Origin of the sequence: Micromonospora sp. NPDC050795, assembly GCF_044456785.1 — a bacterium.
In the GTDB taxonomy this organism is placed as follows: Bacteria; Actinomycetota; Actinomycetes; order Mycobacteriales; family Micromonosporaceae; genus Micromonospora.
Genome location: NZ_JBITGE010000005.1, coordinates 171,624 through 220,763, shown reverse-complemented (window position 1 = coordinate 220,763; position 49,140 = coordinate 171,624). Strand labels below are relative to the sequence as shown.

The 49,140-nt window shown below is 69.9% G+C and carries 51 protein-coding genes and 2 pseudogenes (1 of these 53 cut by a window edge); 28 read left to right on the top strand and 25 right to left on the bottom strand.

What is annotated here, in order from left to right; all coding sequences use genetic code 11:
- The 6 genes from ACIBEF_RS07085 to ACIBEF_RS07060 all read left to right on the top strand — a co-directional run.
- On the top strand, positions 1–281 hold a 281-nt coding region (locus ACIBEF_RS07085), incomplete at its 5' end, for a transposase (RefSeq protein WP_396791927.1).
- A gap of 124 nt (positions 282–405) precedes the next feature.
- Entirely contained in the window at positions 406–2,208 is a 1,803-nt protein-coding gene (gene atzF, locus ACIBEF_RS07080; RefSeq protein ID WP_396791925.1) for an allophanate hydrolase, read from the top strand.
- 37 nt (positions 2,209–2,245) lie between these two features.
- Complete coding sequence (locus ACIBEF_RS07075) at positions 2,246–2,935, top strand: isochorismatase family cysteine hydrolase (RefSeq protein ID WP_357197275.1); 690 nt, start codon at positions 2,246–2,248, stop codon at positions 2,933–2,935.
- A gap of 7 nt (positions 2,936–2,942) precedes the next feature.
- A complete protein-coding gene (locus ACIBEF_RS07070) occupies positions 2,943–3,635 on the top strand; it encodes a cysteine hydrolase family protein (RefSeq protein ID WP_396791923.1) in 693 nt (230 codons plus the stop codon).
- Positions 3,636–3,647: 12 nt separating this feature from the next.
- Complete coding sequence (locus ACIBEF_RS07065) at positions 3,648–5,276, top strand: regulator (RefSeq protein WP_396791921.1); 1,629 nt, start codon at positions 3,648–3,650, stop codon at positions 5,274–5,276.
- A gap of 82 nt (positions 5,277–5,358) precedes the next feature.
- Positions 5,359–5,745 (top strand): AtzH-like domain-containing protein, encoded by a 387-nt coding sequence (locus ACIBEF_RS07060; RefSeq protein WP_387350299.1) that lies wholly within the window; start codon positions 5,359–5,361, stop codon positions 5,743–5,745.
- A 61-nt stretch (positions 5,746–5,806) separates the two neighbouring features.
- On the opposite strand, the gene ACIBEF_RS07055 is transcribed toward ACIBEF_RS07060, so the two are convergent.
- The 9 genes from ACIBEF_RS07055 to ACIBEF_RS07015 form a co-directional block, all read right to left on the bottom strand.
- A complete protein-coding gene (locus ACIBEF_RS07055) occupies positions 5,807–7,144 on the bottom strand; it encodes a ricin-type beta-trefoil lectin domain protein (RefSeq protein WP_396791919.1) in 1,338 nt (445 codons plus the stop codon).
- Between the two features lie 68 nt (positions 7,145–7,212).
- On the bottom strand, positions 7,213–8,574 hold the full coding sequence (locus tag ACIBEF_RS07050; RefSeq protein WP_396791917.1) for a ricin-type beta-trefoil lectin domain protein: 1,362 nt from the start codon (positions 8,572–8,574) through the stop codon (positions 7,213–7,215).
- A 276-nt stretch (positions 8,575–8,850) separates the two neighbouring features.
- Positions 8,851–9,447 carry a DM13 domain-containing protein gene (locus ACIBEF_RS07045; protein ID WP_396791915.1) on the bottom strand — a complete coding sequence of 199 codons (597 nt, stop codon included), beginning with the start codon at positions 9,445–9,447 and terminating at the stop codon, positions 8,851–8,853.
- A 66-nt stretch (positions 9,448–9,513) separates the two neighbouring features.
- A complete protein-coding gene (locus tag ACIBEF_RS07040; protein WP_396791913.1) occupies positions 9,514–10,353 on the bottom strand; it encodes an S-methyl-5'-thioadenosine phosphorylase in 840 nt (279 codons plus the stop codon).
- Between the two features lie 44 nt (positions 10,354–10,397).
- Entirely contained in the window at positions 10,398–10,823 is a 426-nt protein-coding gene (locus ACIBEF_RS07035) for a hypothetical protein (protein ID WP_396791911.1), read from the bottom strand.
- Positions 10,820–11,986 carry a molybdopterin-dependent oxidoreductase gene (locus tag ACIBEF_RS07030; protein ID WP_396791910.1) on the bottom strand — a complete coding sequence of 389 codons (1,167 nt, stop codon included), beginning with the start codon at positions 11,984–11,986 and terminating at the stop codon, positions 10,820–10,822. Before ACIBEF_RS07030 ends, ACIBEF_RS07035 begins: the two co-directional genes overlap by 4 nt.
- Positions 11,983–12,567, bottom strand: coding sequence for a methyltransferase domain-containing protein (locus ACIBEF_RS07025; protein WP_396791908.1), 585 nt, complete (start codon positions 12,565–12,567; stop codon positions 11,983–11,985). Before ACIBEF_RS07025 ends, ACIBEF_RS07030 begins: the two co-directional genes overlap by 4 nt.
- 125 nt (positions 12,568–12,692) lie before the next feature.
- A complete protein-coding gene (locus ACIBEF_RS07020) occupies positions 12,693–13,373 on the bottom strand; it encodes a DUF2064 domain-containing protein (RefSeq protein ID WP_396791907.1) in 681 nt (226 codons plus the stop codon).
- Positions 13,370–14,041: a glycosyltransferase family 2 protein gene (locus tag ACIBEF_RS07015; protein WP_396791906.1), complete on the bottom strand. Its 672-nt coding sequence runs from the start codon at positions 14,039–14,041 to the stop codon at positions 13,370–13,372. The genes ACIBEF_RS07020 and ACIBEF_RS07015 overlap by 4 nt, the downstream gene beginning before the upstream one ends.
- 147 nt (positions 14,042–14,188) lie before the next feature.
- Between ACIBEF_RS07015 and ACIBEF_RS07010 the strand changes: the two genes are divergently transcribed.
- Positions 14,189–15,553 carry a hypothetical protein gene (locus ACIBEF_RS07010; RefSeq protein ID WP_396791904.1) on the top strand — a complete coding sequence of 455 codons (1,365 nt, stop codon included), beginning with the start codon at positions 14,189–14,191 and terminating at the stop codon, positions 15,551–15,553.
- On the opposite strand, the gene ACIBEF_RS07005 is transcribed toward ACIBEF_RS07010, so the two are convergent.
- Positions 15,525–16,604: an NAD-dependent epimerase/dehydratase family protein gene (locus ACIBEF_RS07005; RefSeq protein WP_396791902.1), complete on the bottom strand. Its 1,080-nt coding sequence runs from the start codon at positions 16,602–16,604 to the stop codon at positions 15,525–15,527. The two genes, ACIBEF_RS07010 and ACIBEF_RS07005, sit on opposite strands and share 29 nt — an antisense overlap.
- A gap of 159 nt (positions 16,605–16,763) precedes the next feature.
- On the opposite strand from ACIBEF_RS07005, the gene ACIBEF_RS07000 reads away from it, so the two are divergent.
- The 8 genes from ACIBEF_RS07000 (at position 16,764) to ACIBEF_RS06965 (ending at position 21,455) form a co-directional block, all read left to right on the top strand.
- Positions 16,764–17,459, top strand: coding sequence for a response regulator transcription factor (locus tag ACIBEF_RS07000; RefSeq protein WP_396791900.1), 696 nt, complete (start codon positions 16,764–16,766; stop codon positions 17,457–17,459).
- Positions 17,452–18,468, top strand: a complete 1,017-nt coding sequence (locus ACIBEF_RS06995; protein WP_396791898.1) for a sensor histidine kinase — start codon at positions 17,452–17,454, stop codon at positions 18,466–18,468. The genes ACIBEF_RS07000 and ACIBEF_RS06995 overlap by 8 nt, the downstream gene beginning before the upstream one ends.
- A 147-nt stretch (positions 18,469–18,615) precedes the next feature.
- Entirely contained in the window at positions 18,616–19,038 is a 423-nt protein-coding gene (locus ACIBEF_RS06990) for a YbaB/EbfC family nucleoid-associated protein (protein ID WP_396791895.1), read from the top strand.
- On the top strand, positions 19,035–19,358 hold the full coding sequence (locus ACIBEF_RS06985) for a hypothetical protein (protein WP_355006355.1): 324 nt from the start codon (positions 19,035–19,037) through the stop codon (positions 19,356–19,358). Before ACIBEF_RS06990 ends, ACIBEF_RS06985 begins: the two co-directional genes overlap by 4 nt.
- Before the next feature lie 4 nt (positions 19,359–19,362).
- The gene (locus ACIBEF_RS06980; RefSeq protein ID WP_355006354.1) at positions 19,363–19,857 is read left to right on the top strand and encodes a hypothetical protein; all 495 of its coding nucleotides are present in this window, start codon (positions 19,363–19,365) and stop codon (positions 19,855–19,857) included.
- Positions 19,850–20,380, top strand: coding sequence for an endonuclease (locus tag ACIBEF_RS06975; protein WP_396791892.1), 531 nt, complete (start codon positions 19,850–19,852; stop codon positions 20,378–20,380). Before ACIBEF_RS06980 ends, ACIBEF_RS06975 begins: the two co-directional genes overlap by 8 nt.
- Complete coding sequence (locus ACIBEF_RS06970) at positions 20,377–20,919, top strand: hypothetical protein (protein WP_396791890.1); 543 nt, start codon at positions 20,377–20,379, stop codon at positions 20,917–20,919. Before ACIBEF_RS06975 ends, ACIBEF_RS06970 begins: the two co-directional genes overlap by 4 nt.
- Positions 20,916–21,455, top strand: coding sequence for an SUKH-4 family immunity protein (locus ACIBEF_RS06965; protein ID WP_396791888.1), 540 nt, complete (start codon positions 20,916–20,918; stop codon positions 21,453–21,455). Before ACIBEF_RS06970 ends, ACIBEF_RS06965 begins: the two co-directional genes overlap by 4 nt.
- Before the next feature lie 50 nt (positions 21,456–21,505).
- Here the strand turns inward: ACIBEF_RS06965 and ACIBEF_RS06960 are convergent, their stop codons facing one another.
- Both ACIBEF_RS06960 and ACIBEF_RS06955 read right to left on the bottom strand, forming a co-directional pair.
- Positions 21,506–22,108, bottom strand: a complete 603-nt coding sequence (locus tag ACIBEF_RS06960) for a GNAT family N-acetyltransferase (RefSeq protein WP_396791886.1) — start codon at positions 22,106–22,108, stop codon at positions 21,506–21,508.
- 53 nt (positions 22,109–22,161) lie between these two features.
- Positions 22,162–22,692, bottom strand: coding sequence for a GNAT family N-acetyltransferase (locus ACIBEF_RS06955; RefSeq protein WP_396791884.1), 531 nt, complete (start codon positions 22,690–22,692; stop codon positions 22,162–22,164).
- Between the two features lie 135 nt (positions 22,693–22,827).
- On the opposite strand from ACIBEF_RS06955, the gene ACIBEF_RS06950 reads away from it, so the two are divergent.
- From ACIBEF_RS06950 to ACIBEF_RS06930, 5 genes and pseudogenes are all read left to right on the top strand, one after another.
- Positions 22,828–23,703, top strand: a complete 876-nt coding sequence (locus ACIBEF_RS06950; protein ID WP_396791882.1) for an endonuclease/exonuclease/phosphatase family protein — start codon at positions 22,828–22,830, stop codon at positions 23,701–23,703.
- A 113-nt stretch (positions 23,704–23,816) separates the two neighbouring features.
- A pseudogene (locus ACIBEF_RS06945) lies at positions 23,817–24,023 on the top strand (NADAR domain-containing protein); the annotation flags it as partial.
- 247 nt (positions 24,024–24,270) lie between these two features.
- Complete coding sequence (locus ACIBEF_RS06940) at positions 24,271–25,716, top strand: family 43 glycosylhydrolase (protein WP_396791880.1); 1,446 nt, start codon at positions 24,271–24,273, stop codon at positions 25,714–25,716.
- Positions 25,717–25,752: 36 nt separating this feature from the next.
- Positions 25,753–27,192 carry a glycoside hydrolase family 43 protein gene (locus ACIBEF_RS06935; RefSeq protein WP_396791878.1) on the top strand — a complete coding sequence of 480 codons (1,440 nt, stop codon included), beginning with the start codon at positions 25,753–25,755 and terminating at the stop codon, positions 27,190–27,192.
- A 29-nt stretch (positions 27,193–27,221) separates the two neighbouring features.
- Positions 27,222–28,697, top strand: coding sequence for an RICIN domain-containing protein (locus tag ACIBEF_RS06930; protein ID WP_396791876.1), 1,476 nt, complete (start codon positions 27,222–27,224; stop codon positions 28,695–28,697).
- Between the two features lie 114 nt (positions 28,698–28,811).
- Here the strand turns inward: ACIBEF_RS06930 and ACIBEF_RS06925 are convergent, their stop codons facing one another.
- From ACIBEF_RS06925 to ACIBEF_RS06915, 3 genes are all read right to left on the bottom strand, one after another.
- A complete protein-coding gene (locus tag ACIBEF_RS06925) occupies positions 28,812–29,264 on the bottom strand; it encodes a peptidoglycan-binding domain-containing protein (protein ID WP_396791875.1) in 453 nt (150 codons plus the stop codon).
- A gap of 198 nt (positions 29,265–29,462) precedes the next feature.
- Positions 29,463–31,091 (bottom strand): WD40 repeat domain-containing protein, encoded by a 1,629-nt coding sequence (locus ACIBEF_RS06920; RefSeq protein WP_396791873.1) that lies wholly within the window; start codon positions 31,089–31,091, stop codon positions 29,463–29,465.
- Positions 31,088–33,019, bottom strand: coding sequence for a hypothetical protein (locus ACIBEF_RS06915; RefSeq protein ID WP_396791871.1), 1,932 nt, complete (start codon positions 33,017–33,019; stop codon positions 31,088–31,090). The genes ACIBEF_RS06920 and ACIBEF_RS06915 overlap by 4 nt, the downstream gene beginning before the upstream one ends.
- Before the next feature lie 1,097 nt (positions 33,020–34,116).
- On the opposite strand from ACIBEF_RS06915, the gene ACIBEF_RS06910 reads away from it, so the two are divergent.
- The 5 genes from ACIBEF_RS06910 (at position 34,117) to ACIBEF_RS06890 (ending at position 37,811) form a co-directional block, all read left to right on the top strand.
- Positions 34,117–34,827 (top strand): ThuA domain-containing protein, encoded by a 711-nt coding sequence (locus ACIBEF_RS06910; RefSeq protein ID WP_355006338.1) that lies wholly within the window; start codon positions 34,117–34,119, stop codon positions 34,825–34,827.
- Positions 34,797–35,909, top strand: a complete 1,113-nt coding sequence (locus tag ACIBEF_RS06905; protein WP_396791869.1) for a Gfo/Idh/MocA family protein — start codon at positions 34,797–34,799, stop codon at positions 35,907–35,909. The genes ACIBEF_RS06910 and ACIBEF_RS06905 overlap by 31 nt, the downstream gene beginning before the upstream one ends.
- 50 nt (positions 35,910–35,959) lie before the next feature.
- Complete coding sequence (locus ACIBEF_RS06900) at positions 35,960–36,316, top strand: DNA polymerase ligase N-terminal domain-containing protein (RefSeq protein WP_396791867.1); 357 nt, start codon at positions 35,960–35,962, stop codon at positions 36,314–36,316.
- Between the two features lie 87 nt (positions 36,317–36,403).
- Positions 36,404–37,138, top strand: a complete 735-nt coding sequence (locus ACIBEF_RS06895; protein ID WP_396791865.1) for a VOC family protein — start codon at positions 36,404–36,406, stop codon at positions 37,136–37,138.
- Between the two features lie 340 nt (positions 37,139–37,478).
- Complete coding sequence (locus ACIBEF_RS06890; RefSeq protein WP_396791863.1) at positions 37,479–37,811, top strand: TraR/DksA family transcriptional regulator; 333 nt, start codon at positions 37,479–37,481, stop codon at positions 37,809–37,811.
- Positions 37,812–37,889: 78 nt separating this feature from the next.
- On the opposite strand, the pseudogene ACIBEF_RS06885 reads toward ACIBEF_RS06890, so the two are convergent.
- Positions 37,890–38,168: pseudogene (locus ACIBEF_RS06885) on the bottom strand (response regulator transcription factor); the annotation flags it as partial.
- A complete protein-coding gene (locus ACIBEF_RS06880; RefSeq protein ID WP_396791937.1) occupies positions 38,165–38,425 on the bottom strand; it encodes a sensor histidine kinase in 261 nt (86 codons plus the stop codon). The gene ACIBEF_RS06880 and the pseudogene ACIBEF_RS06885, both read right to left, overlap by 4 nt.
- 148 nt (positions 38,426–38,573) lie before the next feature.
- On the opposite strand from ACIBEF_RS06880, the gene ACIBEF_RS06875 reads away from it, so the two are divergent.
- On the top strand, positions 38,574–39,839 hold the full coding sequence (locus ACIBEF_RS06875) for a prolyl oligopeptidase family serine peptidase (protein WP_396791861.1): 1,266 nt from the start codon (positions 38,574–38,576) through the stop codon (positions 39,837–39,839).
- A gap of 51 nt (positions 39,840–39,890) precedes the next feature.
- Here the strand turns inward: ACIBEF_RS06875 and ACIBEF_RS06870 are convergent, their stop codons facing one another.
- The 3 genes from ACIBEF_RS06870 to ACIBEF_RS06860 form a co-directional block, all read right to left on the bottom strand.
- On the bottom strand, positions 39,891–40,412 hold the full coding sequence (locus ACIBEF_RS06870) for a hypothetical protein (RefSeq protein WP_396791859.1): 522 nt from the start codon (positions 40,410–40,412) through the stop codon (positions 39,891–39,893).
- 139 nt (positions 40,413–40,551) lie between these two features.
- Positions 40,552–40,872: an AbfB domain-containing protein gene (locus ACIBEF_RS06865; RefSeq protein ID WP_396791857.1), complete on the bottom strand. Its 321-nt coding sequence runs from the start codon at positions 40,870–40,872 to the stop codon at positions 40,552–40,554.
- Between the two features lie 104 nt (positions 40,873–40,976).
- Positions 40,977–41,273, bottom strand: a complete 297-nt coding sequence (locus tag ACIBEF_RS06860) for an amidohydrolase family protein (protein ID WP_396791855.1) — start codon at positions 41,271–41,273, stop codon at positions 40,977–40,979.
- A gap of 592 nt (positions 41,274–41,865) precedes the next feature.
- On the opposite strand from ACIBEF_RS06860, the gene ACIBEF_RS06855 reads away from it, so the two are divergent.
- Positions 41,866–42,819, top strand: a complete 954-nt coding sequence (locus tag ACIBEF_RS06855; protein ID WP_396791853.1) for a cyclase family protein — start codon at positions 41,866–41,868, stop codon at positions 42,817–42,819.
- Here ACIBEF_RS06855 and ACIBEF_RS06850 read toward each other — a convergent pair.
- Genes ACIBEF_RS06850 through ACIBEF_RS06840 form a run of 3 tightly spaced genes read right to left on the bottom strand, consistent with a single transcriptional unit; the run spans position 42,797 to position 43,993 of the window.
- Positions 42,797–43,348, bottom strand: a complete 552-nt coding sequence (locus tag ACIBEF_RS06850; RefSeq protein ID WP_396791852.1) for a hypothetical protein — start codon at positions 43,346–43,348, stop codon at positions 42,797–42,799. The two genes, ACIBEF_RS06855 and ACIBEF_RS06850, sit on opposite strands and share 23 nt — an antisense overlap.
- A complete protein-coding gene (locus ACIBEF_RS06845) occupies positions 43,345–43,872 on the bottom strand; it encodes a hypothetical protein (protein ID WP_396791850.1) in 528 nt (175 codons plus the stop codon). The genes ACIBEF_RS06850 and ACIBEF_RS06845 overlap by 4 nt, the downstream gene beginning before the upstream one ends.
- On the bottom strand, positions 43,853–43,993 hold the full coding sequence (locus ACIBEF_RS06840) for a hypothetical protein (RefSeq protein ID WP_396791848.1): 141 nt from the start codon (positions 43,991–43,993) through the stop codon (positions 43,853–43,855). Before ACIBEF_RS06840 ends, ACIBEF_RS06845 begins: the two co-directional genes overlap by 20 nt.
- A 233-nt stretch (positions 43,994–44,226) precedes the next feature.
- Between ACIBEF_RS06840 and ACIBEF_RS06835 the strand changes: the two genes are divergently transcribed.
- A complete protein-coding gene (locus tag ACIBEF_RS06835; protein ID WP_396791846.1) occupies positions 44,227–46,707 on the top strand; it encodes a M14 family zinc carboxypeptidase in 2,481 nt (826 codons plus the stop codon).
- Between the two features lie 79 nt (positions 46,708–46,786).
- On the opposite strand, the gene ACIBEF_RS06830 is transcribed toward ACIBEF_RS06835, so the two are convergent.
- Entirely contained in the window at positions 46,787–48,913 is a 2,127-nt protein-coding gene (locus tag ACIBEF_RS06830) for a ThuA domain-containing protein (protein WP_396791844.1), read from the bottom strand.
- Between the two features lie 84 nt (positions 48,914–48,997).
- A protein-coding gene (locus ACIBEF_RS06825; RefSeq protein WP_396791842.1) for a glycosyl hydrolase family 95 catalytic domain-containing protein crosses the window boundary here: on the bottom strand, positions 48,998–49,140 show its 3' end. The gene runs 2,998 nt beyond the window's last position; 143 of the gene's 3,141 nt are visible here — the last part of the coding sequence; its start codon lies off the right edge, out of view; its stop codon occupies positions 48,998–49,000.

The window sequence follows — 49,140 nt, the reverse complement described above, 5'->3', positions numbered from 1 at the left end:
ACAAGGCCTACACCAGCCGCGGTAACCGCGCCTACTTGCGCAAGCGTGGCATCAAGGCGTGCATTCCGAGCAAGACCGACCAGGACGCCCACCGTGAAGCCAAGGGCAGCCGCGGCGGACGCCCGCCTAAGTTCGACCGAGACCTTTACCGGATGCGACATGCCGTCGAGAACGGCATCGCCCGACTCAAGCGCCACCGCGGCGTGGCCACCCGCTACGACAAGTTGGCCGTCCGGTTCCAGGCCGTCCTGACCATCACCATCATCTGCGAATGGCTCTGACCGGGCTTATGAAACACGCCTTAGCCGAGGTCGGCCGTGGCCGGCGGAGTCAGGGCCACGCGCCGTCATGTTGTCGTTACGTGACGCGCGGGTTCCCGTAACAGAACAGTCGACAATCGACAGTATGCCAGAGCGAGTAGGGTCCATTTCGGAGCTTCGGTCGGCGTACCGTGAGGGCAGCCTGACCCCGGCGGACCAGGCCGAGCGAGTCCTGGACGGGCTCGCCGGGCACGACGAGGGACCGGTCTGGATCAGCACCGTCCCGGCCGATCGTCTGCGGGAGCGCGCCGAGGCGCTGAGCCGCTACGGCGATCCCGCGCTGCCGCTGTACGGGATCCCGTTCGCGGTGAAGGACAACATCGACGTGGCCGGCATGGTCACCACGGCGGGTTGCCCCGACTTCGGGTACGAGGCCGTCGAGGACGCGCCCGTGGTGCGGCGACTCCTCGACGCCGGCGCGCTGCTTGTCGGCAAGACCAACCTCGACCAGTTCGCCACCGGCCTCACCGGTGCCCGCTCGCCGTACGGCAGTTGCCAGAGCGTGTTCGGCGACGGCCTCATCTCCGGGGGTTCCAGCTCCGGCTCAGCGGTCGCCGTAGCTGCGGGCCAGGTCAGCTTCGCCCTGGGTACGGACACCGCCGGCTCTGGTCGGGTGCCGGCGGCGCTCAACGGGATTGTCGGTCTCAAGCCCACCCGGGGTCTGCTCAGTACGGCCGGCGTGGTGCCCGCCTGCCGCTCACTGGACTGCGTGTCGGTCTTCACCCCCGACGTGGCTGGCGCCCTCGACGTGCTGCACGCCGCCCGGGCGGTCACATCGGCCGACCCCTGGGGACGGCCATTCCCGGCCGAGCGGGTGGTTCCCCGCCTGCCGGGGACGCTCCGCCTCGGGGTGCCCCGGGCGGAGGACCTGGAGTTCTTCGGCGACAGCGGCCAGCAGGCCCGGTTCGCGGCGGGGGTGGAACGGCTGCACACCTTCGTCGGGTCCCGTCGGTCGGTGCCGCTCGGTGCCTTCTTCGAGGCGGGCGACCTGCTCTACCGGGGGCCCTGGGTGGCCGAACGGCTCGTCGCCCTGGACGGCTTCCTGCGGTCGCACCCCGAGTCGGTCTTCGAGGTGACCCGTGCCGTCCTGGAGACCGGACGTCGCTACGACGCGATCGACGCCTTCCGCGGTCAGCACCGCCTACGCGAACTGCGCGCCCAGGTCGACCAACTCTGGCAGGACGTCGACGTGCTGGTGGTGCCCACCGTCGGCACCACCTTCACGCTCGACGAGATCGCCGAGGATCCGATCGGGCGTAACGCGATGCTCGGCCGCTACACCCAGTTCGCGAATCTGCTCGACCTGGCCGCGGTGACCGTACCCAACGGGTTCACCAGCTCCGGCCGCCCGGCGAGCCTGACCCTGGTCGGCCCGGCGTTCAGCGACACCACCCTGGCCAGGCTGGCCGCCGCGGTCACCGGGGGCGGGGCGTCGACCCAGATGGTCGAGGCGAGCCCGCCGCCGTCCCAGCGCTCGGCTGAGCTGCTTGTCGCCGTGGTCGGCCGGCACCTGACCGGCGAATCCCGCAACGGCGAGCTGCTCGGGCGCGGTGCGGTCCTCGCCGGTACCGCCCGCACCGCGCCGCTCTACCGGCTGTACCGGATGGACACGCCCGATGGCGAAGGGCTGCCAGGCCTGGTCCGGATCGGCCCGGACGGGGCGAACGGTCACCCGATCGAGGTCGAGCTGTGGCGGCTGCCCAGCGCGGCTCTCGGTGGGTTGCTGGCCGGAGTGCCAGCACCCCTCTCACTCGGTTGGGTCCAGCTGCACGACGGACGTGACGTGCTCGGTTTCCTCTGCGAAGCGTACGCGGCGGGCCCGCCGGCCGAGGACATCAGCGCCAGCGGAGGGTGGCGGGCCTACCGGCGATCCGCCGCCCGGCGTTGACGCGCCAGCATCAGCGATCACGACAGGAGGCGAGAGGATGGGCAGCATCGGGCCGGTAACGGCCAACCCCTACCCGTGGCCCTACGACGGCGTGGCGGACACCGCGCGTACCGCACTGCTCTGCATCGACTGGCAGACCGACTTCTGCGGACCGGGCGGCTACGTCGACGCGATGGGTTACGACATCGGCCTCACCCGGGCCGGCCTGCCGGCCACCGCCCGGCTGCTCGAGCACGCCCGATCGCTCGGGATGCTTGTCGTGCACACCCGGGAGGGACACGACCCGCAGTTGTCCGACCTGCCGGCGAACAAGCTGTGGCGTTCGGCGCGCATCGGTGCCGAGATCGGCGCGCCCGGCCCCGCCGGCCGGATCCTGGTCAGGGGTGAGCCGGGCTGGGAGATCGTGCCGGAAGTGGCCCCGGTGGCCGGCGAAGTGATCATCGACAAGCCCGGCAAGGGTGCCTTCTACGCGACAAACCTCGACCTGGTGCTCCGCAGCAGGGGCATCACCCACCTGATCCTCACCGGCATCACCACCGACGTCTGCGTGCACACCACGATGCGCGAGGCGAACGACCGGGGGTACGAGTGCCTGATCCTCTCCGACTGCACCGGCGCCACCGACAAGGCCAACCACGACGCCGCACTGCACATGGTCACCATGCAGGGCGGCGTCTTCGGCTGCGTCACCACATCCGACGACGTCATCGCCGCCACGGCCGAGTGAGGTGCCCATGGTGACCATTGCGGCGGCGCGGCCCGGCCCGTACGCCTTCGACATCTCGACCACGGCGCTGCTCGTCATCGACATGCAGCGCGACTTTCTGGAGCCCGGCGGGTTCGGTGAGAGCCTGGGCAACGACGTCGGGCAGTTGCGCCGCACCATCGCACCGCTCGCGGCGCTGCTGGCCGCCGCCCGCGCCGTCGGCCTGAGTGTCGTGCACACCCGTGAGGGGCACCTGCCCGACCTGTCCGACTGTCCGCCAGCCAAGCTCAGCCGCGGCGCGCCGAGCAGGCGGATCGGTGATCCCGGACCCAAGGGTCGCATCCTCGTCCGCGGCGAGTACGGCCACGACATCATCGACGAGCTGAGGCCGCTGCCCGACGAGCCGGTCATCGACAAGCCCGGCAAGGGTGCCTTCCACGCCACCGACCTGGACGTCCTGCTCGCCGAGCGGGGTGTCCGCAGCCTCCTGGTCACCGGGGTCACCACCGAGGTCTGCGTGCACACCACCGTCCGGGAAGCCAACGACCGCGGGTACGAGTGCCTCGTGCTCGCCGACTGCGTCGGGTCCTACTTCCCGGAATTCCACCGGGTCGGGCTCGACATGATCGCCGCCCAGGGCGGCATCTTCGGCTGGGTCGCCGACTCGGCGCAGGTACGCGCCGCGCTACCCACCACCCCCGTGTTGCAGCCCTCCTCCTGACCGGGAGCAGTCATGGTCTCGACCAAACCCACAAGCGTCGCGCTGCCGTACTGGGTCCGCGGCGACACCAACGCGTTCTTCGGATTCGGCGTCAACGTCCTGGTCAACGTGCTCACCCTGACCGGGCTCTGCCTCGCCGTGGTGAACCTCCCCGAGGGGGAGGTGTTCGGCACCATCCTGCCGGCACTGGGCATCGCCCTGGTCGCCGGAAACATCTACTACACCTACCTGGCCCGCCGGCTCGCGCGACGGGAGAACCGCACCGACGTGACGGCCCTGCCGTACGGGCCGAGCGTGCCGCACATGTTCATCGTCATCTTCGTCATCATGCTCCCCATCTACCTGCGCACCCAGGACCCCGTGCGGGCCTGGGAGGCCGGGCTGGCGTGGGCCTTCATCATCGGCGTGATCGTGCTGATCGGCGCGTTCGTCGGGCCCTACATCCGCCGGTACGCGCCACGGGCCGCGCTGCTCGGCACCCTCGCGGGAATCTCCATCACGTTCATCTCGATGAACCCCGCCGGGCAGATGTGGCGGATGGCCTGGGTCGCCCTGCCGGTCCTCGCGCTGCTGCTGATCGGGTTGTTGACCGACGTGAAGTTGCCGTTCAACTTCCCGATCGGGCTCGCGGCACTGCTGCTCGGTACCGCGATCGGCTGGGCCGGCGGTGCGATGTCGGTGCCGGACGTCACGGCCGCCACCCGGGACATCGCGATCGCCGTACCCTCGTTCAAGCTGGACCTGCTCTTCACCGGGCTGGCCGACATGGCGCCTCTGCTGGCGACGGCGATCCCGCTCGGTGTCTACAACTTCACCGAGGGAATGACGAACGTGGAGAGCGCGGCCACCGCGGGGGACAACTACAACCTGCGCAGCGTGCTGCTCGCCGATGGCGCGGGTGCGGTGATCGGGGCCGCGCTCGGCTCGCCGTTCCCACCGGCCGTCTATGTCGGTCACCCGGGTTGGAAGGCCGCGGGTGGACGCAGCGGTTACTCGATGGCGACCGGTGTGGTGATCGCTTTGCTCTGCTTCTTCGGCATGTTCGGGCTGCTCGGCGCGATCTTCCCGACGGCGGCGATCGTGCCGATTCTGCTCTACATCGGGTTGCTGATCGGGGCGCAGGCGTTCCAGGCGACCCCCAGGGCGCACGCCGCCGCAGTGGTCGCCGCGCTGATTCCGAACATCGCCGCCTGGGCGACCGGGCAGATCGACAACGCTCTGGCGGCGGCGGGCACCACCGCCGCAGCGGTCGGCGACGATGCGCTCAACGGCGCTGGCGTGATCTACGACGGGCTTCTGGTGCTGGGCCAGGGTGCGATCCTCGCCGGCCTGGTGCTCGGCGCGGTGGTGGTCTTCATCATCGACAAGCGGTTCGTCCGCGCCGCGATCTTCGCCGGCTCCGGTGCACTGCTGTCGTTCATCGGGTTGATCCACGGCGAACGGATCGAGTGGAACGCCAACGGCCAGGTGGCGCTCGGCTACCTGTTCGTCGCGGTGATCTGTGTGGTCTTCGCGCTGGGCCGCCCCACGCCCCGCGATCCCGGCCCGGAGGAGGTCGAGCCGGACGTGGAGCCGGGTCGGGCCGGGCCGGTCACCGATCGGTCAGCGGAGGAGCAGCGGACGTCGGCCCTGAGCGGGTGAGCCGGCCGGCCCGGTCGGGGGCGTCCCGGCTCCCGACCGGCCCGGGAAGTTCCTGACCGAACGGATCGAAGGGACGTACCGCATGGAGATCGACCGGACGGACGTGGCCGCCGAGGTGGCGGCGGCCTTCACCGCCTATGAACAGGCGCTGGCAGCTGGCGACGCCGACCTGATCTGCGGGTACTTCTGGGATTCCGAGCGGACCGTACGGTTCGGCCTCGCCGACCATCAGTACGGGCTGGACGAGCAGCGCAAGTGGCGCGCGGCGCAGCCACCGTTGCCGGCCGGTCGCCGGCTGGTCGACCCGATCATCACCACGTTCGGCCCGGACCTGGCGGTCGTGACAACCCGGTTCGGGTACGACGGCACCGCCACGACCGGGCGGCAGACCCAGACCTGGGTACGCCTGCCCGTCGGCTGGCGGATCGTCACCGCGCACGTCTCCGTCTCGGCCGCGGCCACCGACTGACCGAGTACGCGCCGCCCGGGACAGGATCCGGGCGGCGCGTGCTGCGACGTGGCGCGCGGTACTAGTTACGCCTGCTCCACTGCTGGTTGGCGCCGCCGTGGCAGGCCCAGAGGTGAAGTTGCGTCCCGTTGGCCGTGCCGGATGCGACGGCGTCGAGGCACAGCCCCGACTGGGCGCCGGTGATGGTGCCGTTGGAGTTCAGGTTCCACTGTTGGTTGGCTTGGCCGTTGCAGTCCCAGATGATGACCGCGGTGCCGTTGCTGCTGCCCGCCCCGCTGGCGTCCAGGCACTTGTTGCCGTACACGGTCAGCGTGCGGTTGGCGGTGTAGGTCCAACGCTGGTTGGTGCCACCGTGACAGTCCCACAGTTGCGGACGGGCACCGTTCGTCGTGCTCGAGTTGGGAATGTCGATGCACCGGTTGGCCGGGCTGCTGGCGATCAGCACGTTCTGCTGGCCGGGCGGCGGGGTCGACGGCGGGGGAGTGGTGGGCGGCACGGTGGACCCGAACTGGGCGAAGAAGTTCCAGACCTCCTGCTTGACCCAGCTCCGCGCGCCGCTCTCACAGCCGGCGCAACCGTCCACCGGGCCCTGCTGGTGGCCGCCGTCGAAGGCGGCCCAGAGCACCGGGTATCCAGCCTGGCAGGAGTACGCGATGGTGATGTGGGTCAGGCTGCCAGCCCTCGGCTCGGGTGGGCTCTGTGCGGCGCATCCGTTGTTGCGGACGAACCTGTCGCGCAGCGAGCGTCCGCTGGGGATGTTGTCGTTGATGCCGTGGATCCCCAGGTACGCGACCGGTCCGGTGCCGCCGCTGCAACCGCTGATCGCCCCCGGGGCCGCGATTGCCGCGACCGCACGGAACACCGTCGGTCGGGAACACGCCAACGAGTAGCTCATCGCGCCGCCGTAGCTGAACCCGACCGAGAAGCGTTGTGTGGTGTCGACGCAGAGAGCGTTGTCGATCATGCGGATCATGTCGTCGGTGAAGGTGACGTCTTCACCGTTGGAGTTGCCCCAGCCGTTGTTGAGGCCCTGCGGGGCGACGAAGATGGTGCTGTTGTTCGCCTGCGACTGCATCCCGTAGTAGGCCCACGCCGCACCGTCGCTTCCGCCCGACGCGACCTGACCGGCGGTGCCGCCCAGCCAGTGGAACCCGAAGGCCAGCCGGTGGGCGTAGGTGTTGTTGTAGCTGTCCGGCAGTCGAAGGATGAAACTACGGCTCTTCCCACCGCTCTGGATGGTGTGGGTGCCGCTGTTCAGCCCGGGCGCCTTGCCGCAGCCGGCAGTGGTGGCCGCCGCCGCCGGTGCGACGGTCGTGAGAACGTACATTCCGACGGCGATCAGAACCATGACCGCCAGGGCTGCCCCCACCCAGGGGCCGGAGAGTTTGCGAAGCGGCACTGTTGCGCCTCCTTGCGAGTGGTTGAACATCCGTTGGACCGGTCCCCTCTGCGGGAACCTCGTCGGGCTCAACTCCGGCTCCAGCGTTGGTTGGCCGTGCCGGTGCAGTCGGAGATCTGCACGCGCGTGCCGTTGGCCGTGCCGTTGCCGACCAGGTTCAGGCAGCGTCCCGAACCGACTCCGGTGATCGAGCCGTCGGCGTTGAACCGCCACTTCTGGTTGGACTGACCGTTGCAGTCCCAAATGATCACCGAGCTGCCGTTCGCGGTGCTGGCGCCGTTGACGTCGAGGCACTTGCCGCCAAAGACGCGCAGTTCCTGGGCGGCGGTCGAGGTCCAGCTCTGGTTGCTCTGACCGTGGCAGTCCCAGATGATCGCCGTCGCGCCATTCGTCTGCGCCGCGCCGTTGACGTCCAGGCACCGTCCGGAGGACGTGCTGCGCAGGGCCGACGTGTCGCTCGGCGGCGGGGTGGTCGGTGGCGGGGTGGTGGGCGGCGACGTGGGATCGGTGCCACCGAACTGGGTGAAGAACCTCCACACCTCGCCCTTGGTCCAGGTCCTGGCGCCGCTGTCTCCGCCGCCGTCCACCGGGCCGGGGGTGTGCCCGCCGTCGAAGGCGGCCCAGACCACCGGGTAGCCGGACCGGCAGCCGGAGTAGGTGGTGGTGACGTGGGTCAGACTGCCCGCCCTCGGTTCGGGTGGGCTCTGGGCGGTGCACCCGTTGTTGCGGACGAACGTGTCACGCAGGGACCGTCCGGCGGAGATGTTGAGCACCGAGTCCCCGAGGCCGTGGATCCCCATGTACGCGACCGGCTGGGTGCCGCCGCTGCACCCGCTGAGCTGCCCACCGGAGTAGACCGCGACAGCGCGGAAGACACCCGGCCGGGAACAGGCCAGCGAGTAGCTCATGCCCCCGCCGTAGCTGAAACCGAGCGCGAAGCGCTGGGTGGTCTCGACACACAGATCGGCCTCGATCAGGCTGATCATGTTGTCCACGAAGGTGACGTCCTGGCCGCCGGAGTTGGCCCAGCCGTTCCCGTTGCCCTGGGGTGCGACGAAGATCGTGCTGTTGTTCGCCTGCTGCCGCAGCCCGTAATAGGACCAGGCCGCCCCGTCGGACCCGCCGCCGTCGACGTCGTTCGCGGTGCCGCCGTTCCAGTGGAACCCGAAGATCAACCGGTAGGGGTGGTTCCTGTCGTAGTTGTCGGGGATCCTCAGGATGAAGCTGCGGTTCTGGCCGTTGCTCTGAATGGACCGCTGGCCACTGGTCAACGTGGGCGCCTTGCCGCATCCGGCGGTCGCCGCGGCCGCTCCGATGTCTGCGGCCGACGCGGTGGTGCTCAGACCACCGGCCAGTGCCCCTGCGCTCACGGTCACGACGACGGCCGCCGCCGTCGCGAGCAATCCAAGGATGGGTCTACGTCTTGTCATGAAGGGGCTCCCGCCATTCGGCACGAACTGGTTGGAAGGGGTCCACGGCCGACCGGCTCATCGACGCGGGTTTCCGCCGCTGGTCTCGCCGCCCACGCGGGACCACTCGGTGATCGATTCGACAGCGGTCAGCTCGTGCGCCCAAACATCACGAGACCGTTCGACCGACGGTGCCGGAGCACCTGGCTCGGCGTCGAATCGATTCGTTCCGACGCTAGATCGCGCAGTGAAAGATGTCAATGCCGTGTCCGGCAGGTTGCGGGCCGGTCAGGTCGGTCAGGCGCTCGTGAGATCGGCCGCGCCGAACGAGACCGCGAACCGCTTGCACCAGATGGAGACGCTCCGGAAGTCACCTGGATCCACCGACGCCGGCAGCTCGTACACCTGGTTGCCCTTGTTGCCCTTGAGCTTGGCCAGCTCCACCCATTCGCCGTCGTCGAACACCCGCCAGCCGGCCGTGCCCCGGATGACCGGTTGGTCGGTCAGCCACACCCGCAGATCCGGGCCGTTCGACGTGTCCAGGTCGCGGATGACCAGCTGGTGGCGCCCGTCGGCGAGCCGGTGGATCTCGGCACTGCCGGTCGTCCGGTGCTCATGGGTGACGAACTCGCCGGCGGTCAGGATCTCGTTTGCCGCCGGGGTGGCTGCCGACGCCGCAGGAGTTGGGGTGGCGGCCGACGCCGCCGGGGCCGGGCTCGCGGACGCCGGTGTCGGGGTGGCCGATGTCGTTCCTGCGCCGGGAATCGCTTCGTCGACGTAGGTGTCGGTGAAGAGCTTCCACGGCTGGAACCAGTACAGGGCCAGCATCGACACGACGACAGCGCAGGCGAGACCGGCTCGGACCACCGGCGACCGGAACATCCGTTTTCCCATCACCGCAGCGTACGGCCGCAGCCGCCGTCGAACCGTTCGCGAACCATTGCGGAACTCTTACGACGGTCACCCCTGCGTATCTGCCAGCGCCTGTCCGCACCGACAGGCCCCCTGGTCCTCCGGCAACGTCTGCACCGCGTCGCCGAGCAGGAGGCGCAGACGCTCGATGTTCCGGGCGAAGACCGTGAACACCTCCTGCTGAGTCACGCCCTGACCGACCTCCACGCCCGAGTCGAGGTCGGTCACCAGGGACAGCGCGGTGTAACACAGTGCCAGTTCGCGGGCCAACACCGCTTCCGGGTGACCGGTCATGCCGACGACCGACCAGCCCTGCCGGCCGTACCACAGCGACTCCGCGCGGGTGGAGAACCGGGGCCCCTCGATGACGACCATCGTTCCGCCGTCGACCGGCCGCCAACCAGCGGTTCGGGCGGCGTCGAGGACCGTGGCTCGTCCGACCGGGCAGTAGGGGTCGGCGAAGGGAACGTGAACGACCGGGGAGGGCTTCCCGTCCGCGCGCGGCTGTCCGTCGTGGTAGGTCTGCTCCCGGCCGCTGGTCCGGTCGACCAGTTGGTCCGGTACGACGAGGGTCCCCGGGCCCAGATCCGGTCGCAGGCCGCCCACGGCGCCCGGTGCGAGCACCTGGCGGACGCCGAGTGCGCGCAGCGCCCACAGGTTGGCCCGGTAGTTGATGCGGTGTGGGGGGAGGGTGTGCCGGCGTCCGTGGCGGGGCAGGAACACCACCGGCCGCCCGGCGACACTCCCGACGGACAGCGAGTCGCTCGGCGGCCCGTACGGTGTGTCGACGGTGACCTCGGCGACGTCGTCGAGGAACTCGTAGAACCCGGATCCGCCGATCACGCCGATCGGCGGGCGACCGGTCGTGCTGATGTCTCCTGCTGACATGTGTACCCCTCCTGGACGAACAGTGAAGAACGGCTGGGGCCGACTCAGCGATGCTCGGCTCGTCGGCCCGTACCACGTCTGTCGACGGTGGTGGCGACGACCAGGACGACCACGATCGCGGCCCAGAGCACAGCCAGCCCGACAGCGAGCCCCAGCGGGTAGTCACGGTCCGGGAGGCCCGGGTTCGGCGGCGCCGAGGGTGGTCGCCACAGCAGGGGCACCGCGATCAGCAGCAACGTGGCGCTGGCCAGCAGACCGGCGGTGATCCATGCCAGGCGCAACCGGTTCCTCACCAGTCGGCCCAGCGCCAGTCCGACCAGTCCGACCAGCGGCGCCACCAGGACGTCGTGCAGCACCGGGCCGCCGATCAGCCACGGCAGAGCGGTGCCGAGCTGGGGGAGGAGCAACCAACCGCCGTACGCGGTGGCCGTTGCGCCGACCACGAACAGGAGCAGTCGGACTGTTCTCACCGCAACACCTCCAGCCTTGCCACCCACTTGGTCTGCAGGACGCCCGGCCGGCTCGGCGCGATGAGTCGGCAGGGGTAACCGTGGTCGGGAGACAGTTGCTCGCCGTTGATCCGCAGAGCGAGCAGGGTCAGCGGATCGCGGGCATGGGCCGCAGGCAGTGTGCTGGCCGCGTACAGACCGTCGGCTTCCAGTGAGCTGACCCGAACCGCTCGGCCGGTCGGTGCGCCGGTCCGGCGCAGCAACTCGACGACGGGCACGCCGGTCCAGTGGGCCGACGCGCTCCAGCCCTCGACACAGGCGATCGGCAGTTCCGCCGTCACTTGCGGCAGGGCCGCCAGGTCGGCCAGGGACAGGCTGCCCCGCCCGCCCGGCCAGACGATCTCCAGTCGCCAGTCCGGGGGAACGGCGATGTGCGCGGCAGCCGCCGTACGGTTGATCGGTACGCCCTGCGGCCCGGACGCGGAACGCCACGCCAGCGGCGACACCCGACGTAGCCACGGCACGGTCACGCCGGCGGTGGCCAGCACGGCGATCCCGGCGACGCCCGCCGAGGTACGCAGGAACGCCCGTCGCTCGGACGAGTCCCGGCCGTCAGCCCCCGGTGTCGCAGCCCGCCCCGCTCTGCTGGGCCGCAGTGGGGTGCCCAGCGCCGTCCGGGCGATCGGGAGCTTCACCGCGACGTGCAGCAGCATCGCGCCCGCCACCAGCCAGGCGACCGCGTAGTGCGCCGTCGGGAAGAAGAACCCCCACGGGTACGACTGGGCGACGTTGAACAGGCCCGTGACCAGTTCGAAGAAGGCGGCGCAGACCAGCACCAGGACGGAGATCCGTTCGAGGGCGTGGGCGGTCAACCGGATCGGCTGACGTAGGGGCGGGCGGGCGAACAGCCGGGGGTAGACGCTCCACAGCTTGGCCAGCAGCAACGGGATCGCGGCGACACCGGAGAGCACGTGCACGCCCTGGGTGACCCGGTACAGGTTGACCGGTCGGGTCGGCCAGGTGAACCAGCCTGGCGGGTGCTGGATGTAGTGACTCAGCAGCCCGGTGCCGAAACACAGCCCGAACGCCACCCCGAGCCAGAGACCGAGCCGTGCGGCGACCAGCGGTGAGTGCGAGGGCGCGGTGAAGTCCTCGGGTACGGGGACGCGTGGCCGGCGGATCATGAGCGCGCCAACTCGGCGAACCAGCGTGGACCGAACCGGAAACGGTCGACGACTCGCAGGCCGGCAGCGGCGGCGGTCCGGGCCACCGCCTCCGACCCGACCCGCGCCCAGCGGAACACCGGTCCGCGCGGCTCCCGATCACCGGGCGACCCGGACACGACGTACGCCTGCCCCTGCCACAGCCCGGCCCCCGAGGGTTCCACCTCGACCACCAGTGTTCCGTCGGCCGAGATCAGGGTGCCGCACCGGCGCAGCAAGCGGACCGGGTCGCCACCGATGCCGATGTTGCCGTCGATGAGCAGGGCGTGCGCCCACCTCCCCTCCCCGGGAAGGGGTTCGAAGACGTCGCGTCGCAGGGCGGCCACCCCGCGGCCCTGGGTCAGACGTACCGCCTCGGCGGAGATGTCCACCCCCAGTGCGACGAGGCCGCGCCGAGCGAGCGCCATCGTCACCCGGCCGGGGCCGCAGCCGAGATCGATCGTGGGTCCGGTGCAGCGTGCGGCGACGGACTCGATGGCCGGCTCGGGCGGCCCGTGCCAGCGCCGTACCGGCAACAGGTCACGTCGCCCGTCGGCGTGCACCAGCCAATGGTCGGGTTGGGTAGCAGGCCTCGGGTCGACAGGCGTGCCGTGGGCGTCATGTCCGGCGGACCACCCGCCGAGTCTGCCCAGGACCACGTCGAAACCGTCGAGACTGACAGTCGACCTCACCGGGGGTGCCCGCTCAGCAGATGGCCGCCCACCGACGCGACGGCATCCGCGAACCGGGTGCCGGGTAGGTCGGCCGCGACCGCCATCGCCGCCGACCAGTCGTCGACATCCCGCTGCACGGGCAGGATCGCCGGTCGTACGCCGTGCCCGCGCAACGCGGCGAGGGTACGGCGCCCGGTGTCGTCGGTCGACATGGGTACCTCGCGTAACGCGCTCGCGTACCTCGAATCGCGTAACCCGAGCGCCCACCAGCCGCCGTCCAGCGCCGGCCCGAACACCGCCTCGTGTTCGGCGAGCCGGTCCAGCGCGGCGCTGAGCAGGGCCGGCCCGATCTGCGGGGTGTCCATGCCGATCTGCAGCACCGGCCGGCCGGGAAATGCCGCAGCGGTGTCGGCGTGAGCGTTCGCGAGTCGGTCGGCGAACGTGTCGCCGCGTTGCGGAAGCAGGTGCCAACCCGCCAACGCGGCGGTCAGTTCGGCGCTGTACTCGGCATCGGCGAACCGACCGGTGTGGGCCAACACGGGAATGGTCGAGGCGGTGGCGCGCACCGCCGCGAGGGTGTCCAACAGCGACGCCGCAGCGATCCGGGCCGCCTGGGTGGGATCGGCGGGCGGACAGAGGCGCGTCTTGGCCTGACCGGGGACCGGTGCCTTCGCGACCAGGAGCAGGACGTTCACCGGCCACCACCGGCGCGTAGCACTCCGGCGAAGTCCCGGGTCGCCCGCAGCGTGCCCCGGACCGACCCGGAGACCTTCGACGTGGTGCCGGCGGCGCGGGGCGCGTACGCGACGTCCAGTTCGAGGATCCGCCAGCCCGCCCCGGCCGCGCGCAGCAGCAACTCCAGGGGATAGCCGAACGCGCGGTCGTCGACACCGAGGCCCAGTAGCGCCGCCCGGCGGGCCACCCGGATCGGGCTGATGTCGTACACCGGCACGCCGCGACGCCGCAGCAGGGCGGCAACCACAGCGGTCCCGGCTCGGGCATGCCACGGCCAGGCATCCGCCGACACCGGCCGACGCCGCCCGACGGCGAGATCGGCCCGCCCGTCGTGCACCGCCGAGACGAGCCTGGGCAACTCGGCCGGGTCGAACGAGCCGTCCGCGTCGAGCACGCAGACCAGATCCGCCTCCGCCGCCAGCAGGCCGGCGTGCACTGCCGCTCCGTACCCTCGTCGAGGCTCGTGGACGACCCGGGCCCCGTGCTCGGCCGCGACGACCGGTGAACCGTCGGTGGAGCCGTTGTCGACCACGATGGCGTGGTAGCCGGGCGGTAGCCCGCTCAGTACGGCAGGCAGTGCGGCCGCCTCGTCCAGACACGGCAGCACCACGTCGATCGTTGTGTGCATACCGGCGACGCTAGGCCCGCCACCGGCCGTCGGGACCGTGGATCGTCCTTACGAATCGCTTACACGGCAACGGATCTTACGACTCGCTGACGTATCACCTTTTGGCACTCGAATGCCTGGTGGGAGGCCGTAAGGTCGGCCGTCACCATGACCATGATGACCCGCCCGGGACGAGCCCGGTCCGCCGACCTGATCGTCGTCGGCGTCGAGGTGGCAGTGCTCGCCGCCGCTGTCGCCGTCGGCGCCCTGCTCAACCATCAGGGCGTACGGCTGCACGCCGACGCGGCGCCGCTCTACGCCAGTTGGCAGCCCCATCTGGGCCCCGGTACCCCCGCCGCGTTGCTCGTCGCGGCGCTGTTCGTCTGGCGCGGCGTGCGCTGGGCGACCGACACGTCGTGGCCGCGGCTGCTGGCGGTCGGCTATCTCGCCTCGCTGCTCTGGACGCTATCGCTGGCCCTGGTGGACGGGTGGTCCGCGGGGTTGACCGAGCGGCTCACCGTGCAGGCCGAGTACCTGCACGAGGTGCCCCGGGTGACGGACGTCGGCATGATGCTGTCCGGCTTCGCCGACCGCATTCTCGACTTCCAGCCCGACTCGTGGTCCACCCACGCTGCCGCTCATCCACCGGGGACGTTGCTGTTCTTCGTCTGGCTGGAGCGGATCGGCCTCGGCGGTGGGACCGCTGCCGGGCTCGCCTGCGTGCTGCTCGGTGCCACGGTGTCGGTGTCGGTTCCGGTGACGTTGCGGGCACTCGGTGTCGAGGACGCGGCGCGGGCGGTGTGGCCGTTCCTGGTGCTCCTGCCGGGGGCGGTCTGGGTGGGCGCGTCCGCGGACGGGATCTTCGCCGCGGTGGTCGCGGCCGGGTTGGCGCTGCTGGCGGTGGGTGGTCGACCAGGTGCCGCACTGGGCGGGTTGCTCCTCGGCTTCGCGCTGTACCTGTCGTACGGGTTCGTCCTGGTCGGGTTGCTCGCGTTGACGGTGGTGCTGCTCCGGGCGCGGGACCGCCTCGCAGTGCTCCTGGTCGCGGCGACGGCGGTCGCGGCCGTCGTCGCCGTGTTCACCCTGGCCGGCTTCTGGTGGCTGGACGGCTACCACCTGGTGGCGCGTCGCTATTACCAGGGTTGGGCGGCGGAACGTCCGTACGGTTACTGGGTCTGGGCGAATCTCGCGGCCCTGCTGCTCTCGGCCGGCCCGGTGGTCGGGCCGGCGCTGCGCCGGGCGGTGGCCGCCGTGTCGATCCGGGCACCGCACCCACCGCTCGCCACGACACTCAGGCAGCGGATCGTCAGCGCCGGACCCACTGTGTGGTTGCCCGTCGCGGCGACGGTGGCGGTGCTCGCGGCGGACCTGTCCGGGCTCAGCAAGGCGGAGGTCGAACGGATCTGGCTACCGTTCGCCGTCTGGCTGCTGGTCGCGACCGCGCACCTGCCCCACGGTCACCGACGGTGGTGGTTGGCCGCCCAGGCCGCCACGGCTCTCGCCGTCAACCACCTGCTGTGGACCGTGTCGTGACCGATGCCGGATCCCGCATCACCGCGTTGGTGAAGTCGGCGACGCCAGCGGCGAAGCCGACCCGGGCGGTGAAACCAAGCACCTGGGCGGCACGCGCCGGATCGGCCACGACGTGCCGTACGTCCGCCGCCCGTCCGCCCCCGACCGTGACCGGCGCTGGCCCGCCCATCGCCGACGCCAGCTCGTGGGCCAACTCGCCGACGGTGTGCGGTTCGCCCGAGCAGACGTTGATGGGGGTCAGGGGATCCGGTGCCGGTGTCGTGAGGGCCAGTAGATTGGCCGCGGCCACGTCGGTCACGTGGACGAAGTCCCGCCGCTGCCGGCCGTCCTCCAGCACCCGGGGCGGTCGTCCGGCGGCCAGGGCCGAGCGGAAGATCGACGCGACCCCCGAATACGGGGTGTCGCGGGGCATTCGCGGACCGTAGACGTTGTGATAGCGCAGGGCCCAGACCGATCCGCCGGTCTGCCGGGCCCAGGCACCGGCGAGGTGTTCCTGGGCCAGCTTGGTGGCGGCGTACGTGCTGTGCGGCTCCAGCGGCGCGTCCTCGGGCACGAGACCGGGGGAGAGCGCAAGATCGCAGCGAGGGCAGGTCGGCTCGTACCGGCCCTCGGCCAGGTCGACCACCCGGCGGCCGGCAGGCCGGACGATGCCGTGGGTGGGGCAGTGGTAGCGGCCCTCGCCGTAGACCACCATCGAGCTGGCCAGCACCAGTCGGCGTACCCCGGCGGTGTGCATCGCCGCGAGGAGGGTGGCCGTGCCGAGGTCGTTGTGCGCGGCGTACCGGGGGGCGTCGGCGGGGTCGAGGCCATGGCCGACCATGGCTGCCTGATGGCAGACCGCGTCGACCCCGGTCAGTAGCCGGGTCAGCAGTTCGTTGTCGCGGACGTCGCCGACCACCAGGTCGTGCCGCTCGGTCCAGGGCGGCGCCGTCGCAGCGTGCGCCTCGGGCAGGAGCGCGTCCACGGCCACCACCTCGTGCCCGTCGTCGCTGAGCAGGTCGGTGATGTGTGAGCCGATGAACCCGGCCGCACCGGTGACAAGGATCCGCATTCCGGTCACCGTATGACCCCACGTACGCCTGGGCGGGTTTCCGCGTCCAGCCGTAAGAACCTCGCAAGGTTTGCTGGTCCGGGCGGAGTCCGCCGCGTGGCTAGGCTGGGCCGATGGACATCTGGGGGAGACGTTGACGGGGCGGAACGGGGACGGCCCGTGACACAGCGCGTGCTGGTGGTCGACGACGATCAGACCGTGAGCGACGTCATCCGTCGTTACCTCGAGAACGACGGCTTCCAGGTGAGCCTCGCGGCGGACGGCGCGGCGGCACTGGCGGCCGTGGAGCGGCAGGCGCCAGACCTGGTCGTGCTCGACCTGATGCTGCCGTTGATCAGCGGCCTGGAGGTGTGCCGGGCGCTGCGGGTACGGCCGGACGGCGTACCGATCGTCATGCTCACCGCGCGCGGCGACGAAGCCGACCGGATCCTCGGGCTGCAACTCGGCGCGGACGACTACCTGACGAAGCCCTTCTCACCCCGGGAACTGGTGCTGCGGGTCCGTTCGGTGCTTCGCCGCGCCGGCGGTGGGGTCCCGCCAGAGCGGCCGGAGGCGCTCACCGACGGCAACCTGGTGGTGCACACGGCCTCCCGAACCGCAGGCCTCGCCGGTGCGGATCTGGCCCTGACGTTGCGCGAGTTCGACCTGCTCGTGCACCTCATGCGGCATCCTTCCCGGGTCTTCGGCCGGGCCGAACTTCTCGAGCAGGTCTGGGGCTGGAACTTCGGGGACCACTCCACAGTGACAGTGCACGTACGCCGGCTGCGGGAGAAGATCGAGGCCAACCCCGCCGATCCGCAGCGGATCGTGACCGTCTGGGGCGTCGGCTACCGGTACGAGCCAGCCAGTGCGTGACATAGTCCTGATCTTCGCGATCGCCCTCGGCGCGGCACTCGGCATCGGGCTCGCCGGAGCGGTGCTGCTCCGCGCCCTGCGACGCAGCTCGATGACCGTGCACCTCAACGTGCTGCTCACCACCACTGTGGTCGCCGTCGCCGTCGGGGTGATGGCGGTCGCGGAAGCGATGTTCCTGTCCGCGCACGACCTTGAGGTGGTCCTGATCACCGTCGCGGCGGCAGCGGTGGTCAGTCTCGCCGTTGGCGGGCACTTCGGCCGGCGACTGGCCCGCGCCGCGGTCTGGCGCGAGCAGGCCCGGGAGCGGGAACGGCAACTGGAGAAGGGCCGGCGCGACCTGGTCGCCTGGGTCTCCCACGACCTGCGGACCCCGCTCGCCGGGCTGAGGGCCATGGCGGAGGCGCTGGAGGACCGGGTGGTTCGTGATCCGGACACGGTCGACGAGTACCACCGACGCATCCGACTGGAAACCGACCGGATGACGCGACTCGTCGACGACCTGTTCGAGCTGTCCCGGATCAACGCGGGAGCGTTGCGGTTGTCGTTGACGGCGGTGCCGCTCGGAGAGGTGGTCTCGGACGCGCTGGCCAGCACCACCCCGTTGGCCGACGCTCGCCGGATCAAGCTGATCGCCAGCGAGTCGGGGTGGCCCACGGTTGCCGCGAGCGAGCCGGAGTTGGCCCGGGTCGTGGCCAACCTGCTGCTCAACGCGGTCCGCTACACCCCGGAGGACGGCACCGTACGCATCGAAGCCGGCCGGGAGGACGACCATGCCTGGCTGTCGGTCGCCGACACCTGTGGCGGCATCCCGCCGGCCGACCTTCCCCGCCTGTTCGACATCGCGTTCCGTGGTGAACCGGCCCGCACGCCCGGCCCCGGCGACGGTGGGGCGTCCGGAGGGCTCGGCCTGGCCATCGTCCATGGCCTGGTGGAGGCGCACGGCGGTCGGGTCGAGGTGCGCAACACCCCGGACGGCTGCCAGTTCACGGTCCGCCTGGCGACCGCCTGAGACAACGTTCCGCTCTCCGGTGGCGCACCGCCGCCAGCGCGGTCTCGGTCAGCACGAGCACGTCGGGCGGCACCGCCTCGCGGGACTACACGATTTGCCGGATCTGACTACGCTTTCCATTGTCTCGAGGCGATCGATGGAGGGCGCATGTCGGTGAATGAGCCGGCGAGCGGGGAGTTCGCTCGCATGCTGGACGCGACGGTTGGCGCGTTGCGCGCCGCCGGCACTGCGCCGGAGGACGAGGAGGCCGCGCGCCTGCGTCGGGTCGGTGAGTCCGCCGAGGGGCAGGTCCGCGCCGAGTTCGGCGCTGATGGCCGGTTGGAGTCACTGACGCTGGACCCACGGATGATGCGGCTCGGCTCGGCCGAGGTCTGCGACCACGTGATCGAGGCCGTGAACGCGGCGATCGACTCGATGCGCGGCGGTGGCCCGGCGGTGGCCTCCGGCGACCTCTCGCAGCTCACCGAGCAGCTGGAGCAGGTTCGTGACACTGCCGTGCCGCGGCTCGGTGCGTTCCTCCAGGCGCTCACCGACGCGCAGGAGCGGATGGCCCGAGGAGGCACCCGGTGAACGGCTTCGAGGTCGATCCGGCGCTGCTGCGGTCCGGCGGCGACGAGGTCATCGGCGCCGCCGAACGCTTCATCGGCCAGCTGGAGAGCTTCGAGGCGCAGATGCAGGGGTACGGCGAGCCGTGGGGTGCCGACGACATCGGCTCGCTCATCGGCATCGCGTACACGGAGGCGTCCACCTGGGTCCTGGACTGCATCGGCGTCGCCGCCGAGGAGATCGGCTCGGCCGGTAGCGACCTGACCAAGATGGCCGACAACTACGAGTCGGTCGAGGAAGCCTCCGCGGGCGCGCTGCGGGACATCCAGGGAATGCTGGGGTGACGGCATGGGGCTCCAACTGCCCGGCGAGCTGATCACGGCTCTCAGCTGGATCGGCTACACCTGGCCCGAGGCCGACGAGGAAAAGCTGTTCGAGATGGGCCAGGCCTGGTTGGATTTCTCCGGCACGGTCGCCGAGGCCTCCGGGCAGGCCGGAACGGCCGCGGCGGCGATCTGGTCGCAGCACCAGGGCGAGTCGATGCAGGCGTTCCAGAAGTGGTGGGCCAACCCGGAGAGCGGTCCCGGAACCCTCTCGGACTACTCCCAGGCCGCGATGCTGATCGGCACCGGCCTGATCATCGCCGCCGCGATCGTGCTCGCGCTGAAGATCCAGGTGATCGTACAGCTGGCGATCCTCGCCTTCGCCGTGGCGCAGGCGATCGCCACCGCCGTCGTCACGTTCGGCGCATCGCTGGCCGAGGTCCCGATCTTCCAGATGATCACGCGGGAGATCGTCGGCCTGCTGATCGACCAGGTGATTCAGGAGCTCCTCGATGCCTAGCAGAGCGCCGAAGAGCTCGAAGAAACGCGGCGGCGCGGCCAAGCCGAGGGTCGGCAAGGGCGTCCGGGCGGCGGTGAAGAAAGCCGCCGCCAAGCCGGTGGTGCGCAACAACGACCTGCCCGAGGTCACGATCAAGGTGCAGCGCAAGTCGTTCCACGCGCGCGGCCAGTTCGACCGCAAGATGAACGCGCTGAAGAAGCTCAGCGACGAGGGCAAGCTGTTCAAGCAGGCCAACCCGGTCGCCCGGGACGAGTCGATCACGAAGGACTACAAGAAGCGCATCCGCCAGAAGATCTTTGACAAGTACTGGCCCCACGACAAGAAGATGGCGAACGCCCTCGCCGCCCGACTCCGCAAGCAACAGCCGGACCATGTGTGGGAGCTGCAACTGGGCGGCGCCGACGACGTTAGTAATCTGAAGCTTCTGCACGGCAGAACAAACTGGGATGTCGGCGGGCAAATCTGGCGTCAGATCATGAAGCTGCCCGACGGCACACCGATCCGAATAGAGGTGGTGGATTGAATCCCGAGCTGCGGGAGCTCATCGAGGAGCTGCGTACCGACCTGGAGGCGGACCAGCCGGCGACGCTGGTGTGGGCGCAGATCAACGAGGGCGCTCCGGCCGACCAGATTCCCGCCGAGCTGCCGCAACCGGTCCGGGAGCTGCTGGAGACCGCCAACGGCATCCTGGCCGGCGCGTTCGACCTGCCCGCGGTCGCGGATCTCGACGACATCCAGTACTACATCGAGCAGATGCCCGAGTTCACCGGCGTCGCCGACGAACCGGCCGAGTGGCTGGTCATCGGCACCCGGAACGACGAGCCGTTGCTGATCCGACGCGACACCGGCGCGGTCTGGTACTTCCCGGCGGAGACCACCGACGAGTGGTTCATGCGTGAGATGTTCCTCGACGTCGCGCCGGACCTCGACTCGTTCCTCGCCTACTACGTCTTCGGCGCCGGGTACGGCGAGATCGGCTCCGACGACGACGAGTGGTGGGGCTTCCTCGACGAGCACGGTCTCACCACCCCCGGTGACGATGACGAGGAGGCGGACGATTGACCGCGACACATGAGGAGCTCGCGGCGCTCTGGGGCGTCGATGGGATGATCTACTTCCCGGTCGATCGGTTCGACGACGTCCTCGGCCCGCTGACGCCAGAGGTCTTCCCGCCGTTCGGGGCCATCCCGGTCGACGTGCCGATCCTGTTCACCGTCGACGTCGACGTGTCCGGCCTGGAGTTGTTCTCCAAGCTGAAGATCGAGATCGGCGAGGCCAGCCCGCGCATCCACATCGTCCTCGGCAGCTCACCCGAGGACCCCCAGCTGCTCTTCTGCCTCGACGCGCTGACCGGCGCCGTCGTGCTGCTGGACCTGGAGACCCCCAACTTCGAGGCGGTCAACGCGACCTTCGCGGCCTTCGTCGAGTTCCTCTACCGGCTCGGAGGGCTCATCGCCACGGACCCGGGCGGTCGGGCCCGCGCGGCCCGCGCCGCCGCGATCCGCGAGGAACTGATGGGTGTGGACTCGTCCGCGTTCGCCGATCCCAAGTCGTGGTGGAGCCTGGCCTTCGATCAGCTGGAATCCACCAGCGGCTAGCCTCCTCGCCGCCGCCGGCACGCGGGTCGTCCAACCGTGACGCTGGAGGTTCACCCTGCTCGCGGCACCGGCATGGACGCGGCCGGGTGCTCCGGCGGTGGTCCCTCTCGATGCCGTGCCTCGGCGAGGACAGCGTAGGTGCAGCCGTCGACCCAGCCCAGTTCGGCGTGCCAGGAATCACCGACGCCGTACTGTTCACGATGCATGCCGACCTTCTCGAGGATTCGCACCGAGGCGAGGTTGTCCGCGAAGCAACCGGCGGTGATTCTCCGAATGCCCAACCGGTCGAATGCGTACGCCACCACCGCGGTCACGGCCTCGGTCGCGTACCCATTCCCGCCGTAGGCTGGATCGAAGACGTAGCCCAGGTGGGCCTCGGTCCGTTGGGGCATCCCGGGTTGACCCATGCCGTCGACGACGTCGAGCGAGACGGTGCCGATCACCACGCCGTCGAGGGTGGCCGCCATGCTGTGGTCGTCGGGGTCCGCGGCCGCGCGTCGCCATGCCGCGCGGAAGGACGCAGGGTCGACCTGCGTACGGAGTAGCCAGCGCGTGACCTGCGGCAGGTTGCGGTACTCCAGGATCCGGTCGATGTCCTCGTCCCGCACCGGGCGAAGCTCGAGGCGTTCAGTACGGATTGTGGTGTTCGCCATGAGGCGGGACGCTAGTGGACGCAGCCCGGCGAGACGCCCGAATATCGCGCGGCTCAGTCGATTCGTTGGGCCAGCACCTGCCCCGGCCAGGATCCAACCAGGAAGGTTTCGGTGGGAGTGAACCCGTGGCGCTCGTAGTACGCCACCAACTCGCCACCGCCGCCCGCCCAGCAGTCGACCCGTAGCAGTCGCACGCCAGCTTGCCGGGTTTCCTCGACGGCGTGCGCCAACAGGGCCGACCCGAGTTTCCGGCCGGCGAATCGTCGGTCGGAGACCAGGAGGCGGACGAACCGCTCCGGTTCTTCCGCAGGCGAGATCGGTACCCGGGGGTCGGGCCCCAAATCCAACACGAGGGCTGCTGCTGGCGTCCCGTCCACCTCCGCGATGTACGGGAGGTGCTCGGTCAGGTACCGGTCGACCTGTTCAACCCTTTCGGGCTTCTCCGAGAACGACGTCGTGCCCCACTGCTCGGTGTTGCCGCGGTCGTTCATCCAGACCACCGCGGAGTCGAGCATGTCCAGTACGGCAGGTGCGTCGGCCGGGTCACCGCGTCTGATGCGTACGCCGCGGGTGATGTCGTCCATGGCCGAATGGTAGTCCGAGGAATGGTCGACCCAGGTCTGTCGATGCTTCGTCACCGGTTGTTCGGCGTCGCGTCGGCTCGAATCGCTAGTGTCCGTTGGCCGGCCACCGCCGGCGGTTCAGGCGGAGGGGAATCGATGCGCAGGACAACGATCTGGTCGGCCCGCGCGCTGGGCGCACTCGTGAGCGCGCTCGCGCTGGGGGTGGCCCTGTTGCCGGCGGCCCCGGCGACCGCCGCGAGCGTGACCTTCAGGGCGGCGACGTTGAACATCTACTACGGGCTGAGCCAGGTCGACTTCGCACAGGATCTGAACCTGATCGCGTCCAAGGCTGACCTCGTCGGGCTCAACGAGGTCGGAAACCGCAAGGCGTACCTGGAGAACTGGGCCGCCGACAACGGCTGGTGGTTGTACGCGCCGGGCGGCACCAACCAGGCCGGCGAGGCACTGATCGCCAAGAAGAGCATGTTCGACGTACTCGACAAGGGCTCGATCTTCGTCTGTGACACCAACGGTCCGGGTGAGGTGCCGCCCGCGCGGTACAACAACTGGGTCAAGTACCGGCACAAGGCCAGTGGCCGCACCGTCACCCACATCAACGCCCACGCGGTGGCCAGCATCGAGACCGCCGGCCAGCCGCAGGACCTACCGCGCACCAGGTGCGCCGAGGCGCAGTTCCAGGGCCTCAAGGATCTGGCGGTCAACAAGCAGGCCGAGGGCCAGGTCATCGTGAGCGGTGACCTCAACGTCGACTTCAGCGCCGACCGGAGCTTCGGGTACGCGAAGTTCCCGTGGCAGGTCTTCGAGGCCAACGAGCTGCCGAACCTGCGCTCCAACTACAACCTCTACGGCGAGAAGGGCACCGGGACGCACGGCAACCGGCACATCGACTACGTCTACTTCTGGAAGCGGCTGCCCGAGTACCAGCTGATGTGGATGACCGGTTACGACTTCGTCGGCGGCACCAACTCCGACCACAACGGAGTCGTCGCGACGTTCTCCGTCCAGAGCTGACGCCTTCGGCCTTCGCCGGCTACGAGTCGCGGCGCTCCGGATGCCCCCGGTGCGCCGCCCACTCGCGCGCGCCGGCCTGGCAGCGCGCCGGCCGCGAGCCGGTCGTGGCGGCGCTCCGGGCATTTCTGCTGGCTACCGGGCAGAGGGTCCTGGTGGAGGCCAGCCCGCTCGACCGGATCTGGGGTATCGGCCTCAACCGCGACGATCCGGCCGCCGGCGACGCGGCCCGTTGGCGAGGGCTCAACCTGCTCGGCTTCGCGCTCAAACATGTGCGTGAGGTGCTCGGGGACCACGGCGCTCAGGGTGCGGGTCGAGCGTGACAACCGGCTTCGCCAGGCGCCGGGGGAGCGGTGACGGTCGATGCCTTGACACTCGTGGATGCGATCGCTAACACTTGTCCGCAACGCGAGCTTAACGAACCGAACACATTGTGCCTGCGTCGCGACGCAGCCAGAGGCACCGTATGTGAAGACTCCACATCCGTCGCCAGGGCCTCCCGGCCTTGGCTCGGGCACTGCCGGATGTGTTAACGCTAACATAGATGATCTTGCGAAAGGGGCTGAGGCGGTGGTTCCACAACGCGGGGCAGCGGCATCGCTGCCGAAAGCATCCACCACCCGCCTACGTGCGCTCCTCCTGCTCTCCACCGTGGCCGCCGCGGCCGTCGTGGTGGTGGCCGACGGGTCGGCGCACGCCGCCACACTGCCGACCGGCGCCGTCTCGCTGGAGGCGGTCAACCAGGCCGGACGGTACGTACGCCACATCGACTACCTCGGTCAGCTCGACGCGGTGACCTCCGGCAGCGCCAACCAGACCAAGCTCGACGCCACCTTCACCGTGGTCAACGGCCTGGCGTCGCCGGCCTGCTACTCCTTCCAGACGAAGGCCGGCATGTTCCTGCGGCACCGCGACTACCGGCTGAGGGTCGACCCGAACACCGGCGACGCGTCATTCCGGGCCGACGCCACCTTCTGCGCTGTGGACGGCTCGGTCAGCGGTTCGGTGGCGCTCGCCTCGTACAACTACCCGACCCGGCGGATCCGGCACCGCGACTTCGCCCTCTGGCTCGACGCCTACCAGGACACGGCCGCCTTCCGGGCGGACAGCTCCTTCCGCCTCGTCGCGCCCTGGGCACCCAGGACCACCAGGGGGCCGGTGATCCCGGGCCTCTTCGCCGACCCGCACATCGCCGTGTTCAACGGCCGCTACTACCTGTACCCGACCACCGACGGCTACGCGAGCTGGGCCGGCACCTACTACAAGGCGTTCTCCTCCACCGACCTGGTCACCTGGACAGACCACGGCGTGATCCTCGACCACGGACCGGACGTGTCCTGGGCCGACAATTCGGCCTGGGCGCCGACGGTGGCCAGCGCCAACGGCCGCTACTACCTGTACTTCAGCGGTGGCGCTGCCAGCGGTAACACCGCCAAACAGCTCGGCGTGGCGGTAGCCGACAGTCCCACCGGGCCGTTCCGGGACGCCCTGGGCCGACCGCTGATCCGCAGCGACCAGTTCTCCGGCGGGCAGACGATCGACCCCATGGTGTTCACCGACGACGACGGGCGGTCCTACCTGTACTGGGGGCAGGGCGTCGCGCGGGCGGTGCGGTTGAACGCCGACATGGTCTCCTTCGACGCGGCGCAGGCGCGGGTCATCACCCCGTCCGGCTACAACGAGGCGCCGTTCGTGTTCAAGCGCAACGGTCTGTACTACTTCATGTGGTCGGAGAACGACACGCGCAGCGAGGACTACCGGGTCGCCTACGCCACCGGCTCCTCACCCCTCGGGCCGTGGACGAAGCGCGGCGTGGTGCTGCAGAAGCGCCTCGACCTGGGCATCAAGGGCACCGGCCACCACTCCGTGGTCCGGGCTCCCGGCAGCGACACCTGGTACGTCGCCTACCACCGGTTCGCTGTCCCGGCCGGCAACGGCACCAACCGCGAGACCGCCATCGACCGGATGGAGTTCAACACCGACGGCACCATCCGTCCCGTCGTGCCGGCCCTGTAGCTGACCGGTAAGCCCCTGCGCTAAGGAGAGAGACACATGTCGAGAGTCCTCGCCCGGCTCTGCGCGGTCATGGTCGCCGCTTGTCTGCTGTTCACCACCTGGTCGGCGGCGACACCGAAGGAGGCGGCCGCGCTGGACCCGACCGTCGGCTACCTGATGGCGCACTTCACCGGCGAGTCGTCGACCGACCAGCAGATCTACCTCGCCCACAGCACCGACGGCCTCCGCTGGAACGACCTCAACAACGGTGGGCTGGTGCTGCGGTCCACCGTCGGCACCCGCGGCGTGCGCGACCCCGCCCTGGTCCGCTCGCCGAACGGCGACCGGTACTGGATCATCGCCACCGACCTGTGCATCGGCTGCGGCCAGGACTGGTCGGCCGCGATCAACAACGGCAGCCGCAACCTCGTCGTGTGGGAGTCCACCGATCTGGTCAACTGGTCGACGCCCTGGCTGCTGAACGTCGCCGGCGCGATCCCGGACGGACGCAACGCCTGGGCACCGGAGGCGATCTGGAACCCCGCCACCAATGACTACGTCCTCTACTGGGCGACGAACGTCCCGCTCAACGGGGCGACCAAGCACCGCATCTACTACGCGCGGACGACAAACTTCCGTAGCGTCACCACGCCACAGGTCTACATCAACCGGCCCGGAAACCAGGAGATCATCGACACCCAGATCGTCGAGGTGCCGACCGGCGTCGGTGCCTACCGCTACGTCCGGGCCTCCCGGGACGGCCAGATCGGCATCGAAGGCAGCAACTCCATCCTCGGTACCTGGACCAGCCTCGGAAACCTCTCCGGCATCGGGCTGACCGGCGCGCAGGTCGAGGGCCCGATGTGGATGAGGATGAATGCCCGCAACGAGTGGGTCCTCTACCTCGACCAGTACTCCAGCGGACGCGGCTACCTGCCGGTCCTGACCACCGATCCGTCGAGCCCGGGCAGCTACCGACTGCCAGCGTCCGGCTCGTACTCGATGGGTGGCACCAAGAAACGGCATGGTTCGATCCTCAACCTGACCGCCGCCGAGCAGAGCCGGGTGCTCGCCCGCTGGCCCGCCGCCGCTGTCAACCGGATCCAGTCGTACAACTTCCAGGACCGGTACGTGCGGCACTACGACTACGACGTCCGCATCGACCCGAACGTCAGCCCGGCGCAGGACGGCCAGTGGCGGCTGGTGCCCGGCCTGGTCGGCTCCGGCACCGTCTCCATCCAGTCGGTCAACTACCCGGGCCACTACCTGCGCCACTACGGGTACGACTTCCGGCCGGAGGCCAACGACGGCACCTCGACCTTTGCCGCCGACGCCACCTTCCGGCAGGTAGCGGGTCTCGCCAACTCCTCGTGGACGTCGTTCCAGTCCTACAGCCACCCGGACCGCTACCTCCGGCACTACGCCTACCTGCTGCGACTCGACCCGGTCCCCGACGCGCAGAGCCGTGCCGACGCCACCTTCCGCGTGACCAGCTGACGCTGGCCCCTGATCAAGGAGTCTCGACTGTGGCACTACATCGACGGGTGCTCGCCGCCCTGGTGGCCGCGTTGACGGCGATGGTTGGCGTGGTCGCCGTCGCGTCGACGCCGGCCACCGCCGCCACCAACCAGTTCCGCGGCATGAACTGGGCCGTGTTGGGTGACAATTTCAAGACCGTCCCCCTCGTCGTGCAGGGCCTGAGCGCGTCCGACAGCAACGCGACGGTGCGGGCCAAGGCCAACGCCCTGTACGACGACATGGCGTCCACCATGGGGGTCAACACCGTCCGACTGCCCATCAACACCCACACGGTGGGGACGGCCTGGTGGGAGGCGTACCGAGGCGCCATCGACGCGGCCACCGCCCGCGGCTTCAAGGTCATCCTCGCCTACTGGGAGGACGGTGCCGCCTCCGGCGGCAGGATCACGAACCTCGCCGCGTGGAACGCGATGTGGTCCACCGTGACCAACATGTACGGCACGAACACCAACGTCTACTTCGAGCCGATGAACGAGCCACACGGCTACAGCTCGGCGGAGTGGCGCGACGTCGCCGCGAACTGGCTCACGTACCACTACTCGGCGGTGCCCAGCCGGGTGCTGATCGGCGGCACCGGCTTCAGCCAGGACCTGCGCGACATCTGCAACGACAGCCGCTTCACCTCGACACTGCTGTCCTTCCACTACTACGCCTTCTTCTACGGCGCGATGACCTACGACGCCTTCCGCAGCCACATCCAGGCCCGCCTCGGCAACTGCGCCTCCCGCGCGGTGGCGACCGAGTTCGGCGCGCCCATGAACGACGGCCGCAACTACGCCGACGCGGCCAGCAGCGACAACTTCGTGCGCTACATCCGCGCCATGGCCCAGGTCATGCGCGACAACCAGATGGGTGGCACCTACTGGCCCGCCCTCGGTGGCAAGACCGGCACCATCGGCTACGACTGGTACTCGATGTTCGCGCTGGGCGGCAGCGGCACCGACCTCAACCTGACGGTCCGCAACACCTCGGGCGCGGACCGCATCCGGTACGCGTGGGGCGACACCGTCGGCGATGGCCCGACGACGCCCCCACCATCGACGGGAACGTTCTACCGGATCGATGCGCGGCACAGCGGCAAGGCCATGGGCGTCCAGCAGCCGAACACCGCCAACGGCGCCCGCGTCGGCCAGTACACGTACAGCGGTGGTGCGTGGCAGCAGTGGCAGTTCCAGGACGCCGGCAGCGGCTACTGGCGCATCGTCAGCCGGCACAGCGGAAAGTGCCTCGACGTGGTGAGCGCGTCGACCGCCGACGGCGCCGAGCTCGTCCAGTACACCTGCGGCACCGGGGCCAACCAGCAGTTCCAGATGGTCACCAACGGTGCCTACTTCCAGCTCCGGGCACGACACAGCAACAAATGCGTGGACGTGCCAGCCGCGGCGACCGCGGACGGAGTGGTCATCAAGCAGTATTCGTGCAACTCCGGCACCAACCAGCAGTGGTCTCGCACCGCCGTCTGACGGTCGTTCCGACGTGACAGCCCGGGAAGGATCAGGATCGGCAGCGTGGGGCTCGGCGAGCCGGCGGTGACAACGTTTGCGCTGTCACCGCCGGCGGGGTCCGTCCAGCGGCAGTTACGGCAGCGGACGGCCGAGGCGGGCACAGGTACGGGTTCCGTAGGTCCCGCCCTGGTAGGCGGGGAACTTCAGGGACGCGCGTGACTGCGGCCCGAACTGGCCGTCCGCGCTGATGCCCGCCTTGCTCTGCGCGAACTTCAGCGCGTTGAAGGTCAATTGGCCGAACGCCGCGTCATCGCTGAGCAGCGCCTTGCCGGCGGGTGCGAGGTAGCAGTCGTTCAGGGCCCACTGGAGGGCCGCTGTGCCCGGTCCGCCGTCGCCCCAGACCAGCGAGCACGGCAGGACGCCGTACTTGCCGACCGGCGCGGCGACCTGATAACCGGCCTGGTTGCTGACGACGTCGTAGGACTCGCATTCCGGCTGACTGCGAGCGTGGGCAGGGCTGGCGGCGACCAGCGTGCCCGCAAGCACGGTCATGAGCAGTGCGAGCAGTGCTGCCGAACGCTTCATCGAGTTCTCCTTCATCGCGGTGTCGTCCGATGCCCGGGACCCCCGTCGGGCCTTCCCCGGGCAGTCGGACTCCTGGCAGGACATCCACCCCACGGCTCGTGTCCTGACGTCAGGCTGGTTCGACGCGAGGTTGTCCAACAGGGCGGTGGCGCCGGTCAAACAACGTCGGACAACCCTCAGGGCGTTTGCGCAGCTCAGTCAGCGACTCGGCGGTGAGCCGCAGGAAGGGTCGTACCGCTCTGAGGGGATGTGCCTCGCCCACTCCTGCCGGGTCAGCTCACGGCCGGCTGTGGCGCAGATGTAAGCCCTGGCGGCGCGGAGATCGAACGACCAGCGGACGATTCGGCCGTCCTCGGCACCGGAGAGGAGAGTTCCGGCCGCAGTGAAGGCGAGCCCTCGGACTCTCGCGCCATGGCCGCTGAGGGTCGTCACCCGCTGATGGGTGACGGTGTCCCAGATGATGATGGTCCGGTCGTCACCGGCGGACGCGATCCTGCGGCCGTCGCGACTGAAGGCAAGGACCTGGACGGGTGCGGTGTGGCCGTGCAGAACGGCGAGTTCGCTGCCGGTCACGGCATCCCAGAGCTTGACGCTACGGCTGTCGCCGGCGGTCGCGAGCAGAGTTCCGTCAGGGCTGACAGCGATGTCCTGCACTGTGCCCTGCTGGCTCTTCACCCGGCTGAGAAGTTTGCCGGTGGTGACGTCCCACGTATTGACGAAGCCGCCCACGCTCGCGCCCAGGAGACGGTGGCCGTCCGGGGTGAAGGCCAGCGACGTGACGATCTGCGCCGGGAACCTGGCTGTGATGTCCGTCGGGTTGTTGATGTCCCCGACGTCCCAGACGAAGGGGCCGAGCGTGGCGGCTGCGACGAGACGGCCACCAGGATCGAAGGCAACGTCCGTGGACGCACCGACTCCCTTGGACACGATCGGTCGTGTGGCGTGTCGTCCACGTCGGAGATCCCAGATCGTGACGATGTTGTTCCGGGTCACGGCGGCGAGCCGGACCCCGTCGGGGCTGAACGCGACGGCCTGGACCTCGTCCGGGTGCCCGCTGAGAACGGCCACCTGTTCACCGTCGGTGTCCCAGAGGCGGACGGTGCCGTCGCTGCCCGCCGAGGCGACACGGGTTCCGTCCGGGCTGATCTTCAGGTCTTTGACCTGTGCCGCGAAACCGCTGAACGGGGCGTCCTCCAGATTGTGAAGCACGATGGTTCCGTTGAAGCCGGCCGAGGCGAGCATCGCCCCGTCCCGGCTCAGTGCGACGGACACCGTTTCGGTGCGGCCGCGGTCCTGAAAGGTCTGCAGCGACTCGCGGCGTCGCACGTCCCAGATCGTGATCGCGCCGTTCCCGTCGGCCACGGCGAGCTTGCTGTCGGTGGGCGCGGAGATGGTCCATGCGTAGCGGCCCGCCAGCGGTAACGTCGGAAGGCGGACCGGCTGGCCGGTGGCAAGACCCCACAGGTACACCCCGCGGTCGTCGGCGGAACCCGCGAGGAGATACCCCGAGGGACCAAAGGCGACCGAGAAGACATGCTGGGCGGGCAGTCTGGCGAACACGGTGCCGGTCGCCACACGCCAGGCGGCCGGGTGCTCCACCCCGTCGCTGGAGACAAGGATCGCGCCGTCATGGCTGAACGTGAGGGATCTGACCGGACTCCGGTGCTCGCGGAGCACTGTGCGAGTTGTGGTCCGCAGGTCGTAGAGGGCGATGTCGCCGGCACGGCCGGCACTCGCGTCGGCGCCGGGGCCGGCCGCGAGGCCGACGGCGAGCTTGGTCCCGTCCGGGCTGAAGGCCATGCCCGACCCGAGGCTGTTCTCCGTCAACCGGGTCTTCTGTTGGCGCGTCGCGACATCCCAGATGATGATGGACTTGTCGATCCCGACGGAGGCGAGCAGCCTCCCGTGGTCCGCAAGGCCAGGTCGGAGGTCCGACCGGTGTGGCCGGAGAGGACGGCGATCCGCTCGCCGCGTGCGGGGTCCCACAACCCGATGGTGCCGTCACCGGCAGCGGAGGCCAACAGGGAATGGTCCGGGTTGAACGCGACCGTGTAGATGGAGGGCCCGCCGACGTTGAGTTCGGTGCGGCGGGGCGCGGCGGCCGCGCTCAGCACGCTGCCCTGGGTCTCGGTGTTGGAGTTGAGGTGATCGGCCTCGACGGCCAGCAGGCCGGCCAGATCGGGATCGGTGGCGAGCAGGGATCGGGCTTGCAGCGACAGTTCGCTGGAGAGCGCGGCAACCTGCTGTCGGCGGGCGTCCTGGCGTTGTCGTACCGCGACGGCGCCACCCAGCAGGGCGAGTACGAGCAGGGTGGATATGCCTGCGACGAGATGCTTGAACAGGCGGGCCTGACGTCGGCCGGCGCTCTGCTCGGCCTCGGCGAGAGCGGAGCTGGAGTGCAGGAAGGAGCTTTCGAGTTCGTTGAGCTCCTCCGGTCGGTCCTCTGTCAGGGCCTGCGCGCCCAGGAGTTGGGTTCCCCGGTACAGGGCTCCGGTATCACGGTCGAGCGTCGCCCAGGTGTGCGCGGCTTCGGTGAGACGCCGGTGGATCAGCAGGTTCGCCCGATCATCGGTCAGCCATCGGTGCAGCCTCGGCCAGGCCCGGATGAGCGCCTCATGGGCCACCTCCACAGTGCCGTCGCCCATGACCACCAGACGGGATTCGGCCAGCTGATCCAGAACTCGGGCGGTGACCGCCTCATCGGCGATGCCGTCGAGTTCGGTACGCATGATGGGCCGCCGGGTGTCCTCGGTACCGTCGCCCAATGCGGTGAGCCGCAGGAAGACCCGGCGAGCGGCTCGTCGCTCGACTGCCCCGAAGTCGCCATAGGCCCGCTCGGCGGTCTGGGCGATCGCCCCGCGTACGCCGCCGCTCGCCTGATACGCCGACAGAGTGAGGGTCTCCCCGCTTCGTCGTTGCCACGTCTCGAGGAGCGCGTGCGAGACGAGCGGCAAGGCGCCCGGCTCGTCGGCGGCATCGGCGAGCACCGTACTGACCAGGTCGGCTTCGACGCCCATGCCGACCTGGGCGGCGGGCCGAGTGATGATCTCCCGCAGGTCGGTGGCGCTCACCGGCCGCACCAGGAGGTGCGCCTCGTCCTCCAGCGCGACGGCCAGGTCCGGATATTGCATGAGGTGGGCGAGGAAGTCGGCGCGTACCCCGAGCACCACCGTGGTGCGGCGATCGGCCCCCTGCGCGGCGTCCAGCAGCGCCTCGATGAACCGGCGGCGTTCCGCCTTGTCGGGGCAGAGTGTGAACACCTCCTCGAACTGATCCACCACCAGCAGCGCGCGGGTCTGCGGCGGGCCGCCTGCCAGTGCGCTCCGCACCGCGATGTCGAGCGCGGCGGCATCCGCCGCCAGCTCCTTCCGGATCTCTGGGGCGTCCTGGCCGGTCAACTTCGCGATCTCGGCGGCCAACGCCTCCAGCGGGTGTTCGGTCGGCGTCAACAACATCGTCTGCCACCGCTGGGCGAGCCCACGGTCCGCGGTGATGGCCCCCAGCAGACCGGCCCGCAGCAACGAGGACTTGCCGCTTCCGGAAGCCCCGACGACCGCGGTCAGGCACCGCTGATCGGCGCGTGCCAGCAGCCGCTCGACCAACTCCGTACGGCCGAAGAACAGCTCCGCCTGCTCGGGCTGGAATGCCGTCAGCCCCTGATACGGGCAGCGCTGCGCGATGGGTCTCGGCGGTGCTGGAGGCGACCGCCGCTTCGGCGATGGCCGACCACCGTGCCCGCCACTCGGCCGGGTCACCGCCGCAGGCCTGAACGTACGCGAGCGTCACTTCCAGCGTCGGCAGCCGGTCACCCTTCGCCGCGTCCGCCAACGTGCTTACCGAGTAGTGCGCCCGCCGAGCCAGGAGCCGATAGCTCGGGTTGCCGGCGTGCTCCCGCAACTGTCGTAGCTGCCACGCCAACCGTTGCACCGGGCCCGCCGCCGGGTCCACTGGCTTCTCCGGACGGCCCAATACCCACCTCCGCATACTGGGCCGCAACTCTGGCCGCGCGACCATGGCGAGCTTCGGCACGGGCGCCCATCGGATCGGGCCAGAAGAAGTATCCAGTTGTGGCGATGCGGTTGCGGCCCGGGGCTCGGTCCGCGCCGACAGGCAGCAGGTAACGGCTGTCCCAATGGAGCGGGGGAACACGCGGGTGGGCCTGGCGTTGCGCTACCGTCAAGGCGCACGCCCGGGCGTCGATCAGTCCGCGTCCGCCGGCCGTCGATGGCCCGCAGGACCCCACCAATCCAAGGAGACCCGATGCCGGAGCCTGAGCCCGCCCAGGACGCCGACGCGGCGGCAGCCGACACCTCAACCACGGCCGAGACCGAGACCGATCCGCCTGCCGTTCCCGCGAATCGGGCTGCCCGACGCGCGAAGGGCAAGGTCGCCTCACCTCAACCGTTCGGAAAGGGTCAGAACCCCACTGGCCGGGGCTCGGTCCAGAGCCCCCGTCAGTGGGGCAACCGTCGTAGCGGTTGATCCGCGGCAGGCTCTGTCACCGCACCCATGATCAGCGCAGCGGTCGGCATCATGCCGATGCCGGTGGCGAGCGCCGTGGCGTCCCCGCCGCGGCGCTCGCGACCTTGCGCGCATCCGGGTGCTCGCCCCGGCGTCGGCGCGGGCGGCGATCGCTTCGACCCGTCCGCGCCCCCGCGCCGGTCCAGGACCGGTGTCGCTCGTGGTACGGGCCACGCCGACCGGGCAGAGTGGAATCCGGCAGCCGGCGTACGTCGGCTTTGTCGGCGACCACGGGTACGGTTTCGGTGCTCGGCACGTGTGGGCATCGGCGACCCGTCGTCGGGGCGGGAGCGGCCAGCCCGGTGGCGACGGACCGTGGGAGGGAGCGACGGTGGCGCAGCGGAGAGCACTGGTGGTTCGGGGCGGTTGGGAGGGGCACCAGCCGGTCAAGGCGACGGAGTTGTTCCTCCCCTTCCTCGAACGTAGCGGCTATGCCGTACGGGTCGAGGAGTCGACGGAGATCTACGCCGACACCGCCGAGATGGCCGAGACCGACCTCGTCGTGCAGTGCATGACGATGTCGCAGATCACCGCGGACCAGGTGGCGGGCCTCAGCGCGGCGGTCATCGCCGGCACGGGCTTCACCGGCTGGCACGGCGGCATCGTCGACTCGTTCCGCGCGTCAGCCGAATACCTGCACCTGGTGGGCGGCCAGTTCGCGACCCATCCGGGCCTTGAGCCGTGTGAGCGTCACGGTGGCCCCGAGGACAACTTCCTGCCGCACACGGTGCGCGTCACCGACCTCGGCCGGGAGCACCCGATCACCGCGGGCATCGAGGACTTCGACCTGGTCACCGAACAGTACTGGGTGCTGCACGATGACCTGATCGACGTACTGGCCGTGACCACCCACCCGACGCAGGCATGGCATCCGTGGCATCGGCCGGTCACCTCACCGGCCATCTGGACCCGGCAGTGGGGTGCCGGGCGCGTCGTCGTGACGACCCCGGGGCACAGCCTCGACGTGCTGGAGCACGCGGATGTCCGTACCGTGATCGAGAGGGGGATGGTGTGGGCGACCCGCACCGCGTCGGCGTCATAGGTCTCGGGGTCATCTCCCGCGCGTACCTGGACACCCTCGCGGACCATCCCGAGATCGGCATCGTCGCGGTGGCCGACCTCGACGCCTCCCGGTCGGCCGAGGTCGCGGCCACGATTGCTGGAGCCGAGGCGATGAGCGTCGAGCGGCTGCTCGCCCGGCCGGACGTGCAGACCGTGCTCAACCTGACCATCCCCGCAGCCCATGCCGACATCTCGCTGCACACGATCGACGCCGGCAAGAACGTCTATGTGGAGAAGCCGCTCGCCGTGACGTTCCCGGACGGCCGCTCGATCATCGAACGGGCCACTTCGGCCGGCGTCCGCGTCGGGTGCGCGCCGGACACCGTCCTGGGTACGGGCACGCAGACGGCGCGGGCGGCGATCGACGGCGGGCTCATCGGCCGCCCGATGTCCGCGTCGGCCGTCATGGTCACCCCGGGGCACGAACGCTGGCATCCCAATCCCGACTTCTACTACGCCCCGGGCGGCGGCCCGATGCTGGACATGGGGCCGTACTACATCTCGGCGCTCATCCACCTGCTCGGGCCGGTCCGATCGGTGACCGGCGCCGCCAGCCGCCTGCGCGCCGAGCGTGTCATCGGCTCGGGCCCTCGCACCGGTCAGCGGATCCCGGTGGGGGTGGACACCCACCTCACCGGCGTGCTCGAGCACACGAACGGTGCGCTCTCCACCATCACGACGAGCTTCGACGGCGTCCGGACGACGGCCGCACCGATCGAGGTGCACGGCGAGGCCGGCACGCTCGCCGTGCCCGATCCGAACTACTTCGACGGTGAGGTCCGCCTCTTCACGCTCGGCGACACCGACTGGCGCGCTCTCGAACCGCAGGCCGGTTACGCCAAGGCGTCCCGGGGCATCGGCCTGATCGACCTGGTCAGGGCCGACGATCAGCGTGCCCCGCGCGCTGACGGCGAGGTCGCACTGCACGTACTCGAAACCATGACCAGCCTGCTGCGGTCGGCGGCCGAAGGTCAGCGGATCGAGCTGACGACGGCGGCAGAACGGCCCGCGCCGGTTCCGCTCACGCCGATCGAGGACTGGAAGGCGTACCAGGTCTCGTGAGGTGGTCGCGTTGACAGGCGGAAGGGCCGGCCGGCGCCGACAATGGGACAGTGGCGCCCGCCTTCGTCCTGCATCATCACCGCAAACCGCGACCGCACTTCGACCTGCGGCTCGAGGAGGACGGTGTGCTGCGCTCGTGGGCGGTGCCTCGCGGTCTGCCGGACAGCCCCAGCGACAACCGGCTCGCGATCGCCGTGCCCGAACACGATCTTGATCACCTCACCTACGAGGACGTCGACAAGTCGATCGCCGACATCGGCACCTGGGAGGAGCACGATCGCACCGACCGCCGGATGCTGTTCACGTTGCACGGCCGCACCGCTCGCCGGCGATACGCGCTCATCCGCACCGCTGAGGGGTGGCTGCTGCACCTGACGAAGGAGCAGCCCTCGGACCAGCACAGATAGACGGCCACAACACGCTTCGGGGTGAGCCCGTCGCACCGCTGCGGGTCGGGGCCCATCGCCGGCTCGAAAGGCCTTAGCATCGCCGGCATGGCGACGCGGCTTGTGCAGATCAACATGAAGGCTCGCAACGACTCCGCGCTGGGCGGTTTCTGGGCGCAGGCGCTCGGTTGGGAAATCTCCAGTGAGGGACCCGGCGTGACCAACCTCGAACCCGAGGGCTTCGTCTACCCGGACCCGGTCGCTGTCTGTATCGACCTCATCGTCTCGTCTGAGCCCAAGACGGTGAAGAACCGCGTGCACGTGGACCTCGCCACCACCTCGGCGTCCCACCAGGCGCAGGTGGTAGCCCGTCTGACGGAGCTCGGCGCGACCGCCGCCGACGTGGGCCAGGGTGACGTGCCGTGGACGGTCATGGCCGACCCGGAGGGCAACGAGTTCTGCGTGCTGGAGCCCAGGGCGGTCTACCGGGACACCGGACCGATCGCCGCCGTGGTGGTCGACTGCGCCGACCCGCGAGCCATGGCCCGGTTCTGGAGCGAGGCCACGGATTGGACCCTGCACGAGGTGAACGATCGGGGTGCGAGACTGCGCTCCGCCAAGGGCGTCGGCCCCTACCTGGAGTTCGTCCGAACCCCGGACGCGAAGAGCGGGTGGAACCGCGTCCACCTCGACGTCCGTCCGTACCCCGGTGACGACCCGGAGGTCGAGGCGGCCCGGCTGCGGAGTCTCGGCGCGACCCCCATCGAGTTGGGGCAGGACGTCCCGTGGCGGGTGCTCGCCGACCCGGAGGGCAACGAGTTCTGCCTCCTCACCCCGAGCTGACAACCCGCCAACAGTGAGCATCATTAAACGTTGGCGTTAGGTAAACCCCGCTCTATGGTGGGGGGTATGCCGCCGGTGACCTTCTGCTCGCCCGCCGCCACTGACGTGGTGGTGGGCGCCGCTGTGCGCGTGCCGACGGCCACACGCCCCGAGGCCGACATGCGGGTGCCGGTTGTCCGCGCGCCGCACACCGTGTCCGCGCACACACCGTCGTGCCCGACGCGAACCGGCCGAGGCCCACCTGCGGAGTCGTTGCATACCCAGAACGATCGCCAGGGCGAAGCTATCCAAGCTTCGGCCCTTTTTGTTTTTCCCACCCGCTTCTCCTGAAAGGCACACCATGACCGTCGATCATCGTGGCACTCTCGACCAGAGTTGGCTGGCTGACCTTCGCGCGTCGCTGGCTGACGACTTCGCCGCGCAGACGGCTCGGCTGCGGGAGTTGACCGAGCTCAACGCCGACACCGGCGACCCCGGCGAGGCCCACAACCAGGCCGCGCTGCTGGTGGCCACCCGCCAGAACATCGAGCAGATCACCGGTGCGCTGAGCCGGATCAGCGACGGCACCTACGGCACCTGCCAGAGGTGCGGCCGGAGCATCCCTGCCGAGCGACTCGAAATCCTTCCGCACGCCCGCTTCTGCGTGCCGTGCCAGGAGAAGCAGAACAGGTGACGCCGGGTGGCTGCCGTGCCGCCGGCACGGCAGCCACACCGTCAGGCGCGAGAGGTCGACCTTTCACTCAGTGAAAGCTACGTACTCGTCGAGGTCGAAGGTCGTGATGACGACCACCGCGAGCGGGTCCGGAACCGTTGGCCCGGCGAGCGCCCGGGTGGCCTCGATGCCGTCCATGCCCGGCATCCCAATGCCGAACAGACACACGTCGGGGCGTAGCCGCCGGGCGAGCGCGACCGCCTGCCGGCCGTCACAGGCCCCACCGACGACCTCGATGCCGGGCTGCGTGTTCAGGATGATGGTGAGCCCGGTACGAACGATCTCATGGTCGTCCGCCACGAGCACGCGAACCGTCACCTGCCGGCTCCCTCGCGCGGAAGCACGGCCCTGACGGTCCACCCACGGCCCGGGTCGGGGCCGGCCTCGCAGGTGCCGCCGAGCAGATCGGCACGCTCCATCATGCCCACCAGGCCGAAACCGGGCGAGCCGGCCGGACGGGAGGTGCCGGCCTCGCCGTCGTCGCTGACCCGTAGGCGCACGGACGTGTCGTCGGCAGCGACGCTGACCTCGATGCGGGTGGCGTGGCGGGCGTACGAACGGTGGTGCGACTTCAGATCCTCCCAAAGTACGACTCGGGAGGCCGGGTTGCTGGTGGATCAGGCGGGGTGGAGTCCAGTGCCCGCACCGGTTGCCAGCTGATCTCCACCGCGTTACGTTGAGATGCCATCGACGATCGTCTAAATCGTGAGGTACGGGGGCCGCATGTCCACGCCTGTCACTCGTCGCACCGTTCTGGCCGGAGGGGCCGGTGCCGCCATCGGCCTGGCCCTGCCCAGCGTCGCCGCCCACGCCGGTGGTCACCAACCCGCCAGCGTGAGGTTCACCCTCGACGCGAGAACGCTCGACGGCGGTGAGCAGGTCACCTCGGTCACCCTCGACACCGCCCGGCTCGGGCCGATCGACCCGGCCGGGCTGACGCCCGACACGTTCAGCGTGCACGCCAAGGCCACCAGCCCGATCCCGATCGCCCCGGGCGACCTGATCTTCAGCGAGTACGACCTGGACCGCACGGTGACCGCCGCCCGGCTCGACCGGCAGGGCAACATCGTGCTGGAGCTGAGCCACGCCGAGGGTCAAGCCGGTGGTGGCACCCTCGGCTACATCCTGAGCAGGGGCCGCAACGTCCGGCTGGACCTCGTCTACACCATCACCCAGAACACGCCGATCGTCCGACGCCACGGCTCGCCGCTCACCATCACGCGCTTCGAACAGGGGCGGCTGTCCAACCCCGAGGTCGACGCCTTCAGCCACCACGTCTCGGGCTCGGGTCTGAAGTACCGGCTCTACTCTCCCGACCACTCGCCCCGGCACGGTAGGCGACCTTTGATCGTCTGGCTGCACGGCGGCGGCGAGGGCGCCTCACTGCCCGACGACTACTACGACAACGAGACCACGCTGCGCGCCAACCGGGGCGCGCTCGGCTTCGCCACGCCGCAGGCCCAGCGGATCTTCTCCGGCGCGTACGTCGTCGCTCCGCAGAGCACCTCCTACTGGATGGAGGACGGCCCCCGCTTCGCCCCGCTGATCCGCGAGATCGTCCAGGACCTCGTCCGCCGCAGGCGTGTCGATCCCGACCGGATCTACGTGGTCGGGTGCAGCAACGGTGGCTACATGTCACTGGAGATGACAGTTGCCTACCCCGACCTGTTCGCCGCGTCGGTGCCGATCTGCGGCGTCGTCCAGCCGCTCAGCGGGGAGGGCCCGCCGCTGATCACCGACGCGGAGCTGGCGCAGATCCAGACCCCGACCTGGCTGGTCACCTCGCTCGACGACGACACGGTGCCGCCTGAGGCCAACACGATCCACGCCCACGACCTCATCCCGGGATCCCTGGTCAGCCTGTACGACCACGTCGTCTGGAACGGCTACCAGTTCCCCGGCCACTGGTCCTGGATCTACGTGGCCCGCAACGACCCGAGCCTCAACGGCACCCACATCTGGCAGTGGATGGCCCGCCGTCGTCGGTGATCTGCTCTCCGGGGTCAGGCCAAAGAGTGTCGCGCTGCCGGCCGGCACGGACTACTTGCGGCGTAGTTCCCGCAACACCCCGTGCCGGCGCAGGGCCCAGGCGAGGCGCCGGACGCTCGGGTGCCGCACGAAGAGCACTGCCGCCCGGCGGATCAGACCGAACCGGTCATCGCTCAACTGGTTCTCGATTGCCTTCCAGATCAGCTCGCGAACCTTGGCGCTGGCCAGCACCGCCCGCACCTCACGCCGCACCACAGGATCCTCGGCCGCCGACGCGATGGCGGCAGCCTGACCCGGCCGGTCCGCCAGCGGCTCCACCGCCGCCGCGACGAGTGGCCTGCGCACCTCGTCCTGCTCCAGCAGCAGCAACACCGCTTCGCGAATCTCGACAGTGTCCAGGGCGGACCGCAGCAGGCTCAGCAGGCTGCGCTCCACCTCGTGGTCATGGTCCGGAACGGACAGCGTGGCCAGCAGCACCGCGACCTCATCGAGATCGACGACGTGTCGCACCCCGGTGCGGAACTCCGGCAACTCCCACGCGACCTGTAGAGCCTTGACGAGATTGCGGTTCATGGGCCATCGCTACCCGCAAGCGCCAGCGGACGAAACCCCGCTACCGGTCCGGGCCGGCGCGATCCGGCTCGGACTGGAATGGGCTCCGGGCGAACCGGAACGGGTGTCGACGACCGTGGGCACCTCGACCTGTGAGCGGTTACTCCAGGTGGAAGGTGGCCGAGGCGCGTTCGGCGCTCGAACTGACGGCCTCGATGTAGAGCAGTCCGTCGCGGTGGCGCACGTGGCGGCCCGGGAAGTTCTGCGACTCCAGGGAGATCCCGGCGCTGTCGGCGAGGCCGGCTTGACGGCGGAAGCTCGCGTCGCCGCCGAACAGCGCGGAGCCGTCGTTCTTCTCCACGTACAGGGCGTAGCCCCGATGACGGAGGTAGTAACCGGGAAAGTTGGTCGACTCCAGCGACACCGAACCGCCGCCGGCGAGACCGCTGACGATGCGGAACTGGGACCGGGGGAGAGGCACGAAGGGCTGGAATGTGACGGTGGCGTTGCTACCAGGTGGCGGAGTTCATGTTGGCGTTAACATCGATGCCTGTCAAGGTGTGTCAGCCGCTCACCTGGCCGTCGTCAACCCCGACCGGGCCTGGTTCCGCGGGCAGCGGTGCGCCGGACCCGAACCACCGTTGGCAGGTCGTCCCGCACCCGCCGATCCCGCCAACGGAGCACCACGTCACGCCGGTCGCCCAGGTCCCGAACAGTCGTGACGCCGGCCGCCAGGTGCGTCCGCAGTGACGCCTCGACGACGTCGTCGAGGTCCGACTCGGGACGCTCCACGAGCCGGCCGAGCGCGTCGGGCCCAGCGTCGGCGCAGAGGTGTACGTGCGCGTCCACCAGGCTGGGGACCGCAGGTCTCGTCGTCGTCATCGCAGCCCGCCCCGCTCCGCGCATCGCACCGCCGGGTCCGTGCGGCCTCCCTCGCCAGAGCGATGTCTCGTCCCCAGCCGAGTTGGTGGTCCGCCGCATGGTGATCCGCGCCGGGAATCCGCCCTTTGCTCTGCACCCGCCCACGCGCCAGGCACGGTCCGTCACTGGCGCATGCGCGGGTGCAGAGCAAAGGGCGGGTGTCTCTGGTGTGGCCGGTGGGGGTCGGCGGCGCCCCACCACCTGCGCGACCGGGACGGATGCCTGGTCGAGACCGGACGCGACCAGGGGCAGTTTGACCGTGCTGCGCGCATGAGTTGGGCATCCCGGACGACGAGATCAGCCGGCTCACCGGCACCTGCGGCTGTCGATCCGGTTGGGCGGCGGTGCCGCCGGTGCCCCGGTCGGACAGCTCGGCGGGCTGCCCCGGCCCTCGGCGGGGGTGGACTGGCCGAGCGCCGCTGCCGTTCATCTTCTCCGTCGACAGTGCGGTTCGCCGAGAGCGACGGCGCCTGCGAGCCTCAGTCGATCAAGCGGCGGGCTACCCTGACCTGCGGTGCATCGTAACTACGTGACCTGAGGAGTCGATGCTGACATGACGTCAGGGCGACCGGTGCCGAGCCAGGACGACGTGCTCGGGTACTTCGACACGCTGTCGAACTGGGGGCGATGGGGTGACGACGACGAACTTGGCACGCTCAACCACATCACCGACGACGTCCGGCTCGCCGCGGCGCGGGCTGTGCGGCACGGCACGAGCGTGTCCTGTGCCTGGGAGGTCACCGCACCGGGAGACATGGAACGGTCGACGACGACGTGCCCATGCACCGCCGACATGCCGGGTGCGGAGAACATGCCGCCCGCCTTCCACGCCGACCGGCGCTGGGGCTTCTCGTCCGAGCGGCTCGGCATCTCGTTTCACGGCAACACCCTCACCCACCTCGACTCGCCGTGCCACATCTACTGGGACGGCACCATGTACAACGGGCGGTCGCACTCGTTCGTCGACCCCGCGACGGGCTCGGCGTGGGCGGCCGTCACGGCGGCCGCGAACGGAATCGTCACGCGTGGTGTCCTGCTCGACGTTGCGACTGCCCGTGGTGTGCCGTGGTTGGAGCCGGGCCAGGGTGTGTTCCCCGACGACCTCGAAGAGGCCGAGCGCCGCCAGGGCGTACGGGTACGACCTGGCGACGCGGTACTCCTGCGGACCGGCTACGGGCGCTTCCGGCACGAGAACGGTGCGGCCAGCGGCATCACCCAGGCCGGCTGGCACGCGTCCTGCCTGCCGTGGTTGCACGAACGGGGGGTGGCGCTGATCGGCGCCGACACCCCACAGGACGTTCAACCGTCGGGGTACGACGACGTGTTGATGCCCGTCCACGCCGTGAGCCTCGTCGCGATGGGTCTGTGGATGCTCGACAACTGTGACCTGGAGGCCTGCGCGACGACGGCTGCCGAGCTTGGCCAGTGGGACTTCCAGCTGGCGGTCGCACCGGTTCGCTTCGCCGGCACGTCCGGCAGCCCGGTCAACCCGATCGCCACGTTCTGACCGTTGCCGCACACCCGACGCGACGAGGGCTCGCCACGACACCGCGTAAGAATAGGACCGGACGTTCCGCTGCCGCAGGCGCGGAAACGCCGCCGGCCTGGAGCGTCTCGATCTGGTCGGCCCGACCCGGACCACCGTCGATGATCTTGACAACGAAGACGTGGTTGACCATCGGGCTCCCGCCCTCCGGGACGACCGCGGTCACCAGTGCGGTGCTGCCCACCACGCTGACGCACGTCACCTCGGCCTGCCCCTCGCTCGCCACGCTCCCGTCGGGCAACGCGTGCCGGAAACGAAACACCCCGTGGCCGGTTCCGTGGCGGTCGACCCAGCCCACGACGACGAACCGGATCTGATGACCAAATGTCCCAGGCTCGTCGTAGACGAAGCCGCCGACACCGGCGATCCACGCACCCGGCGTGGCGGGCACCTCCGGTGGGTCCTGGTCGTCGGCCTGCGCCGACGCCGGGACACCGACGGCCGCCACGGCCCCGGCGAGCACGGTGACGAGCATCCTGCGGATTCTCATGCCTTCTCCATTCTCCTAATGATGGCTGCGCGCCGGCGGTAGTCGGCGGCCACGGCTATGACGAGCGGGCCCCACGCGAGCATGGGCGCGTAGTAGCGGAGCTCTTCCCAACCGGGAGGCGGGTGCACCGGTTCGTCGTCGCCGATGCCCACCCAGCCGCCCTGCACCACGTGGAACCTCTGGTTCAGGAGGAAGTAGACGCAGATGGCGACGAGCGACCAGCCACCGATCAGTGCCGCGCGCACCACCGGACGCGCCGGGATGCGACGGCCAGCGATACGGGGTACCCAGTGCGGAAACCGCTGTCCCCACCGGTGCACCAGCCCGAGTGTCAACAGGGCCAGTCCCATCGACAGGGCGGACAGGACGATCATGTACCACTGTGTGACGGCATCGTCGGTGAACACCAGTGACAGACGCCAGACCGCGGACGGCAGGACGCAGAGCGGGACGGCGTAGGCGGCCCAGATCGCCCAGGGCGGCGGGGCGGCGGTCGAGACGTGGTCAGAGTCGGTGCGGCTCATTGGCACTCCGATCCTGGGAGTCGGTCCTGGCGTCGCCGGTCGAGGTGGCGAGGGCGTAGCCGGTGGCGGTGACGGCCAACGACACTCCCCAGATAAGGAACACCAGCAGCGTGGCGGTCATGGACCAACGATCGCCGGCCGCGGACCAGGTCTCCTCCCCGACAGAAGGGGAGGCGCTCCCTCCGCCGGGGGACAGCCTGCCCGGGGTACGGACGTGGCGGCGTGGGACGGCATCGACGGTCGCCTCAAGGAATGCTCAAATTCGATCGACGCGAACCATTGAAGCCGCCCTCCCGCATACGCTCACCGGACCGGTCCGCCGGCAATCACCCGTCGTAGGCAGAAGGAGGGGGAATGCGGCGATCACAACGGCGCATCGCGCTACTCGCGCTGTCCACCCTGGTGGGTAGCATCCTCGTGACGACCGGCCCTGCGGGCGCGGATCCCACGGGGCTCGCAGCCGCCGCCAGCCGATCCCAGGCTGAGGATCGCGCAGCGGTACGCCTCGTGCACATCAGGCTGACCGGTGCCGACATGCTGGACAAGGTGTCCGCGGCCGGCATCGACCTCGAACACGGCCTCCGGCGCGTGCCTGACGGCATCGAGGGCGAAGCGGTGGTGACCGCCGAGCAGATCACCGAGCTCACGGCGATGGGCGTCGAGGTTCTCGGCGACGACGCGGGCTTCACGTGGAGCGACGAGGCCGACGGTGGCCTTGGCGTCGGCGCGGCCAGCGCGCGGGCCGCCCAGCCGGCAAACCACGACGCGACGGTACGCGTCGTCCGCGCCGACTGGTTCACCACGAAGGGTCAGGGCTTCCTCTACGTCGAGGCGCGCACCACCGAGGGGCAGCAGGAGGCCCCGATCGTCGAGATGCAGTTGGAGAACGACTCGGGCAAGGGCACGCCGTTCGGCTTCGCCCGGACGATGAGCCGGTTCGTCGACTCAGGGCAGTACATGTTCCACCGGAACCTGTTCAAGCTCGACGTACGCCCTAACAAGATCAGGCTGACGAGTTCCACCGGTGGTGTCGCGACCGGAGTCGTCTCCAACTGGCTGGAGGACGCCCCGCCCCCGTTGACGGCGAACCCGTCCTACAAGTCGGACTTCGTGGACGGCTACCGACACCCGCAGCAGCTCTACAGCCGGGCCAAGGAGATCGCCCGGCAGTACCCGGACATCGCCGAGATCGTCTACCTGCCGAACCAGACGAACGGGTACCAACGCAAGGCGCAGGCCCAGATCGGCGGTACGGGGCAGTCGGCGGTCGTCGTCACCTCGGCCGCGTGGGGTCACCAGGGCGGCAACGACATCACAGTGGACTTCGTGGACCGACCGGACCCGGATCTCCCGCTGGCGGTGGAGGTCAGCGGCACGGCGGTCCGTGTCCTGCTCGCCACGGACGCCTCGGGTGCACCGACGAGCACGGCAGTCGAGGTGGCCGAGGCGCTGCGGACCCGCTCTGCGGGGCTCATCGACCGGGCGCACCCGTACCGCGCCAACGAGGGCACCGGCATCGTCGCTCCGACGGCCGGCCCGGTCGCGCTGACCGACTTCCTCGACCAGAAGCGCGTCGGAGCACCGGAAGGCGAGGTGCCGCGCGGGCCCGCGACGATCCCGGTCCTGCGGATCGGCAAACACCGTGACGGTAGGAAGCCTGGTGTCCTCATCCAGGCGCAGGACCATGCCCGCGAGTGGGTGCCGGCGACGACCAGCCTGGAGTCGGCCGAACGTCTGGTGCACAACTACCGCTCCGACCGGGAGACGAAGAAGATCGTCGAGAACACCGACGTCTTCTTCATCCTGTCCAACAACCCCGACGGGGCGAACTACAGCTTCTACAACTTCGCCTCCCAGCGTAAGAACATGACGAACCACTGCCCGGACGCGAGCGCCGATCCGGGGCAGCGGAACTCCTGGGGTGTCGACCTGAACCGGAACTACCGGGTCGGGTCGGGCCACGACGGCTACGCGGGAGGGTCGACCAACTGCGTCAGTGGCACCTACCAGGGGCCGGAGGAGCTGTCCGAGCCCGAGTCGAAGAACATCATCTGGCTGGTCGAGAAGTACAAGAACATCAAGTTCATGATGTCGGTGCACTCCAACGGCGGCCAGCTCTTCTGGCAGCCCGGCGCCTACATCGCGGACGGCCGGATCACCACGCCGCGCCCGCCGCTGGGTGACGAGGCGTTCTACTGGCAGTCCGCGGCCCGGATCCTGTCCCAGGTCAAGGCGCACCGGGAAACCGTCGTCACGCCGGAGAACGTCGGCGGCTCGTCCGACGTCCTGTACTCCTCGGCGGGCAACGTACGCGAGGACCTGTACCACACCTACGGGATCTACGCGTTCGGCTGGGAGGTCGGGGGCTCCGTCTACAACCCGGCCACCGGCGACTGGCAGGGCGGTTCGTTCCAGCCGGAGTGGGACGGTAACCCCGAGCTGGTCAGTGGCCACGCCGAGACCATGGAGTACGCCAACGGGATCATGGAGATGTTCCGGGTCGCGGCGGACTGGGGCAGGGACAACAAGAACCCCACGTCCCAGCTGGTCCCCGGTGCGGGGCGTTACTCCGGGCCGGTCGACGTGCGCTTCGAGACCAGCGAGCCGGCCACCATCTACTACACGACCGACGGCAGCCGGCCCACCCTCGAGTCGCCCCGCTACGCGGCGACCGAGTTCCGTGAGCCGGGGCAGGTGTTCCACGTGACCGAGACGACCACGTTCCGCTGGTTCTCGGTCGACAGCGCCGGCAACATCGAGAAGAACTACGACCCGACGAAGAACGACAAGCGCAACAACTACCGCACCGCGACGATCAGGATCGCCAAGAGGTAGCGCCCGCGACAATCGTTGCCCCGTCGGTGCGGGCCACCCGCGCCGACGGGGCAACTTCTGCATGAACACCTCACGGCGCTCAGCGGCCGTACACCTCCAGCTCCCACAGCGAATAGCCGTACGCGGGCAGAGCCCGCTGGGTGCCCTGGACACGCAGGTAGCGACCGGTCGCCGAGACGGCGATGTCGTCCACACCGCCGTCGCCCGTGGTCGTGGTGTGCACCGGTGACCAGGTGACGTTGTCCGGGGAGACCTGGATCTGGTACGCCCGCGCGTACGCCGCCTCCCAGGTCAGCCGGACCCGGTCGAGGGTGCGGGACGCGCCGAGGTCCACCGATATCCACTGCGGGTCGGCGTAAGCGCTGCCCCAGCGGGTGGTCGTGTTGCCGTCCACGGCGTTGCCCGCCACGTGCGTGCTCCCCGGCTCCACGCTGGACGTGGTGACCGGCCTGCCCCGGGAGAGCAGGGTGCTGCCGGCGGCGGTGCCGTAGACGTTGAGGTCCCACAGCGAGTAGCCCCACTGGGTGGCGCGTTGGGTGCCGTACACCCGCAGGTAGCGGCCGGTGCCGGTGACGGTGAGGTCGTCGACCCCGCCGTCGCCGGTGGTCGTGGTGTGCACCGGTGACCAGGTGGCCTTGTCCGGAGACACCTGGACCTGGTACGCCCGCGCGTGGGCCGTCTCCCAGGCCAGCCGAACCCGGTTGATCGCGTACGAGGCCCCCAGGTCAACGGTGATCCACTGCGGGTCGGCGTACGCGCTGCCCCAGCGGGTGGTCGTGTTGCCGTCCACGGCGTTGCCCGCCACGTGCGCGCTGCCCGGCTCGACGCTGGACGCCGTGACTGGCCGGCCCTGGGCCAGGTCGGTGGCGGGCGGCTCACTCGGGCCGTCGGTCCTGACCCGCACGTTGCGGTAGCTGATGTCCATTCCGGCGCCGTCGTTCTGCAACCCGATGTAGCCGTTGGCGATGGCCCGGCTGCTGACGTAATCGTTGATCTTGACGCCGTTGAGCCAGATCTCGACCCGCTGGCCGTGCACGCCGATCTCGTAGGTGTTCCAGGAGCCGGGTGGGTTGAGCGCCGCCGCGCGGGCGGCCTGGTTGGGTGCCTGGAAGCTGTAGACGCTGCCGGTGGTGCGCGTCGGGTCGCCGTCGGTGGCGTCGATCTGGATCTCGTGACCGGCGGCGACCGGGCCCCACGGGTCGCCCTGCGGATCGGGGAATCCGATGAAGACCCCACCGTTGTCGTCGCCCGGCATCATCCAGTCGACCTTGAGCGAGTAGTTGGCGAAGGTACGCACCGGGTACCAGAGCAATCCCATGCCACCGTTCGACGTGAGGGTGCCGTCGGCCAGGGTGAAGCCGCCCGGTCCCGCCTGCCGCCACTGCCCGAGGCTGGCCTGGGTGCCGTCGAACAGCGGGGTGTAGCCGGGCTCCGGCCGGCAGTCGGCCGCCACCGCGCCCGCCGCTACCTGGATGCCGCCCAGCAGCATCCGGGTGAAGTTCGGGTCGGTGTAGCTCTGCTCGGTGTGGCCGAGGCCGGTGTACCAGGAGCGTCCGCCGCCGTAACTGTGGCACCAGGTGATCGGGTGATCACCACCCATCGACCCGCCGGTGTACGACGACTCGTCGAGGTTGGCCAGCACCTTGACCGCCGAGCGGGGGTTGGCCCGGTAGTTGTACCACTCGTCGGTGCGGGTCCAGGTCGACGGTAGGTGCGCGGTCGAGACGTTGGCCCGGTCCTCGACCCGCACTGTCGCCTGCTGGGTGGCCGGGTGCGAGGCGAAGTACCCGCCGACCAGCCCGCCGTACCACTGCCAGTCGTATTCGGTGTCGGCGGCGGCGTGAACTCCGACGAAGCCGCCGCCAGCGCCCACGTACGCCTCGAAGGCGCCCTGCTGGCTGGCGTTGAGCACGTCCCCGGTGGTACTGAGGAAGACCACCGCCTGGTACTGGGCGAGGTTGGCAGTGGTGAAGGTCGCCGCGTCCTCGGTGGCGGTGACGGTGAAGCCGTTCGCCGTGCCGAGCTGCTGGATGGCGGCGATGCCGTTGGGGATGGAGGAGTGCCGGAAGCCGGCGGTCTTGGAGAAGACCAGCACCTTGCCCAACGGTGCGGCCTCGGCAGGGGCCGAGGTCACCGTCGCCGCACCGGCGGCGAGGGTGAGTCCGGTGACGGCGGCGGCGAGCGTGCTGATGACGCGTCTACGCATGCGGGGCTCCTTGTGGGAGGGGGTGGACGGGCGGGGCGTGGCGGTTCGGAGCCGGCAGGCCCGCTCGGGCCGCCGGATCCGGCGTCAGAGGGCGACCAGATCGAACTTCTCCCACGGGCCGATCGCGTCCCGGTTCGCGACCAGCGCCTCGGCCCCGCCGTTCTCCGCGACCACGTACCTGTTGTTCACCGTCGCCCGCAGGCTTACCGAGGCGTCGGTGTTGCGGA

Coding starts and splice junctions, on each gene's coding strand:
- atzF (WP_396791925.1), top strand. CDS start 406: ATGCCAGAGCGAGTAGGGTCCATTTCGGAGCTTCGGTCGGCGTACCGT.
- ACIBEF_RS07075 (WP_357197275.1), top strand. CDS start 2,246: ATGGGCAGCATCGGGCCGGTAACGGCCAACCCCTACCCGTGGCCCTAC.
- ACIBEF_RS07070 (WP_396791923.1), top strand. CDS start 2,943: ATGGTGACCATTGCGGCGGCGCGGCCCGGCCCGTACGCCTTCGACATC.
- ACIBEF_RS07065 (WP_396791921.1), top strand. CDS start 3,648: ATGGTCTCGACCAAACCCACAAGCGTCGCGCTGCCGTACTGGGTCCGC.
- ACIBEF_RS07060 (WP_387350299.1), top strand. CDS start 5,359: ATGGAGATCGACCGGACGGACGTGGCCGCCGAGGTGGCGGCGGCCTTC.
- ACIBEF_RS07050 (WP_396791917.1), bottom strand. CDS start 8,574: ATGACAAGACGTAGACCCATCCTTGGATTGCTCGCGACGGCGGCGGCC.
- ACIBEF_RS07045 (WP_396791915.1), bottom strand. CDS start 9,447: ATGGGAAAACGGATGTTCCGGTCGCCGGTGGTCCGAGCCGGTCTCGCC.
- ACIBEF_RS07040 (WP_396791913.1), bottom strand. CDS start 10,353: ATGTCAGCAGGAGACATCAGCACGACCGGTCGCCCGCCGATCGGCGTG.
- ACIBEF_RS07030 (WP_396791910.1), bottom strand. CDS start 11,986: ATGATCCGCCGGCCACGCGTCCCCGTACCCGAGGACTTCACCGCGCCC.
- ACIBEF_RS07015 (WP_396791906.1), bottom strand. CDS start 14,041: ATGCACACAACGATCGACGTGGTGCTGCCGTGTCTGGACGAGGCGGCC.
- ACIBEF_RS07010 (WP_396791904.1), top strand. CDS start 14,189: ATGACCATGATGACCCGCCCGGGACGAGCCCGGTCCGCCGACCTGATC.
- ACIBEF_RS07005 (WP_396791902.1), bottom strand. CDS start 16,604: ATGCGGATCCTTGTCACCGGTGCGGCCGGGTTCATCGGCTCACACATC.
- ACIBEF_RS06990 (WP_396791895.1), top strand. CDS start 18,616: ATGTCGGTGAATGAGCCGGCGAGCGGGGAGTTCGCTCGCATGCTGGAC.
- ACIBEF_RS06980 (WP_355006354.1), top strand. CDS start 19,363: ATGGGGCTCCAACTGCCCGGCGAGCTGATCACGGCTCTCAGCTGGATC.
- ACIBEF_RS06975 (WP_396791892.1), top strand. CDS start 19,850: ATGCCTAGCAGAGCGCCGAAGAGCTCGAAGAAACGCGGCGGCGCGGCC.
- ACIBEF_RS06960 (WP_396791886.1), bottom strand. CDS start 22,108: ATGGCGAACACCACAATCCGTACTGAACGCCTCGAGCTTCGCCCGGTG.
- ACIBEF_RS06955 (WP_396791884.1), bottom strand. CDS start 22,692: ATGGACGACATCACCCGCGGCGTACGCATCAGACGCGGTGACCCGGCC.
- ACIBEF_RS06950 (WP_396791882.1), top strand. CDS start 22,828: ATGCGCAGGACAACGATCTGGTCGGCCCGCGCGCTGGGCGCACTCGTG.
- ACIBEF_RS06935 (WP_396791878.1), top strand. CDS start 25,753: ATGTCGAGAGTCCTCGCCCGGCTCTGCGCGGTCATGGTCGCCGCTTGT.
- ACIBEF_RS06925 (WP_396791875.1), bottom strand. CDS start 29,264: ATGAAGCGTTCGGCAGCACTGCTCGCACTGCTCATGACCGTGCTTGCG.
- ACIBEF_RS06895 (WP_396791865.1), top strand. CDS start 36,404: ATGGCGACGCGGCTTGTGCAGATCAACATGAAGGCTCGCAACGACTCC.
- ACIBEF_RS06890 (WP_396791863.1), top strand. CDS start 37,479: ATGACCGTCGATCATCGTGGCACTCTCGACCAGAGTTGGCTGGCTGAC.
- ACIBEF_RS06875 (WP_396791861.1), top strand. CDS start 38,574: ATGTCCACGCCTGTCACTCGTCGCACCGTTCTGGCCGGAGGGGCCGGT.
- ACIBEF_RS06870 (WP_396791859.1), bottom strand. CDS start 40,412: ATGAACCGCAATCTCGTCAAGGCTCTACAGGTCGCGTGGGAGTTGCCG.
- ACIBEF_RS06860 (WP_396791855.1), bottom strand. CDS start 41,273: ATGACGACGACGAGACCTGCGGTCCCCAGCCTGGTGGACGCGCACGTA.
- ACIBEF_RS06855 (WP_396791853.1), top strand. CDS start 41,866: ATGACGTCAGGGCGACCGGTGCCGAGCCAGGACGACGTGCTCGGGTAC.
- ACIBEF_RS06850 (WP_396791852.1), bottom strand. CDS start 43,348: ATGAGAATCCGCAGGATGCTCGTCACCGTGCTCGCCGGGGCCGTGGCG.
- ACIBEF_RS06845 (WP_396791850.1), bottom strand. CDS start 43,872: ATGAGCCGCACCGACTCTGACCACGTCTCGACCGCCGCCCCGCCGCCC.
- ACIBEF_RS06840 (WP_396791848.1), bottom strand. CDS start 43,993: ATGACCGCCACGCTGCTGGTGTTCCTTATCTGGGGAGTGTCGTTGGCC.
- ACIBEF_RS06835 (WP_396791846.1), top strand. CDS start 44,227: ATGCGGCGATCACAACGGCGCATCGCGCTACTCGCGCTGTCCACCCTG.
- ACIBEF_RS06830 (WP_396791844.1), bottom strand. CDS start 48,913: ATGCGTAGACGCGTCATCAGCACGCTCGCCGCCGCCGTCACCGGACTC.